The organism is Microbacterium oryzae, assembly GCF_009735645.1.
In the GTDB taxonomy this organism is placed as follows: Bacteria; Actinomycetota; Actinomycetes; order Actinomycetales; family Microbacteriaceae; genus Microbacterium; species Microbacterium oryzae.
The window spans coordinates 1584048-1640435 of sequence record NZ_CP032550.1; the positions used below are offsets into that span (position 1 = coordinate 1584048).

The window sequence follows — 56388 nt, forward strand, 5'->3', positions numbered from 1 at the left end:
CCTTGCGGTTCCCGACCTTGGTGATGCGCGTGTAGCCGCCCTCGCGCTCGGCGACGAGCGGAGCGATCTCGTTGAAGAGAACGTGGACGACCGACTTGTCGCCGATCGTCGACAGCACGGTGCGACGTGCGTGCAGGTCGCCGCGCTTCGCCTTCGTGATGAGACGCTCAGCCAGCGGGCGGAGGCGCTTTGCCTTCGTCTCCGTGGTCTTGATGGACTTGTGCGTGAACAGAGCCGCTGCGAGGTTCGCGAGAAGCAGACGCTCGTGGGCGGGGCCGCCGCCGAGGCGGGCACCCTTGGTGGGCTTAGGCATTTCGTGTTACTCCAGTATCAGGACGGGAAGTCGGGTCAGAGGGACTCTTCGTCGTAGCCGCTGTAGAAGCCGGTGCCGTCGAAACCGGGCACCGAGTCCTTCAGCGACAGACCGAGCGAGACGAGCTTGTCGCGCACCTCGTCGACCGACTTCTGACCGAAGTTGCGGATGTTCATGAGCTGCGTCTCCGAGAGGGCGACGAGCTCGCTGACCGTGTTGATTCCCTCGCGCTTGAGGCAGTTGTACGAGCGGACCGACAGGTCGAGGTCCTCGATCGGCATCGACAGCTCGTTCGAGAGCACGGTCTCGACCGGCGCGGGGCCGATCTCGATGCCCTCGGCCTCGACGTTCAGCTCGCGGGCGAGACCGAACAGCTCGACGAGCGTGCGACCGGCCGAAGCGACGGCGTCGCGCGGCAGCATCGAGGCCTTCGTCTCGACATCCAGGATCAGCTTGTCGAAGTCGGTGCGCTCACCGGCACGGGTGGCGTCGACGCGGTAGCTGACCTTGAACACCGGCGAGTAGATCGAGTCGACGGGGATCTGGCCCGCCTCCGCGTACTCGTTGCGGTTCTGCGTCGCCGAGACGTAGCCGCGGCCGCGCTCGATCGTGAGCTCGAGCTCGAACTTGGCGTCCGAGTTGAGCGTCGCGATGACGAGCTCGGGGTTGTGGACCTCGACGCCGGCCGGAGCCGAGATGTCGGCGGCCGTGACCTCGCCCGCACCCGTCTTGCGCAGGTAGGCCGTGATCGGCTCGTCGCGCTCGCTCGAGACGACCAGCTGCTTGATGTTGAGGATGATCTCGGTGACATCCTCCTTCACGCCGGGGATGGTGCTGAACTCGTGCAGCACGCCGTCGATCCGGATGCTCGTGACCGATGCACCGGGAATCGACGAGAGCAGGCTGCGACGGAGCGCGTTGCCGATCGTGTAGCCGAAGCCGGGCTCGAGCGGCTCGATGACGAACCGGCTGCGGAACTCGGAGATCTTCTCCTCGGTGAGGGTCGGACGCTGTGCGATGAGCACTATGTGTTCCTTTCGATCAAGTGCCCGCTATATGACACTTGCGTGGATGAGAGGTCGTGAGGGGTACTCGGCACCCAGCTCGCGCCGGGCGTGAACGGCGAATGCGCCGGGGTGCTCGTAACGAGCACCCCGGCGAAGTCGGTTCTCAGACGCGGCGACGCTTCGGCGGACGGCAGCCGTTGTGGGCCTGCGGCGTCACATCCTGGATCGACCCGACCTCGAGGCCGGCGGCCTGAAGCGAGCGGATCGCGGTCTCGCGGCCCGAGCCCGGGCCCTTCACGAACACGTCGACCTTCTTGACGCCGTGCTCCTGCGCCTGACGCGCAGCAGCCTCGGCAGCGAGGCCGGCAGCGAACGGCGTCGACTTGCGCGAGCCCTTGAAGCCCACGCCACCCGACGAGGTCCAGCTGATGACAGCGCCGGACGGGTCGGTGATCGAGACGATCGTGTTGTTGAACGTCGACTTGATGTGGGCCTGGCCCAGCGCGATGTTCTTCTTTTCCTTGCGGCGCGGCTTGCGCGCTGCGGACTTCGGTGCAGCCATGTTGTTCTCCTAAACCTATCCGCGCGCCTTAGCGGGCCTTCTTCTTACCGGCAACGGTGCGCTTCGGACCCTTGCGCGTACGCGCGTTGGTCTTCGTGCGCTGACCGCGGACCGGGAGACCGCGACGGTGGCGCAGACCCTCGTAGGAGCCGATCTCGACCTTGCGGCGGATGTCGGCAGCGACCTCACGGCGGAGGTCACCCTCAACCTTGTAGGTGCCCTCGATGTGGTCACGCAGCGCGACGAGCTGGTCGTCGGAGAGGTCCTTCACGCGGACGTCGGGGCTGATGCCCGTGGCCGCGAGGATCTCGTTCGAGCGGGTACGGCCAACGCCGTAGATGTACGTGAGTGCGATCACCACGCGCTTGTCGCGCGGGATGTCGACGCCGGCAAGACGTGCCATGCGGTTCTCCTGTTGCTATGTGGAGGTGTGGAGCAGGATCGGTGCCCGGGCCTCCGCCCCGAGGTGTCCCCCGCCTGAGCGGGTTCTGATCCTGCCGAATTCAGTTGCCGGTATCGGCCGAGCTCAGCCCTGGCGCTGCTTGTGGCGCGGGTTGCTCTTGCAGATGACCATGACGCGGCCGTGACGGCGGATCACCTTGCAGTGGTCGCAGATCGGCTTGACGCTGGGGTTGACCTTCATGATGCTTCCTATTCGCTGTCTTCGTACCGGCGTCGCCTCGCGACGCAGCCGGTCGTTACTTCTCGACCGGTCAGCGGTAGCGGTAGACGATGCGGCCGCGCGTCAGGTCGTAGGGGCTGAGCTCCACGACCACACGGTCTTCGGGGATGATGCGGATGTAGTTCTGCCGCATCTTGCCGGAGATCGTTGCGAGCACCTTGTGCCCTGCGGGCTTGTCGAGCTCGACACGGAACATCGCGTTCGGCAGCGCCTCGACGATGGTCCCCTCGGACTCGATGACTCCGTCTTTCTTCGCCATATCCTCGCTCGCGCTTGCTGCAGACCGGTCGGTCTGCGGTGGTTGGGTGATGGTGCCGGATGGCCGTCGGAACGACACGCCGGAATGAGGCGCAAGGCACCAAAGATCAATGGTATGTCACGTCGGGCGTGTCGGCAACCTCGGCGTGTCGGATGGCCGGGCCGGCTTCCGCGTCGCGGGCGGCGGGGCCATCCGGACTAGCGCTCGGAACACTAGGACTAGTGCTCGTCGCCGAGGCTAGCGCTCCGAGCACTAGTCTCGCCGACGAACGCTAGCCTCGCGCGAGGCTAGTGCTCCGAACGCTAGTCCGGTGCCCGCCCGCGTGCCCGCCCGCGGTGCCCGCCGCCGCCGCGACGACGACCCGCTACTTCGCGAGCAGGGGCTCCAGGTCCGTCTCGGGGCCCTGGAACGTCAGCTGCACGAACTCGTCGTTCACCATGATCGTCGGCGTCGAGATGCCACCGGCGCCCGGCGCGATCGGGGTCTCCTCGGTGCGCTCGGCGACGTAGTCCGAGTACTCGTGGTCGGCGATGCACGACGCGGCGTCGCCGGCGCCGACCTCGTCCGCGAACTTCGCGAGCTCGTCGTCCGACAGACCCTTCGACGACTCCGCCGGCTGGTTGTCGAACAGGCGGTCGACGTACGAGTAGAACGCGTCGGGGTTCGTCTCGGCCACGCAGTACGCGGCGCTCGCGGCGCGGGTGGAGTACTGCGTGCCCTGCGAGGCGTTGTCGAGGATCGAGATCGGGTGGATGACGAGGGTCGCCTCGCCCGCCTTCACCTTCTCGCCGACGTACTCGCTGTAGCCCTCCCAGTACTGGCTGCAGTACGGGCACATGAAGTCCACGTACTCCTCGATGACGTCCGGGCCGTCGCCGATGCTGATGCCGCCCGTCTCCTCGTTCACGACGCCGGCGGCCGGAGCCTCGGCGGGCGCGGTCGCGGCGTTGTTCATCGTGACGACGAGCGCGCCGACGCCGACGATCGCCACGACGACGATCAGGGAGATGACGATGGCGAACCAGTTCGTCTTCTTGCCAGGGGTAGCCATCATCACGTCAGTTCTCTTTCGAAAAGGTCAGGCGAGCGGGGCGGGGACGACGCCGAACGGGGCAAGGCCCGCGGCTCCGCCATCGGGCGCGGTGAGCACCCAGATGCCGCCATCATGCACGGCGACACTGTGCTCCCAGTGGGAGCCGTCGCTGCCGTCGACGGTCGACACGGTCCAGTCGTCGTCCTCCACGAAGACGTCCTCGGAGCCCGACGTCATCATCGGCTCGATGCACACCGTGAGCCCGGGGCGCACGTCGGCGCCGCGCTCCTCGGTGCGGTAGTTGAAGATCGACGGCGCCTCGTGCATCTTGCGTCCGATGCCGTGGCCCACGTAGTCCCGCAGGATGCCGGCCGGCTTCCCCGACGACAGCGGGTTCGCCTCGATGTGGTCCTGGATGGCCGCGCCCACCTCGCCGAGGTGGCTCGCCGTCGCGAGGGCGGCGATCCCCGCCCACATCGACCCCTCGGTCACGCGAGAGAGCTCCTCACGGCGAGCGGCGACATCCGGGTCTCCCCCGGGAACGACGATCGTGATCGCGGAATCGCCGTTCCAGCCATCCGCCGTCTCGGCCCCGCTGTCTATGGAGACGATGTCACCCGGCTGGATGACCCGCTCCCCCGGGATGCCGTGCACGACCTGGTCGTTCACCGAGATGCAGGTGGTGTGGCGGTACCCGCGCACCATCTGGAAGTTCGAGCGCGCGCCGCGGCCGGTGATCACCTGGTTCGCGATCGCGTCGAGCTCGCCGGTCGTCATGCCGGGTCGGATGGCCCGGCGCACCTCGTCGAGGGAGGCTGCGGTGATGAGGCCGGGTGCGACCATCCCCCGCAGCTGCGCGGCGTTCTTGTAGGGCGAGCGGCGGAACACGCTCACGCGGCCACGCGCACGATGCCGCGCGCCTCGAGGGCGTCGAAGATGCGCGCGGTGATCTCGTCAAGCGAGCCGACGCCGTCGATGCGGTCGACGATGCCGCGCTCCCCGTACACGTCGAGGATGGGCGCGGTCTCCGACTCGTAGATGTCGAGGCGCTTGGAGATCGCCTCCTCCGTGTCGTCGCTGCGGCCCTGCTCGGCGGCGCGCTTGGCGATGCGGGCGATCGACTCCTCGCGCGGCACGTCGAGGAGGATCACCGCGTCGAGCTGCTCGCCGCGGTCGGAGAGGAATGCGTCGAGATCGCGCACCTGCGCGGCGTTGCGGGGGTAGCCATCCAGGAGGAAGCCTTCGGCCGCGTCGTCCTGCGCGAGCCGGTCGCGCACGATCTCGCTGGTGACCTCGTCGGGCACGAGGTTGCCGGCGTCGGTGATCGCCTGCACCTTGCGGCCGAGCTCGGTGCCCTGGGCGATGTTCGCCCGGAAGATGTCGCCCGTGGAGACGACGGGGACGTCGAAGGCCGAGGCCACGAGCACGCCCTGCGTGCCCTTGCCCGAGCCCTGCGGGCCGACGATGAGAAGACGGGGCGCTGTCATCGGAGGAGTCCTTCGTAGTGGCGCTGCTGCAGCTGCGCGTCGATCTGCTTCACCGTCTCGAGGCCGACGCCGACCATGATGAGGATCGACGCGCCGCCGAACGGGAAGTTCTGGTTGGCGCCCACGGTCGCGAGGGCCACGAGCGGGATGAGGGCGACGAGACCGAGGTAGATCGCGCCGGGGAGCGTGATGCGGGTCAGCACGTACTCCAGGTACTCGGCGGTGGGGCGCCCGGCGCGGATGCCGGGGATGAACCCGCCGTACTTCTTCATGTTGTCGGCGACCTCGATCGGGTTGAACGTGATCGAGACGTAGAAGTACGTGAAGCCGATGATAAGGAGGAAGTACACCAGCATGTAGATCAGGTTGTCGCCCGTGGTCAGGTTGTTGTTGATCCACTGGACCCAGCCGGGTAGGTTGCCGTCGGCGTCGGGCGTCGAGTTGAACTGCGCGATGAGCGACGGGATGTACAGCAGCGACGAGGCGAAGATGACGGGCACGACGCCGGCCATGTTCACCTTGATCGGGATGTACGTGTTCGTGCCGCCGTAGGTGCGACGTCCGACCATCCGCTTGGCGTACTGCACGGGCACGCGACGCTGCGACTGCTCGACGAAGACGACCGCGGCGATGATGACGACGCCGATGACCAGCACGAGGAGGAAGATCTCGAAGCCGCGCGCCTGCCAGATGGCCCACATGGCGGCGGGGAACGAGGCGGCGATCGAGGTGAAGATCAGCAGCGACATGCCGTTGCCGACGCCGCGCTCGGTGACGAGCTCGGCGAACCACATGATGAGGCCGGTGCCGGCGGTCAGCGTGATCACGATGAGCAGCTGCGCCCACCACACGTCGTTCGTGAGGACGTTCACGCACTCGGGCACGCCGGTGGTGCCGAACAGCTGGCCGCTGCGCGCGACCGTGATGAGCGTCGTCGACTGCAGCAGCGCGAGCGCGATCGTGAGGTACCGGGTGTACTGCGTCAGACGCGCCTGGCCGGCCTGACCCTCCTTGTAGAGGGCCTCGAAGTGCGGGATGACCACGCGCAGCAGCTGCGTGATGATCGTCGCGGTGATGTAGGGCATGACGCCCAGCGCGAAGATCGACAGCTGGAGCAGGGCGCCGCCCGAGAAGAGGTTCACCAGCGAGAGGAGTCCCTGGGTGCCCGAGGTCTGGTCGATGCAGCTCTGCACGTTCGGGAAGTTGACGAACGGCGCGGGGATGTGAGCGCCGAAGCGGTAGATCGCGATGATCCCGAGCGTGAAGCCGATCTTCCGCCGCAGATCCGGCGTGCGGAAGATCCGCGCGATAGCGCTGAACAAGGAAGGGCCTCCCAGTGGAATGGAGTGGCGGCCCGACGAAAGAGGGCGCACCGATCTCCAGAGTAACGGAAAGGGCCGGAGGCGCATGCCTCCGGCCCTCTCGCGCGGTGTTACTTGATGCTGCCGCCGGCGGCGACGATCTTCTGCTCAGCCGAGCCGGAGACCTTGTCCACCGACACCGTCAGTGCGACGGAGATGTCGCCGTTGCCGAGGACCTTGACCTTCTCGTTCTTGCGAACGGCGCCCTTGGCCACGAGGTCGGCGATGGTCACATCGCCACCCTGCGGGTAGAGCTCCGCGAGCTTGTCCAGGTTCACGACCTGGTACTCCACGCGGAAGGGGTTCTTGAAGCCGCGGAGCTTCGGGGTGCGCATGTGCAGCGGCATCTGCCCACCCTCGAAGCCGACGCGCACGGTGTTGCGGGCACGCGTGCCCTTGGTGCCACGACCGGCCGTCTTGCCCTTCGAGCCCTCACCGCGACCCTTGCGGGTCTTCGCGGTGTTGGCGCCCGGAACGGGGCGGAGGTGGTGGGCCTTCAGCACGCCGGGGCGCTGCTCGTTGCTCTCAGCCATCAGTCGATCTCCTCAACATTCACGAGGTGAGCGACCGCGCGGACGTAGCCGCGGGTCTGAGCGTCGTCGGGACGGACGACCGAGTCGCCGATCCGCTTGAGACCCAGGCTGCGCAGCGTGTGGCGCTGGTTCTGCTTCTCGCTCACCTTGGACTTGATCTGCGTCACCTTCAGACGCGCAGCCATCAGGCACCTGCCTTTGCAGTAGCGGCGGCCTCGGCCTCCGCGCGCACGAGACGAGCCGGGGCGACCTGGTCGAAGTCGAGGCCACGACGCGCGGCGACCGCACGGGGCTCCTCGAGCTGCTTCAGGGCCTCGACCGTGGCGTGCACGATGTTGATCGTGTTCGACGAGCCGAGCGACTTCGACAGCACGTCGTGGATGCCGGCGCACTCGAGCACGGCGCGCACCGGGCCACCGGCGATAACACCGGTACCGGCAGCGGCCGGACGAAGCAGGACGACACCGGCGGCCGCCTCACCCTGCACGGGGTGCGGGATGGTGCTGCCGACGCGGGGAACGCGGAAGAAGTTGCGCTTCGCGTCCTCGACGCCCTTGGAGATGGCCAGGGGCACCTCGCGGGCCTTGCCGTAGCCGACGCCGACCACGCCGTTGCCGTCGCCGACCACCACGAGAGCGGTGAAGCTGAAGCGACGACCGCCCTTGACGACCTTCGACACGCGGTTGATCGTGACGACGCGCTCCAGGAACTGACTGTCGTTGCCACGGCTGTTGCGGTCACGGCCGCCGTTGCCGCGCTGGTCGCGACCGCCGCGGCGAGGCTCGCGCTCGCGGCGCTCCTCGGTCTGCTCGGGCGCTGCCTGGGCAGCGGCTTCGGTGGTCACTTCGGTCTCCTTGATCTCACTCACAGGTTCAGGCCTCCCTCACGGGCGCCATCCGCGATCGCGGCGACACGACCGGCGTAGCGGTTGCCTCCACGGTCGAACACGACGTCGTTGATGCCGGCGGCCTTCGCGCGCTCGGCGACGAGCTCGCCGACCTTGCGGGCCTTGGCGGTCTTGTCACCTTCGAACGAGCGGAGGTCGGTCTCGAGCGTGGACGCGCTGAAGAGCGTGATGCCCTTGCTGTCGTCGACGAGCTGCACGAACACGTGGCGTGCAGAGCGGTTGACGACGAGACGGGGACGCACCTCGGTGCCCACGACCTTCTTGCGAAGGCGAGTGTGGCGACGCGAGCGCGCGACGGACTTCGACTTCACAGCCATGATTACTTACCAGCCTTTCCGGCCTTGCGACGCACGACCTCGCCGGCGTAGCGCACGCCCTTGCCCTTGTACGGCTCGGGCTTGCGGATCTTGCGGATGTTGGCAGCGACCTCGCCGACGGCCTGCTTGTCGATGCCGGCGACGGTGAGGCGGTTGTTGCCCTCGACCGTGAGCGTGATGCCTGCCGGCGGCTCGATGACGACGGGGTGCGAGAAGCCGAGAGCGAACTCGACGGACGAGCCCTTCTGGGCGACGCGGTAACCCGTGCCGACGACCTCGAGGCCCTTGGTGTAGCCCTGGGTCACGCCGATGATGTTGTTGGAGATGAGGGTGCGGGTGAGGCCGTGCAGTGCACGCGACTCACGCTCGTCGTCGGGGCGGGTGACGAGAACCTGGTTCTCCTCGACCTTGACCTCGATCGGCTTGGCCACCGAGAGGGCGAGCTCGCCCTTGGGGCCCTTGACCGCAACCTGCGACCCGTCGACCGTCACAGAGACGCCGGCGGGGATGTCGATGGGAAGACGTCCGATACGCGACATGTTTCGATCACCACACGTAGGCGAGAACTTCTCCGCCCACGCCCTTCTGCTCGGCCTGGCGGTCGGTGAGGAGACCGCTGGAGGTGGAAAGGATGGCGACACCGAGACCGCCGAGCACGCGAGGAAGCTCGGTCGACTTCGCGTACACGCGGAGACCGGGCTTCGAGACGCGCTTGATGCCCGCGATGGAGCGCTCACGGTTCGGGCCGTACTTGAGAGTCAGGGTGAGGGTCTTGCCGACGCGTGCGTCCGACTCCTCCCAAGACTGGATGTAGCCCTCCTGGCGGAGGATGTCGGCGATGTGCGTCTTGAGCTTGCTCGACGGCAGCGACACGCTGTCGTGGTGCGCCGAGTTCGCATTGCGCAGACGGGTCAGCAGATCTGCGACCGGGTCTGTCATTGTCATACGACTTGTCCTTTGTTCATGAGGTTTCGGCTGCCGTTACACGACAGACGACCTTCGATGACCTGCGATTTTCAGTTGTGAGCTCATGCGAGACGCCCCCGCGGCGCGCGGCCGCGGGGGCGAAACGCATCAAGCAAACGCCCTAGTGTATCAGGCCTGCTCGTCGTTCTTGCCGACGAAGGGGAAGCCGAGGTGGCGCAGGAACGCGCGTCCCTCGTCGTCCGTCTTCGCGGAGGTGACGATGGTGATGTCGAAGCCGCGGACGCGGTCGATCCGGTCCTGGTCGATCTCGTGGAAGATCGACTGCTCCTGCACACCGAAGGTGTAGTTGCCGTTGCCGTCGAACTGCTTCGGCGACAGGCCGCGGAAGTCGCGGATGCGGGGCAGCGCCAGCGAGATCAGGCGGTCCAGGAACTCCCACGCGCGGTCACCGCGGAGGGTGACGTGCGCGCCGATGGCCTGGCCCTCACGCAGCTTGAACTGCGCGATCGACTTCTTGGCCTTGGTCACGATGGGCTTCTGGCCGGTGATGGCGGTGAGGTCGGAGACCGCGCCCTCGATGACCTTGCTGTCGCGAGCGGCCTCGCCGACACCCGTGTTCACGACCACCTTGACGAGACCGGGAACCTGCATCGGGTTGGCATAGCCGAACTCGTCCTGCAGCTTCTGACGGATCTCGTCCCGGTAGACCTGCTTCATGCGCGGCTGGATTCGGCCAGTCTGCGCAGCGGTATCCGTGCTCATTGTCAGATGTCCTTACCCGACTTCTTCGCGTAGCGCACGCGAACAGTCTTCTTGACGCCGTTCTTGACCTGCTCCTCGAGACGGAACCCGACACGCGTCGGCTTCTTGGTCTCGGGGTCGACGAGCGCGACGTTGGACACGTGGATCGGGGCCTCGAGGGTCTCGATGCCGCCGGTCTTCGTGCCGCGCTGCGTCTGGCCGACGCGGTTGTGCTTGGTGATGTAGTTGACGCCCTCGACGACGACGCGGTTGCCGCCTTCCAGAACCTCGAGCACCTTGCCCTGCTTGCCGCGGTCTCCACCGCGCTCGGGCTTGGCGCCGGAGATCACCTGGACGAGGTCGCCCTTCTTGATCTTCGCCATGAGTTAGAGCACCTCCGGTGCGAGCGAGACGATCTTCATGAACCGACGGTCACGAAGCTCGCGGCCGACGGGACCGAAGATGCGGGTGCCACGGGGCTCCCCGTCGTTCTTCAGGATGACGGCGGCGTTCTCGTCGAACTTGATGTACGAGCCGTCGGGACGACGCGTCTCCTTGACAGTGCGGACGACGACGGCCTTGACCACGTCGCCCTTCTTCACGTTGCCGCCGGGGATCGCGTCCTTGACGGTGGCGACGATCGTGTCACCGAGACCCGCGTAGCGGCGGCTGGAGCCACCGAGCACGCGGATGGTGAGCAGCTCCTTGGCGCCGGTGTTGTCGGCGACCTTGAGGCGGGATTCGTTCTGAATCACTTGTTACTCCTTGGATTCCAAGCAGGCCCGGAGGCTTACTTGGCCTTCTCGAGGATCTCGACCAGACGCCAGCGCTTGGTGGCGCTCAGCGGACGGGTCTCGTTGATGACCACGAGGTCGCCGATGCCGGCGCTGTTCTGCTCGTCGTGCGCCTTGAGCTTCTTCGTGCGACGGATGACCTTGCCGTAGAGGGGGTGCTTAACGCGGTCCTCGACCTCGACGACGATCGTCTTGTCCATCTTGTCGCTCACGACGTAGCCGCGGACGGACTTGCGGTAACCGCGGTCAGCGGTCTCCTCGGTCTTGTTCTCGGTGGCCATCACTCAGCCTCTCCCTCGGCGGCAGCCGGCGTCTCCGCCTTGTCCGCCTTCTTCGCCTTGGTCTTCTTGGCCTTGGTCTCGACCGGGGCCGGCGTCGCACGGATCCCGAGCTCGCGCTCGCGGATCACGGTGTACAGCCGCGCGATGTCGCGCTTGACCGCACGGATGCGGCCGTGGCTGTCCAGCTGACCGGTGGCCGACTGGAAGCGCAGGTTAAACAGCTCTTCCTTGGCCTTGCGCAGCTCCTCGACGAGGCGCTGGTCTTCGAACGTGTCGAGCTCCTTGGGGGCGAGCTCCTTGGTGCCGATCGCCATTACGCGTCGCCCTCCTCGCGCTTGATGATGCGTGCCTTGAGCGGCAGCTTGTGAATTGCTCGGGTCAGTGCCTCACGGGCGAGCTCCTCCGACACACCGGAGACCTCGAAGAGGACGCGACCCGGCTTGACGTTGGCGACCCACCACTCGGGCGAACCCTTACCGGAACCCATGCGGGTCTCAGCAGGCTTCTTGGTCAGCGGACGGTCGGGGTAGATGTTGATCCACACCTTTCCGCCGCGCTTGATGTGACGCGTCATGGCGATACGAGCGGACTCGATCTGACGGTTCGTCACGTAAGCGGGCGTCAGCGCCTGGATGCCGAAGTCGCCGAAGCTGACCTTCGTGCCGCCGGTGGCCTGGCCATCCCGCTTGGGGTGGTGCTGCTTGCGGTACTTGACCTTGCGAGGGATGAGCATTACGCCGACGCTCCTTCCGCGACCGGCGCTGCCTCGTCGTTGCGACGCGGGCCGCGGCGGCCGCCACGGTCGCGCTGCGAGGAGGGCTTACGCGAAGCCTCTTCACGCGCGAGTTCCTTGTTGGTGAGGTCGCCCTTGTAGATCCAGACCTTCACGCCGATGCGGCCGAAGGTGGTCTTCGCCTCGTAGAAGCCGTAGTCGATGTTCGCGCGCAGCGTGTGCAGCGGCACACGACCCTCGCGGTAGAACTCCGACCGGCTCATCTCGGCGCCGCCGAGACGGCCCGAGACCTGGATCCGGACGCCCTTGGCGCCGGCGCGCTGCGCGCCCTGCAGGCCCTTGCGCATCGCGCGGCGGAACGCCACGCGAGCGGAGAGCTGCTCGGCCACACCCTGAGCGACGAGCTGAGCGTCGGCCTCGGGGTTCTTGACCTCGAGGATGTTCAGCTGGATCTGCTTGCCGGTGAGCTTCTCGAGCTCGCCGCGGATGCGCTCGGCCTCCGCACCACGACGGCCGATGACGATGCCCGGGCGTGCGGTGTGGATGTCGACGCGCACGCGGTCGCGGGTGCGCTCGATCTCGATGCTGCTCACGCCGGCGCGGTCGAGCGACGTGGTGAGCAGCTTGCGGATCCGGATGTCCTCGGCCACGTAGTCGGCATAGCGCTGACCCGGCTTGGTCGAGTCAGAGAACCAGCGCGAGACGTGGTCCGTGGTGATGCCGAGGCGGAAGCCGTACGGGTTTACCTTCTGTCCCATTACTTGCTCGCCTTCTTCTTGCCCGCGGGGGCCACGTCGGCGGCCTCGGGGGTCGAGAGCACGACCGTGATGTGGCTCGTGCGCTTCTTGATCTGGAACGCGCGGCCCTGTGCACGGGGCTGGAAGCGCTTGAGCGTCGTCCCCTCGTCCACGAAGGCGTTCTTCACGTACAGGTCCTGCTCGTTCAGGTACTCACCGGCGTTGCCGGCCTTGACCTGCGCGTTGGCCATAGCCGACTCGACGAGCTTGTAGATCGGGTCCGAGGCGGACTGCTGCGCGAACTTGAGGATCGCGAGAGCCTCCTCGGCCTGCTTGCCCTTGATGAGGGCCACGACACGACGAGCCTTCTGAGGGGTCACGCGGATGTGTCGCACACGTGCGATGGACTCCACCATTTCTCTCTCCTCTCGGTCGCCTTAGCGGCGACGGCCCTTCTTGTCGTCCTTCACGTGGCCGCGGAAGGTGCGGGTGGGCGCGAACTCGCCCAGCTTGTGGCCGACCATGGACTCGGTCACGAACACGGGAACGTGCTTGCGACCGTCGTGCACGGCGATGGTGTGCCCCAGCATCGTGGGGATGATCATCGAACGGCGCGACCAGGTCTTGATGACGTTCTTGGTACCCGCCTCGTTCTGCGAGACAACCTTGCGAAGCAGGTGCTCGTCGACGAAGGGGCCCTTCTTCAGACTGCGTGGCATCTTCTTGACTCCTACTTGCGCTTCTTGCCGGCGTTACGACGACGAACGATGAGCTTGTCGCTTTCCTTGTTCGCGTGGCGGGTACGGCCCTCAGGCTGACCCCACGGCGTCACAGGGTTGCGACCACCGGACGTCTTGCCCTCACCACCACCGTGCGGGTGGTCGACCGGGTTCATGGCGACACCGCGGACGGTCGGGCGAACGCCCTGCCAGCGCTTGCGGCCGGCCTTGCCCCAGTTGATGTTCGACTGCTCGGCGTTGCCGACCTCGCCGATGGTGGCGCGGCAGCGTGCGTCGACGTTGCGGACCTCACCGGAGGGCAGACGGAGCTGCGCGTAGGGGCCATCCTTCGCGACGAGACGCACCGAGGCGCCCGCCGAGCGAGCCAGCTTCGCGCCGCCGCCGGGACGGAGCTCGATGGCGTGGATGACGGTACCCGTGGGGATGTTGCGCAGCGGCAGGTTGTTGCCGGGCTTGATATCAGCGCCGGCACCCGACTCGACGACATCGCCCTGACGCAGCTTCTCGGGCGCGAGGATGTAGCGCTTCTCGCCGTCGAAGTAGTGCAGGAGCGCGATGCGCGCGGTGCGGTTGGGGTCGTACTCGATGTGAGCGACCTTCGCGTTGATTCCGTCCTTATCGTTGCGACGGAAGTCGATCACGCGGTACTGGCGCTTGTGGCCACCACCGATGTGACGCGTGGTGATGCGGCCCTGGTTGTTACGTCCGCCGGTCTTGGCGAGCGGGCGAAGCAGGGACTTCTCAGGCGTCGAGCGCGTGATCTCAGCGAAGTCAGCCACCGACGAGCCGCGGCGACCCGGGGTCGTGGGCTTGTAGTTGCGAATAGCCATTTCTCTCTATTCCTCCTGGCCGTCTCAGCTGACAGCCGTGAAGATGTCGATGGTGCCCGACTTGAGGGTCACGATGGCGCGCTTGGTGTCCTTGCGCTTGCCCGTGCCGAAGCGGGTGCGGCGAGTCTTGCCGACGCGGTTGATCGTGTTCACCGAGGCGACCTTCACATCGAAGATCTTCTCGATCGCGAGCTTGATCTCCGACTTGTTCGAGCGGGGGTCCACGATGAACGTGTACTTGCCCTCGTCGATCAGGCCGTAGCTCTTCTCAGAGACGACCGGCGCGATGATGACATCGCGGGGGTCCTTGTTGAGAGCGGTCATGCCGAGACCTCCTGAATGGCGCCGGTCTTCTGCGCGATGAACGCGTCGATCGCGGCCTTCGTGAACACGACGTCGTCAGACGTGACCACGTCGTATGCGTTGAGCTGGTCAGCGGACAGGACGTGGACGTTGCGCAGGTTGCGCACGCTCAGCCATCCGAAGTCATCGGTGCGGTCGAGCACGATGAGGACCTTCTTCGACGTGGTGACCTGCGCGATGAACGACGCAGCAGCCTTCGTCGAGGGCTTCTCGGTGCCGAACGCGTCGACGACGTGCAGGCGGCCGCCGCGGAGACGGTCGCTGAGCACGCCCGCGAGGGCGGCGGCGATCATCTTCTTGGGGGTGCGCTGCGAGTAGTCGCGCGGCTTCGGACCGTGGACGATGCCACCACCGGTCATGTGCGGCGCACGGATCGAGCCCTGACGGGCGTTACCCGTGCCCTTCTGCTTGAAGGGCTTGCGGCCGGCACCGGAGACCTCACCGCGACGCTTGGTCGAGTGGGTGCCCTGGCGAGCCGCCGCGAGCTGCGCGACGACGACCTGGTGGATCAGCGGGATGTTCGTCTTGGCGTCGAACACCGAAGCGGGAAGCTCGACCGTGCCGGTCTTGCTGCCATCGGTGCTGAGGACGTCGAGAGCGAGAGTCGAGTCAGCCATCTGTCTCAGGCCCCCTTCACAGCGTTGCGGACGAAGACGACCCGGCCGCGCGCACCGGGGACGGCGCCCTTGACGAGCAGCAGACCCTTCTCGGCGTCGACGGCGTGGACCGTGAGGTTGAGGACGGTCACGCGCTCGCCACCCATACGGCCGGCCATGCGCATGCCCTTGAAGACGCGGCTCGGGGTCGACGAGGCGCCGATCGAACCGGGCTTGCGGTGGTTGCGGTGCGCACCGTGCGAAGCGGAGACGCCCTTGAAGTTGTGGCGCTTCATGACACCCGCGGTGCCCTTGCCCTTGCTGGTGCCGACGACGTCGACCAGCTGGCCGGCCTCGAACACTCCGTCAACCGTGAGCTCCTGGCCCAGGCTGTAGTCGGCAGCGTCCGCGGTGCGGAGCTCGGTGAGGTGACGACGGGGCGTCACGCCAGCGGCCTCGAAGTGGGCCGTCAGGGGCTTGTTCACCTTGCGGGGGTCGACCTGGCCGTAGCCGATCTGAACGGCGTTGTAGCCGTCCTTCTCGAGCGAACGGATCTGGGTCACCACGTTGGGAGCGAGCTCGATCACCGTGACGGGGATGAGCTTGCCGTTCTCGTTCCAGACCTGGGTCATCCCGAGCTTGGTGCCCAGGAGGCCCTTCGAAACCTTGTTGTTGATGTCAGCCATGTCGAACCTCAGAGCTTGATCTCAATGTTGACGTCAGCAGGGAGGTCCAGGCGCATGAGCGAGTCGACCGCCTTGGGGGTCGGGTCGACGATGTCGATGAGGCGCTTGTGGGTGCGCATCTCGAAGTGCTCGCGGCTGTCCTTGTACTTGTGGGGCGAACGGATGACCGCCACGACGTTCTTCTCCGTCGGGAGCGGCACCGGGCCGACGACCTGAGCGCCGGCACGGGTCACCGTGTCGACGATCTTGCGCGCCGACGAGTCGATGACCTCGTGGTCATACGACTTCAGGCGAATGCGGATCTTCTGTCCCGCCATTGTCTGTCTCTCTTTCCGCGTCATACCTCACGGGCATTGGACGCACTGCGGCGCGGGGCGCGCCTTCGGCACATTCGAGGCCGCCCGGAGGCGGCTCATGCTGCACCACTGTTCTGCTGTCAATCGGCCATCCGGAGACGACCGCAGCCGCACTTCTCCCCCGGAGGAGGAGGTGGGGTTGTGTTGTTCTGCTGCCCGCGGCCTAGAACTCTGCGCGATCCCGCGCTGTCTATGCACTGCCCTGGCAGTGATCCGGCCGCACCGAAGCGCGCACCGGAATGTGGAACCTGTCTATTCTGCCATCCGTTCCCATCCTCCCGCAACCCGGGCGTGTCGTGCGGCGCGCCCTGTCGGGAGTAAGGAAGACCGGGCAGCGCGCGGCTCGCTCTCGGGTGCTTCACATGCCCGCATCCGGGGCCGCTCGCCCGGGTACGGGAAAGGCCCCGGACGACATGCGTCCGGGGCCCTTCATCGCGAGGCTCAGTACCAGCCGGTGGACTGAGAGTGGCCCCACGCACCGCACGGGGTGCCGTAGCTGCCGGCGATGTAGCCGAGGCCCCACGCGATCTGCGTCGCGGGGTTCGTCTGCCAGTCGGCGCCGGCGCTGGCCATCTTGCTGCCGGGCAGCGACTGCGGGATGCCGTAGGCGCCGCTGGAGGGGTTCATGGCCGAGGGGTTCCAGCCGGACTCCTTGTTCCAGAGCGACACGAGGCACTGGAACTCGCCCTCGCCCCAGCCGTACTGGTTCGCGGCCATGTCGCGGGCGATCGACTGCGGGTCCCCGCCGCTGAACGTCTGCGCGGGCGCCTGCTCGGGAGCGGGAGCGGCGGGCTGCTCGGGCGCTGCGGGCGCCGGAGCAGCCTGCTCCTGCGCGGCCTGCTCCTGCGCGGCCTGCTCCTGCGCGGCCTGCTCGGCAGCGGCCTGCTCAGCGGCGGCCTTCTCGGCAGCAGCCTTCTCCTCCGCGGCCTTCTTCTCGGCAGCAGCCTTCTCCTCGGCGGCCTTCTTCTCCGCAGCGGCCTTCTTCGCGGCGGCGATCTCGGCGTCGGCCTTGTCCGCGGCGGCGGTGTTGGCGACGACGGCCTTGGTCTCGGCCTCGGCCTCGTCGGCCACGCCCAGCACCACGATGGCGGGGAGCTTGTCGTAGTCCTCGAGCTTCTGGACGTATGCGTCCAGGCGCTTGGTGTTGACCGTCGGGTGCGCCTCATCGATGGCGGCCTGCGCGTCGTCCAGCGCGACCTTCGCGTCACCGGCGGCCTCGGCGATCGTGGCGGCGGCCGTCACGGTGCCGGCGTCACGCGGCGCCGGAGCGAGCTCGGCGGCCGCGGCCGCGACGCTTCCGCTGGCGGCGGTCATGAACAGGGCGAGTGCGGCGCCGATCGACACGCGACGGCGGCGGCGGCGATCCTTCTCCTGCCGAAGGAGCGCGAGGTGATTCGGTCGGGGGAACGGGGTGAGAAGGGGCTCACCCGCTTCAAGCGTGCGGGGCATTCACAGTCCTGTCTTGGGGGAATCTGCCGCGTTCGGGCGCGGCTACAAGACGAAGACCCTGGCGGCGGAGTCTGAGTGCCCACTGCGTGCGTCATGGGAGGTGCGTGGATCACCCCCTCGCGAAGATCACGGAAGGTAACGGAAATATAACGGCCGATCCGCATGCTGACGCGGATCGCGCGGGGTGGCCATCCGTAACCGAAACGAGACCCTGGCAGTTGCCTGAGAATGCCGTCAGACGATGTCGTTTCGTCGCGGGGACACCGTTTGGCAGGGTATCCGCCGGGCGTCGGGGAGGAGATGCGCACCCAGGAGGAGGCTCCTCGGGATGGACCTCCTCCCCTGCGCTCATCTCCTCCCGACGGCGCGGATGGCCGGGGCCACGTCGTGTGCACAGGCCCGCTGGATGCGGCGTGTCGGTCCGAGGAATCAGCCACCGCCATCCGCGATCATCGGTTCGCTGCAGATTGAGGGCATGAGCACTCCCCCGGGCCCCATGCGGCGACTTCTCGCGGAAGTCCGCCGTCGTCACGGCATCGCTCGCGTCGCGGACCTGCGCGATGCGGGCGTGGGCCGTCGTGCCATGGACGACGCGGTGGCGATGCGCCTCGCCATCCGTCCCCGGCGAGGCTGGCTCGCACTGCCGCAGTGCGACCCGGTGCTCGTCGCCGCGGCGCGCGATGGCGTGATCCTCACGTGCCTGTCCGCCGCTCGGCTTCAGGGGCTGTGGACCCGCGACGTCTCAGCCGACCACGTGGCCGCTCCCTCGCACGCGGGGCACGTCCGGCGTGAGGCCGCGCGCATCCACTGGTGCCAGCCGCTCGTGCCTCGCGCACCCGGATCCCTGGTGGACCCCATCGAGAACGTGCTCGCGATCGTCGCGGAGTGCCAGCCCTTCGAGGAGGCGCGCGCCATCTGGGAGTCCGCGCTGCATCATCGCAAGGTCGAGATCGGTGCGATGCGCGCGTTCCCGCTGAAGCCCGCGGTGCGTCGACTCGCCGACCTCGTCACGCCCTTCGCCGACGAGGGCACCGAATCCACGTTCCTCCAGCGCATCAGCTGGATGCCCATCCGCATCGTGCCGCAGGTGGTGCTGCTCGGGCGACGGGTCGACTTCCTCCTCGGCGAACGCCTCATCGTCCAGATCGACGGCGGACACCACGTGGGCCGCAAGCGCGCGGACGACATCGCGCACGATGCGCAGCTCCGCCTGCACGGCTACCACGTGATCCGGATCTCCTACGGGCAGATCTTCGACGAATGGCCCATGGTGCAGGACCTCATCCTGCGGAGCATCGCGCAGGGCCTGCACCTGGCGCGCTGAGGTATGGGTGCGGGGCGCGGGTGCAGGCGAGCCCGAGGATTCGGGAGGAGATGAGCACTCAGGAGGAGGGACTGCACCGGACTCCTCCTCCGCAACGCACTTCTCCTCCCGGGTGGTCAGGGCGGGCTTCCGGATGGCCAGGGCCGGCTCCCGGGAATGGCCGCGGCCTGCACCTGGCGCGCTGCGGGTGCGGGTGTGGGTGTGGTGAGCCCGAGCATTCGGGAGGAGATGAGCATCCCGGAGGACGGATTGCGCGGGATTCCCCCTCCGCAATGCGCTTCTCCTCCCGGATGGCCAGGGCCAGCCCCTAGGGCCAGCTCCCGGAGGGCCCCACCCAGCTCCAGGAGCCCCAGGCCCGGGCCTCAGGAGGCGGTGTCGCCCGGCAGCAGCGCCGCTTTGCCGGTCTTCAGGAGGATGACGATGTCGCCCATGACGCTCCAGTTCTCCACGTAGGAGAGGTCGAGGCGCACGCTGTCGTCCCACGAGAGGCTCGAGCGGCCGGAGACCTGCCACAGGCCGGTGATGCCCGGCTTCACCAGGAAGCGGCGGTGCACGTGGTCGGCGTAGAGGTCCACCTCGCGCTGGATCGGCGGGCGCGGGCCGACGAGCGACATCGAGCCGCCCAGCACGTTGAACAGCTGCGGCAGCTCGTCGAGGCTGAGCTTGCGCATGATGCGGCCGACCTTCGTCACGCGAGGGTCGTCCTTCATCTTGAACTGCACCTCGTTGCCCATGTCCTGCTGGGCGATGAGCTCCTCCAGCCGACTGTCGGCGCCGACCACCATCGACCGGAACTTCAGCATCTGGAACTCGCGCCCATGGCGCCCGATGCGCGTCTGCCGGTAGATCACCGGGCCCGGCGAGGAGACCTTGACAATGAGTGCGAGCACGAGGAGCACGGGGCTGAGAATCGTCACGATCGCGAGCGACCCGACGAGGTCCATCATCCGCTTCACGAAGCGCTGGCCGGGCGAGAACCGCGGCGTCTCCACGTGCATGAGCGGCAGACCCGAGACCGGGCGCATGTGGATGCGGGGACCGGCGACATCCGTGATCGACGGCGCGAGCACGAGGTGCTGCTTGCCCGACTCCAGCGCCCAGGAGACCTGCTTCACGCGCTGCGGGCCGAGCTCGTCGGTGCTCGTGATGACGACGGTGTCGGCGCCGGTGACCTCGATGGCGCGCTCGACGGAGTTGACGCTTCCCATGACCGGGATGTCCGTGTCGGTGAGGCTGCCGGCGATGCGGCCGGTCGGGATGCAGGCTCCGACGATGTGGTACCCGGTGCCCTTGGTGCGCTTGAGCTCCCGCGCGGTATGCGCGACCGACTTCTCCGAGCCGACGAGCAGCACGCGCGCGGAGTACTCCCCCTTGGCGCGCTGGCGGGCCAGCCATCGGCGCCAGACCCAGCGCTCGAGGAACAGCGCGGCGACGCCGGTCGGCAGCGCGATGAGCATGTAGCCGCGCGCGATCTCGACCTTGAGGAGGAACGCGACGATGGCGATGACGCCGAACAGCATGAAGCTCGAGTCGAAGATGCGCTTGTACTCCGCCGTGCCCACGCCGATCACGCGGTCGGACCGGGTGTCGTTCAGCGCGAGCACCATCATCCACAGCAGCACGACGAGCACTGACAGCGCGGTGTATGAGCTCAGGCCCGGCCACGCCGGCACGGGCATGGCGATGACCTTGTGGATGCCCAGCCAGCTGATCTGCGTGCCGAACACGACGACCGTGATGACGATGAAGTCCGTGATACGGAGCATCCGCGCATAGCGCTTGCGCCAGTTGAATGTCGGCGGCGGAGTCGCCCCGACGACGGGGATCTTCCCGCTCGCGGTGCGCAGCATCGCGGGGAAGGCGGCGCTCTTCGTGATCGCCGATCCCGTGACGTTGGCCACGGGGTCGCCGTCGGACGCCTGCCGCCCACTGCGCGTGATCTCGCTCGTCAAGCGTCTGCCCCCGGGAATCTCATCTGAAGATGGACTGAGGCAGTCTACCGCGCAGAATATCCCCGGACAGTCGCATTAGCTCGCGGGAGCGCGTGCACGCCCTCATCCGCACGGCGTGAGGGCGCCGGTGGTGGTCTGCACCATGGGCGTCGAGCGCAGCGCGAGCGGCCCGAAGTCGCCGTCGCCGGAGAACGTCGCCGTCACCGTCGCGAGCTCGCTCGGGCGCAGGTATGTCGTGAACCACGCCACCGGACGGTCGAGGTCGACCACGTCGTCGCGCGTGAGCGTCACATCGCGCCCGTCGACCGCGACCGACTCCACGGTCGTGCCGGGAGGGCCGTAGACGTACACCTGCGTGCGGAACTGCTCCGAGCCCCACGTGCCGCTCTTGACGTAGTCGGGCAGCGCGTCGGCCGACGCCTGGTCGATGTCGAGGTGCAGGGTCGTCTTCACCTCGAACTGCGACGCATCCGCCGAGCAGGTCTGCGCGACGTCGATGTTCGACTTCATGTAGTAGTCGATCTTCGACGCCGACTCGTCGCGGAAGAAGACGCCGACCTCGGTCTGCTCCTCGTTGTCCTTCGCGAGGATGCCGGCGACCTTCTGGTCCGCGATCTGGGCCTGCACGTCTTCGTTCGCGCTGTGGAAGAGGATGTTGCCGCCGTCGATTCCATGCCGGATGGCCCAGAGCATCGACTGCACGTCGAAGTCGCCCGTCGAGATCTTCGTGAAGACCTGCTCCGCGACGCTCGCGAAGAACTGGTCGACGACGTCCCCGCTCTCGTAGCTGTTCCAGCGGCTGTAGACGTCGCTGAGAAGCAGCTGCGCGGCGTTCTGGCTCGTCATGACGTCGCCGGTGTCGAGCTGGATGGGCCCGGTCGCCTCGAGCAGGTAGCCGAGCGCGATCGGGTCGATCGACGCGACGCCGTCGATCCGGTCGTCGGCGATGTCGCGCTGCCAGAACTTCGTGACGATGTTCGACATCGTCGGGAAATCGGGGCGGCTCGACGAGGTGTTCACGTGGTCGATGAGGAACGGCGAGTACAGGTCGATGGCGCTCTGGTCGACGTCGACGTCGACGGCCTGCCCCTCGACGAAGTTCGCACTGGATGCCTGGTTGACGATCTCGAGGTTGCCCGCGTTGGCGTTCATGAGGGTCTGCGAGGCGGCCGAGCCGCCGAGGCCGACCGACTCGGCGTTGTTCTGGAACACCAGCAGGTAGTTGCGGTCGCCGTTCGCGCCCAGCAGCTCCGGCCCGTATTCGAACGCGGGAGCCGCGACCGACATCACCGAGTCGACGAGGTTCACGCCGGTCTGCACGGGCGCGATGAGGTCGCCGGAGTCCTTCACGTCGGCGATGCCGTCGGCGATCCGCGCGACATCGTCGGTGGAGTCCTGCAGGAGCGGCAGCACCCGCGCGATGATCGACTCGCCGCTGTCGTCCGACATGGCCTCCATCGCGGGCGTGCCGATGCGGTTGCTCACGATGTCGAGGGCCTCGGCGGCCAGGCGCACGCCGCGGAGGTTGTCGCCCGCCCACGGGATGAACTCCGCTGCGCGCCACACCGGGTCGACCCGCACGCTCGCGGCGTTGGCCGCGTGCTCGCCGAGGATCGGCACCGACACCTCGAGCGTGCCGCCGTCCTGCACGTGGTTCACCACGCGCTGCGCGGCCTCGAGCTCGCTCTTCACGATGAGCACGCGCGCGCCGAGCCAGAGGCCCGCCACCACGAGCACGGCCACGCCGATGAGGATGCCCAGGCGGATGCGCCGCCCGCGCGACCCGTCGCCTTCCCCGCGGCGCCGGCCCTTCGCGGGCGGCGGGGCGGATGGCGGTGTGCCGTTCGCGAGATCCGGTGCGTCGAAGCGGGCGGTCGGGGTCTCGTCGGCGAAGCCGCGGACGTCGTGCCGGGCCGTCGGAGCGTCGTCCGGAAGACGGCTCGTGTTCAGCGCCGTCGTCGGGGTGTTGTCGTCGTCTCGCACGTCCCATGCCGTTTCTGGAATCGACTCGTCGTCGCGCGGCTCCCACAGCGACCGCGGCTTCTGCTGCTCGCCCACGCCGCCGAGATCCGGCAGCACGTCGATCTTCCCTGTCGCCGCCGCGTCGATGCCGGTGGCGAAGAACCCGGGCTCCTCGATGGACTCGGCCTCGCGGCGGCGAGCCTCCTCGGCGGCCGCCAGGCGTGCTTGCCGGCGAGCGCGACGGCTCATCGGCGCGGTCAGCGCGTCGTCCTGGGAGTGGGGCATTCTCTTACCCTACGAAACCTTCCGCGGGATTCCCGCGAGAACGGGCCCCGGCCATCCGCTCAGTCTTCGGTGCGCGCCGGGGTCTGCGTGGGCGACGGCGTCGCCGTCGGGGTCGGCGTGGGGGTGGGGTCGGGCTCGTCGGCCGGCGAGAAGTCGCCGGCGAGGAACACTGCGCGCCCGGTGAGTGGCACGGAGACCTTGCCGTCCTCGGGCTTCAGCGTCATCGCGGCGCCGTTGAAGTCGGTCATGCGGATGGGCCCGCTCGCCTCGTACTCGACGGTCGCCTCGCCGTTGAGCGTCCAGGCGACGCGCACGCCGTCGGACTCCTCGCCGAAGAGATACGACTGGTTGCCGGAACCGACGTCGTCGCGGCCGATCGCCTCGCGCCCGCCGAGCTGGTCGATGAGGAGCGCCTGGGCGAAGGCCGCCGGCTTCGGAGCCGCCGTGGCGACGCTCGCGCCCTCCTGGTAGAACATGCCGAAGTTGCCCTCGTGGTTGTTCGAGTCGGTGCTGTCGTCGACGAGGTCGTACCAGTAGTACTTCTCCACGCCGTTGCCGAGGCTGACGGTCTGCGCGGCGATGAGGTTCTGCGCGGCGTCGGCGAGCGAGCGGGCCTGGCCGAGCTCGTTGCCGTTGGTCCACCCGAACTCGGTGAGCCAGATCGGGAGCGTGCCGCCCGCGCCGTTCTGCATGTTCGCGCGGGCGTCGTCGAAGGCGCCGGTGAGGTTCTCGGGCTTCTGGTAATACTGCGGGTTGTACGGGTGGAAGCTCATGGCGTCGGCCTGCGACAGCGTGTCGGTCTGCGACCACAGCTGCGCGAACCAGGCGCTGTCGTAGTTCGCCGTAGAGCCGGCGACCACGGGGATCGAGTCGTCGACCTTCGCCTGCACGGACTGCACGAGCGGGAAGTAGCAGGTGGGCGCGGTGCCGCAGCCGCCCGTGTTGAAGCGCTCGTGGTTGAACTCGTTGAAGACCTCGAGCCCGACCACATCGAAGCGCTGGGCGATGGCGGCGGCGTAGTTGCCGTACGCCTCGACCGCACCCGGCGACGAGGGAGGGTTGCCGCCGTCGTACATCGGGTTGCCGTAGTTCACGATGCCGAGCAGGCCGATGCCGTGCGCGTGCATCTTGTCGAACTCGCTCGTGTAGTGCGAGCTGAACTCGTAGACGCCGGGCGTGCGCTCGTTCTGCTCCCACAGCACGTCGTTGCGGGCGGAGCCGAAGCCCACCGACTGCAGGATGTCCGCCGCGTCGAGGTACCAGGGCTGGTCGACGTGCGTGATGGCGCCGATGCGGTCGTCCGGCGCGATGCGCGCACCCTCGTAGTCGACGACCGCGACCGGCGTCGCGACGCTCTGACCCGACGCGTCGGTGACCGAGACGCGGTAGTACCCCTGCGTCACGCCCTCGAGCGGGATGGCGGAGACGCCCTCCCCGAGCTTGGCCTTGCCCTCGCCCGCCACGGATCCGTCACCGCGCGTGACCTGCCAGCTCGCGTCGCCGGCAGCCATGTTCACGCCGAGCGCCGCGCTCTTCTCGCGCAGGATCAGGCCGTTGTTGAGGATGCCCCAGTCCGCCGTCACGTCTTCGAACGACGCGTTCGGCACGATGTTGTCGCCGCCCTGAGGCTTCAGGGTGACGTCGTCGACGCCCAGGCCCTCGACCGGTCCGTCGATCTGGATGGCGATGGTCGCCTCGGTCTGCCCGTCGGGCGCCGTGTAGGTCTCGGTGACCTTCTGCCACGACGCGTCGAGCTCGCCGAGGTCGACGCGGGTCTCGCCGATGAGGATGGCCGCCTCGACCGGCTCGGGGAGGCTCGCCAGCTGCCGCACCTCGGCGGAGAACTCGTACGTCTTGCCCGCCTCGACGGGGACCGTCGTGCTGAGCGCGGCCACCGGCTCATCCACGACGGGCGCGTCGATGAACGCCGACGTCTCGCCGCTCGCCGCGGCACCCGCCTGCGGCCACACGTCGGCGATCTGCGCGGAACCCGCGCCCTGCCATCCGTTCAGTGCGCCTTCGACGGGCACCGACACCGGGAAGTCCACCGGCTCGGGCGTCGGAGTCGGCGTGGGGGTCGGCGTCGGCGTCGCGGTGCGCGTGGGACTCGGCGTGGCCGACGGCGTCGCCGCCGTGGTCTCCGGCTCGTCCTGCTGCAGCGACAGCGCGAGCGCCGTGCCACCGCCCAGCACCACGACCGCGCCGATGGCGCTCGCCGCGATGATGGCGGTTCTCTTCTTGTCCTTCTGGCGCGCGAACATCGGCTGGTCCTTCCCCCGAGGGCTGTCGACGGCTTTCATCTTGTCACCCGCGGATGGGGACGCCGTGCACGTGACGGTTTGCGGCGGGGTTGGGGGCGAGTGGACCCGAGCCATCCCACGCGCCCGGCCCCGGCCATCCCGCCTCGTAGGATTGAGCCCATGCCGCTCGAGACACCGCTGATCGACGTCGTGGTGCCCGTGTACGGCGGGTGGGAGCATGTCGAGCCGTGCCTGCGCGCGCTCGAGGAGCAGACGATGCGCGCGAACGTCATCGTCGTCGACGACTGCTCCCCCGACGACACCGCGGATCGGATCGCCCGCGAGTTCCCCGACGTCACGCTGCTGCGCAACGACCGCAACCGCGGCTTCGCGCACACGTGCAATCGCGGAATCGCGCACGGCACCGCGCTCTACGTGCTGCTCCTCAACAGCGATGTCATCGCCGAGCCGACGCTCGTCGAGCAGGTGCTGACCGCGTTCGAGGGGACGAAGGGGCAGCTCGGCAGCGTGGCGCCGCTGCTGATGCGTCCGGATGGCCGTGTCGATTCCCTGGGGATCACCGCGGATCCGACCGGAGCCGGGTTCGTCCGCTATCACGGCGCGTCGGTCGAGCGCGCGTCGGCGGTCGTGCCGCCGCTCCTCGGTCCATACGGTGCCGCCGCCGGGTACCGCCGCAAGGCGCTCGGCGAGGTCGGGCTGCTCGACGAGGGCATCTTCATGTACGGCGAGGAGCTCGATCTCGCTCTGCGCCTGCGCGCGGCGGGATGGCCGACCATCGGCCTCGAGACCCCGGGCGGCGTGCACATCGGCGGGGCGTCCGCGGGCGAGGGATCGCCGAAGCAGCGGTACCTCGCGGGCTTCGGCCGCGGCTATCTCCTCCGCGCGTGGGGCGTGATGCGCACGCGCCGTGCACTGCGGGCGCTGGTGATCGACGCGATCGTGTGCCTGCGACGGATCGTGCTGCACCGCGACGTGAAGTCCCTGACCGGTCGGCTGGCCGGATGGCGCGCCGCGGCTCGAGAGGTGCGCCCGGCTTTTCCCCTGGTCGCGACGGATGGCTCCATCGGCATGCTGCAGTCGCTGCGTATGCGCTCCGCGACGTATTGGGAGCGGCTGTGACGCTGGTGCCGGCTGCTCACCCGGACGTTGAGCGAGGAGCGCCAGCGACGAGACGAAACGCCGCAACCTCTCCCTCGCCACTCCCCACCTCGGCCCCCGACAACCGCTGATGTCCCTCGCCCGGCGTCTCGCCAGCTTCTCGACGATCCCTGCGGCGTCGGCGCTCATCCCGTTCCTCGTGCTGCCGGTGCTCGCGCACGCGGCGGGCACCGGACCCTGGGTCGCCGTCGCGGTGGGCCAGTCCATCGGCGGATTCTTCGCCCTCGTCGTGAGCCTCGGTCTCAACGTCGTCGGCCCCACGCTCGTCAGCCTCGCCTCCGTCATCGAGCGCCCCGAGCTCTTCGCCACGGGAACCCGCGCGCGCATCGCCGTCGCCCTCCCCGCGGCCCTCATCGCCGGGGTGATCGCCGCGCTCCTCGCTCCCGGCGACGACGCCTCGACTGCGGCCATCATGGCGGTCGCGATCACCTGCGGCGGGCTCTCCTCGGCCTGGTATCTGATCGGGCTCGGGCGTCCGCTGCCCCTCATCGTGTTCGAGCTGCTGCCCCGCGCGGTCGCGACGCTCATCGGCGGGGCGATCATCCTGCTCGGCGGCCCCGTGATCTGGTACCCGACGCTCCTCCTCCTCGCTATCGCGGGCGGCGTCGCGGCATATGCCGCCACCGTGATGAAGCCCGCGGCGATCCTCCGCGGCAGCTGGCGGGAGTCCTTCGCCTTCGCCCGGCTGCACCTCGCGGCCGCCGCGACGGAGACCGTGAGCGGCGCGTACACGACCCTCGCCGTCGCGCTCGTCACCGCCGGCACCACCGCCGTGCAGGCAGCGGGGTACGTCTCCGGCGACAAGCTGTTCCGGATGGGCCAGACGGTCGTGGGCGCGCAGGGCAACGCCCTGCAGGGCTGGGTCGTGGAGGACGCGCGCGCGCACTTCGGCGCCCGCGCCCGCAAGGCGCTGCTGCTGCATGCGGCGCTCGGCATGCTCGGCTTCGCCGCCTTCGCGCTGCTCGGTCCGTGGCTGACGACCGTGCTCTTCGGCGACCAGGCCGTGGACCGGGCCACGGCCATCCTGTTCGGCGTGGCCATCCTCTGCATCTCGCTGACGACGTCGCTGGGGCGCCATGTGCTCGTGCCCCTCGGGCGGACGCGCGCGATCTTCGTGAGCGTCGTCGCGGGCGCGATCGTCGGCGTGCCGCTCACGCTCGTGCTGTCGTCGCTGTGGGGTTCGGTCGGCGGTGCGACCGGCCTGGCCTCCGCGGAGATCGTCGTGCTGCTCGTGCAGGTGGCGTACGCGCTGACAGCGCGGAAGGCGGTCGCACGTTGAGCGCGGCTCAGGGACGCGCCCATTCCCGGACGTTGAGCGAGCGAAGCGAGACGAAACGCCGCAACCCGCCCCCGACAACGGCGCACCCCGTTTCGTCTCGGTCGCTGGCGCTCCCTCGCTCAACGCCCGAGATGGAGACGCAACCATGGAAGGGGGCCGCATGATGCGCGTGCTCGTCGTCGTCCTCAACTGGAACGGCATCGCCGACACCGAGGAGTGCCTCGCCGCGCTCGCCGCCCAGACCTACCCGCACGCCGACGTGCTCGTGGTCGACAACGGGTCCCACCCCGACGACGTGCGGCGTCTGCGTGACCGGGGCGAGGCCATCCGCCTGCGTCTCGAGCCCGAGAACCTCGGGTTCGCCGGCGGCGTGAATGTCGGCATCCGCCTCGCGCAGCACGACGGATACGACGCTGTCGCCCTGCTCAACAACGACGCGACCCCCGAGCCGGAGTGGCTCGCCGCGCTCGTCGGCGCGCTCGAGGCGCACCCGGAGGCGGCGATCGCGACCGGGCTGCTCCTGCGCCGCTCGGACGATGCGGCGAGCGCCGGCACGATCGACACCGCGGGCGACGGGATGAGCGTGTGGGGCATGCCGTTCCCGCAGGGGCGCGGTGAGCCGCGCGAGACTGCGCCCGCCGCCGGCGCGGTGTTCTCCGCGAGCGGCGGCGCGTCGCTGTACCGCACGGCGCTCTTCGACGAGATCGGCCTGTTCGACGAGACGTTCTTCGCGTACTTCGAGGACGTCGACATGGGGTTCCGCACGCGCCTCGCCGGCCACGCGATCCTGTTCGCGCCGGACGCCGTCGCACATCATCGGATCGGCGCGACGAGCTCGCGCATCCCGGGGTTCACGGTGCGGCAGACGTTCAAGAACCTGCCGCTCCTCGTCGTGAAGAACGTGCCGGATGGCCTGCGCCGCGTCGTGTGGCCGCGTTTCGTCCTGCTGCTGACGATGATGCTGGCCAAGGCCGTCGCGACCGGCTCGGGGCGGCCCGCCCTGCAGGGCCTGGCCGCGGCCATCCGTCTCATGCCGCGTGCGGTGCGAGAGCGGCGGCGGATCCAGTCGGCGCGCGTCGCGTCCGCCGCGGACATCGCAGCCCGGATGCTGCACGACCTGCCGCCCGAGCAGCACGGGATGCGGAAGCTGCTGCGCCCCTTCCGCCGCTGACGCGACGCCCCTCCAGAGGGTTCGCCAGTGCGGGCGACACGGTTTCCGCGCCCGCAGCGTGTCGCCCGCACTGGCGAACCGGAACGGGTGCCGAAGCCATCCGCAGGCGTCAAGGCCTTCTCAGCCCCGGCCATCCGCCCCTACCGTCGCAGCATGGCAGCGGAGAAGACAGACCAGACCGTGGCCGACGCCATCGTCGCGCGCGTGCGCGCGTGGGGCGTCGACCGGATCTTCGGCTACAGCGGCGACGGCATCAACGGCGTGATGGAGGCGCTGCGGGCATCGGACGATGCCCCGGCGTTCATCCAGGCCCGGCACGAGGAGAGCGCCGCCTTCATGGCCGTCGCGCACGCCAAGTACACCGGCCAGGTCGGCGTCATGGCGGCGACGCAGGGGCCCGGCGCTGTGCACCTCCTCAACGGCCTCTACGACGCCAAGCTCGACAGCGTGCCGGTCGTCGCCATCGTCGGTCAGCAGATGCGGAGCGTCCTCGGCTCCGAATACCAGCAGGAGGTCGACCTCCTCCGCCTCTTCGGCGACGTCGCCGCGCAGTACGCGACGATGGTCGTCGACCCCGCGCAGATCCCCTCGGCGATCGACCAGGCCTTCCGCACCGCGCTCGCGACCCGCACGCCCACCGTCGTCATCGTGCCGCATGACGTGCAGAACGCTCCCGCGGTCGAGCCCGGCGGCGAGCACGGCGAGATCAAGACCGCAGCCGAGTACCGCGCGCCCCGCGTCCTGCCCGCCGACAGTGACATCGCCGAGGCGGCGGAGATCCTCGCGCAGGCCCAGCGCCCGGTCATGCTCGTCGGCCAGGGCGCGCGCGCCCACGCGGACGAGGTCGTCGCCTTCGCCGAGCACATCGGCGCCGCGGTCGTCACGAGCCTCCTCGGCAAGCCGTACGTCGACGAGACCCTCCCCTACGCCGCTGGCACCATGGGACACCTCGGCACCACGGCGAGCGCACGCGTCATGGCCGAGTGCGACACGCTCCTCATCGTCGGATCCAGCGACCCGTGGACCGAGTTCTACCCCGCCCCGGGCCAGGCGCGCGCCGTGCAGATCGACATCGACGGCCGCGCGGTCGGCCGCCGCTACCCCGTCGAGGTGGGTCTCGTCGGCGACGCGGCCGAGACCATCCGCCTGCTGCGCGAGCGAATCGAGCGGATGGCCGTGGGCGATTGGCGAAACCGCGTGCGGAAGCTCGTGGTCGAGTGGCACGAGATCAGCGAGGCGCGGGCGATGACGCCGGCCGATCCCGTGAACCCGGAGCGGGCCATCCGCTCGCTGAACGCCCATCTGCCCGACGACGCGCTGCTCGCCCTCGACGTCGGGAGCGTCGTGTACTGGTACGCGCGGCAGCTGCGGCGGAGCGTGCCCGCGCACTTCTCGAGCACGCTCGCGAGCATGGGGTGCGGGGTGCCGTACGGGATCGCGGCGAAGCTCGCGCATCCGGATCGTCCGGTGGTCGTGCTCGCCGGCGACGGCGGGACGCAGATGGCGGGCCTCGCCGAGCTCGTCACCGTCAGCAGCCGGTGGAAGGCGTGGAGCGACCCGCGCTTCGTCGTGCTCGTGATCGACAACGGCGACCTCGCCGAGGTGAGCTGGGAGCAGCGCGAGACCGAGGGCGCGCCGCGGTTCGACACGAGTCAGGATCTGCCGGCGTTCCCGTACGCGCAGTACGGGGAGCTGCTGGGGTTCCGCGGCGAGCTGGTGGACGATCCCGAGCAGCTCGACGGCGCGTGGCAGCGGGCGTTCGCGGCGGACCGGCCGACGGTGATCCACGTGAAGTCGGATCGGGACATCCCGATGCTGCCGCCGCTGCCGCAGGGCGAGTCGGCGGTGGAGCAGATCCAGCAGACGGTGGAGAAGGAGGGCTCCCCGCACGCGCTCGAGCTGCTGCGGCGGTATGTGGAGCTGGAAGCGGGGTCGGGGGCGGGGGCTTAGCTCCAGGCGGGGCGGGCACTTCCCCCTTTTCCGGTTCGCCAGTGCGGGCGACACGGTTTCGGCGTCGGAAGCGTGTCGCCCGCACTGGCGAACCGGTCCGACCCACGACATCCGCACCCTGTCACCTCCTGCACAGGCCGCGCGCATGCGCTGCCTCCCGCGGAAAGACGGAAGTCGCATCCGCGCGTCTGTGGAGGACAACTCGCCGGCTGGCGACCGACCCACAGGCTCGTCGTGTGCGCACCTTCTACCCGCTGCCGACCGCGCTCGGCCCCGCCTTCTCCGTCCCCGACGCCGTGGCTGCCGGCGTCTCCCGGCGCCGGCTCCTCGCGCCCGATCTGCTTCGCCCGTTCCGCGGCGCCCGCACCGTTCGTGACGTCGTGCTCGTGCCCGACCCGGTCCCCGTCGCCGGTCGCGATCCCTCGTCCGCCGAGCAGGAGCAGGTCGACGCGCTTCGACGTGTCCACGCCTACGCACCCGTCATGCCGTCGCACGCGTTCTTCGTCGGGCCGACGGCGGCGTTGCTGTTCGGCGCGCCGCTTCCGCAGGGCCTGCACGCCCAGTTGCACGTCGGCGTGATCTACCCGCAGACGCCGCCGCGCCGCGCGGGCATCCGCGGCAGCCAGATCATGCCGCACCTCGTCACGACCGCCGACGCCAAGGGCTTCCATGTCGCGGATGCGGCCTCCACGTGGGCCTCGCTCGCGCCGTTCCTCGATCTGTCAGATCTCGTCGCCGTCGGAGACCACCTCGTGCAGCAGCCTCGATACCCCGGAAGCGGGGACGCGAAGAGGGCACCCCATGCCACGCTCGATGAACTCGCCGCCGCGGCCGGCGCCGGTCGGCGGATCGGCATCGGGAAGCTGCAGCAGGCGCTCCCTCTGCTCAGCACCCGAGCGGCATCACGGCCGGAGACGCACCTGCGCCTCCTCCTTCGCGAGGCGGGGTTGCCCGAGCCCGAGGTGAATGAAGACATCTTCGATGATGACGGCACCTTCGTCGCGTGTGGCGACCTCGTCTACCGCGAGCGACGCGTCGTCGTGGAGTACGAGGGGGACGGTCACCGTGAGCCCGCGCAGTTCCAGCGCGACATCGAGCGCTTCCAGCGCCTGACCGAGATCGGATGGCTCGCTGTGCGTCTGACTTCGGCTCACGTGTACGTCGACCCGGGAGAAGCGGTCCGTCGCGTGCGCAGCGCCCTCAGCCGCTCCCAGCCTCGTTGAGCGCAGCCTCTGCGATCGTCTCGCCCGCCCAGGACAACGGCGCCGGTTGCCGATTCGCCAGTGCGGGCGGCACGGAAACGGGCGCAAAAGCGTGTCGCCCGCACTGGCGAACCGGAATGGGGGATCGATCTGCGACACCGACCACCGAACGGCCCAGCCCGAGCCCCCGCCCGCGCACCCGGTCCCTAGATCTCCGCGGCGCCGTCGCGACCGAACTCGCCGCGGATGAACGCCGCGGCGACCTCCGCGTCGAACACCTCGCGCTCGTTCAGCACGCGCTCGCGGTACGGGGCCTGCGCGGCGAGCGCAGCGTCCGGGTCGGCCATCACGCCCAGCACCGCGTCGTGCGCGGCCTCCACCACGTCGGGCAGCACCGCGACCTTGTGCGCGAACGGCAGCGGAACATCCACGTCGTTCGCCGCGGCACCGCGGCGCGCGACCAGCACGACCGAGCCCATCGCGGCGGCCTCACGCGGCATCCGGTCCTTGCCGGGATGCGTGCCGAGATCGAGGTAGATGAGCGACGTCCGCAGCGCCTCGGCCACCTCCTCGCCGGTCATCCCGCGCAGCGGCAGCAGCTCGAGCTCCGGGTACCGGCGCGAGAACTCACGCATGATCGCCGCCGACTTCGCCGGGTTGTACGTGATCCGCGGCACGCGCCCCTCAACCGAGACCGCCGACGCCGCCGCACCCGCACCATCCGACCCCACCCCCACCGGCGTGTAGTCCGACAGGATGGTCCCCACTCGCCCCAGGTGCGCGAAGATGTGGTTCCACGCGTAGTGCGACTGCACGAGGTGCCCGGCCCGCTGCAGCACGGCGTCCTCCCCCGTGCGCCAGCCGCGCCACATGCGCTTGAGGTGCCGCAGCCACAGGAGCGGCGGGCGCGACATCCGCGTCTGCTCGAGCGGCAGCGTCGACCGCTGCGCGCGCTCGATGACGAACCGCGGCGCGTAGTCGATCGACAGCCACCACACGAAGGGCGCGGCGTGCTCGAGCGGGCGCAGCAGCAGCGCCTGCGTCTCGGGCACGACGACGGAGTTCCCCGCAGCGTCCACAACGGCCGGCGCCTCCGGAGCGTCGTAGTGCGCGTACCGCTCGGCGCGCGGCGTCGATTCCGTGCCCGGAACCGGCACGAGGAACGCCTCCTGCCCCTGCCGACGCAGCGAGTCCACCAGCTGATGCAGCGCCTCCGGGCCGCCCGTCGCGAGCCCGCGCGGGTAGTAGACGTACGTGGTCATGCGACCTGGCGCGCGGCAGTCGACGGCATGCGACCATCCTGCCGCGTTCCCAGCCGACGCGAGAACGCGACCGCCACGATCGCGGCGAAGAACGGCACGAGGTGGTTGTCGCCGAGGAACGTCGTGGTGTCGAGCATCCCGTGCACGAGCACCCACGCGACGCCGACGAACACGACGAGCAGCTCGAGCGATCCGCGCGAGAAGAGGCGGTCGTGGCGGCGCTGGCGGATCCGCACGACGACCGCCGCGATCGGCAGCAGCGACAGCGCGATCGTCAGCAGCAGCGAGACGAGACCGGCATCCGCCCACGCCTGCGCGAAGAGGTTGTGCGGCGGGAAGAGCTGCAGACCGCGACCGGGGAAGGCCGTGCGCCACTCCTCCTCGATCGCGAGGCGCCAGTTGCCGAACCCGAGCCCCGTGAACCAGTGCTCAGGGAAGCGGTGGAAGACCACGCCCCACAGCCGACGACGTTCATCGAGGGTGCGGATGGTCTCGTCCAGCAGATGCGGTCGGATGGCCGAGACGAGCGTGATCGCGCCGACGGCCGCCGCCGCACCCACCACCGCCACGCCGATCGCGAGGAGCGGCTTGCGCACGGCGACGAGGGCGAAGGCCCCGAGCACCGGCAGCAGCACGATCGCCGCGAGGGGCGTCTTGGACCCGGTGCCGAGCGAGGCGTCGAAGGCGATGAGCCCGACGGCGAGGAAGATCCAGAGCTGCGCCCGTGACGGACGCTGCAGCGCCGCCCAGATGTACAGGCATCCGACCACCGCGAGGAACAGCGAGGCGGTGTTGGCGTTCAGGAACACGCCGCCGGCCTTGAAGATGTCGTTGACGTTCTCGGTGCTGCCGCGCGCGATCATCTCGACGCCGGGCTCGGTGAGGAACCGTGCGAGCGGCGACGTGAGGTACGCGCGCTCGAGGTCCGGGAAGATCCGGAACAGCGTCACGAGCCACGCTTCGATGAGCACGAACGGCGAGGCGATCGCGAGGGCGTCGAGCAGTCCACGCGGTGATTCGCGGATGGTCTCGCGCGCGATGAGCGACGTCGCGATCAGTCCCAGCGTGAGCAGGACCCCGTATGCCGCCGACCCGAGCTTGTCGGCCCAGAGCACCGAGATCATCTGCCAGACGGCGAGCGCGATGAGGAGCCCGATCCACAGCGGCGGCTTCGCACGACCCCAGCGCCAGGCGGCGGCGGGCAGCAGGGCGGCGGTGGCGAGGAGCCCGAACGACGTGAAGCCGAACGGACCGAACAGCTGCACGATGCCGAGCACGAAGGCCGCGCCGAGCAGCACCCGGGCCTGCAGCCGGAACGACAGCCACACGATGGCGGCGGCTCCGACGGCGACCACCGCGAGGGTGAGGATGATCTCGACCGGGGTCCGCGTTCCGAGGAAGGACGGCTCGGCCAGGAAGTTCACGATGTGCTCCACACGTTGACGGCTTCGGGGGCGCCGGAATGCGACGTGTGCCCCCACTTCCAGGCTACCCGCCGGTCAGACCGGTCTCCTACCGCCGTCCGGGTTCCCGACAACGGCCCACCGCGTTTCGTCTCGGTCGCTGCGCTCCCTCGCTCAACGTCCGGACGGAGCCAACTCCCCCAGCACCTCGTCGATCCGCGCAGCGGTCGCATCCCAGTCGTACCCCGCCGCCGGCGCCTTGACGCGACGCGGCGACTCCAGGGCCAAGCGGATGGCCGTGGCCCACTCATCGACGTCGGTCGCGCTCTCGAGGGCGGTGCCGCGATCCCCCACCGTCTCGGCGACCGCCGCGCACCCGCTCCAGAACAGCACCGGGGTGCCGGTCATCACGCTCTCGAGCGCCGGGAGGCCGAATCCCTCGAGCGTCGACGGCATGACGGTCGCCGCCGCGCCGCGGTACTGGCGCGCGAGCTCGTCGTCGTCGATCCCGGCCAGCAGCTCGACGCGAGGGGCGATGCCGCGGGCCATGGCCATCCGCTGGGCTTCTTCGTGTTCACGCGCGGGCAGGAGCATCCGCAGCCGCGCCTCGGGAACCCGGGCGACGGCATCCACGACGACCGCGACGTTCTTGTGGGCGCGGAGGTTCCCGACGTACATGAGGTACGGGTCGTTCGCCGGTGCGGGCGGCACGTCCGCGCGGAACGCGTCCGAGCACCCGATGCCGGCGTTCACCACGCGCACGGAGGCGTCACCGAGCCACTCCTCGACGAGGGCCTTCGACGTCTCCGACACCGTGAGCACCGCTCCCGTCCGCCGTACGACCGGGCGCACGACGAGCCGGTAGTACGCGAGGTACTTCGCCCGACCGGGCCATGGCGTCTGCAGCTGGATGAGATCGTGCATCGTCAGCAGCTCGCGCGGCGCCCGGACGAACGCGTTGTACCCCGGCGAGTAGATGAGCCGATCCGTCGGAACAGGCCGCAGCGCGTCGGCCGGCGCGAGGTGATCGCCGTCGAGCCCGAGCGGAACCCATGGCGTCTTCAGCCGCGGCAGCACCTCCCGCGAGTAGCGCTGGATGCCGGCGATGCCATCCCACCGGGTGTCGATCGCGATCTGAGGCATGCGTCCATTGTGCCGCGGGCCCTCGAGACGGCAGCGCACGGACCGCGGACAGCACGGACCGCGGACACGACGGAGCGGGCGCCGCGATCGCGACGCCCGCTCCGCGGGGACTCACTCGAACAGCGAGAGGGTCAGCGTCGAGGTGTACGAGCCGGGCGCGGTGTCGACGGGCACCTGCAGCTTCAGGGCGGCGTCGGCCTGCCACGATCCGATCGCCTCCTCGCTCGTGATGGCCATCGCGAGCAGCTCGCGGCCCTCGAGGCCCACGTTGTTCGGCGCCTCCTCCGCCGACAGCGCAGGGGCGACGTCCGGGCCGGGCGCGACGGCGCCCGAGCCGTCCTGAGAGACCGAGGGCGCCCATCCGAGGTTCTCGGGGCCGATCTCCGCCTGGCCCGCGTCGCCGGTGAAGCTCGAGGCCGTTCCCTCCACCCACCAGTACGCGCCGTCGGGGATCTCCTCCGCCGTGCGGGTGTCGGTGACCGTGACGGTCGGCAGCGTGCCGGTGAACTGGCGCACCATCGCCGTCGAGCCTTCCTCGGTGAGGGGCGCGCTGGTCCCGGCCACGCTCATCGCGAGCACGCCCGTGCCGGTGTCCTCGATCTCGACCGAGACATCGACGTCGGTTCCGTCGCCGACCTGCTCCTCGGCGAACGCCGCGCCGGCGACCCCGGCGAGCAGCACGCCGCCCACCATCGCCACGCCGATGCGCGCCGCCCGGTTCTGCTTCTTCATCGAATTCCGTTCCTTCCATTGAGAGCCGCGGCGGCGAGCGAGCGCTCGCCGCCGCGGATGGGTCACTTGCAGCTGAATGCGGCGTACTCGGCGGTGGCGGTCGCGGACTCCGCGCCCTCCGCGGTGCCGACCGCCTCGACGGCGCCGGCCGGCACCTCGGCCAGACGCGTGTTGAACGCGATCGACACGCTGTCACCGGGCTCGACCGCACGGAACGTCTTGTTCCCGTAGGCGGAGGTCACCTGGATGTCCGCGGCGACCGTGCCGTCGTTGGTGGCCTTCGCGGCGAGCACGCCCTTCTTCGCCACGCAGCGGTCGTCGACGGTGAGCGCGACCGAGACCGGGCTCTCCTGGCCGCCCTCGCCCACCACCACGGTGGCCTTCGCGGTCTTGTCGCCCGCACGGTCGGACTGCACCGTGCCGGCTACCTCGAACTGCCCGTCCTTCGCGAAGCTCGCCGGATCGATCTCGGCCCACGTCACCGCGACGGTCTCCCGAGAGCCGTCGTTGTAGAGCACGGTCGTGCTCTCCGGCAGCGCCGGCGCGACGCCGACCCGTGTGTGCACCGAGACGGGGTCGACCTGGTTGATCGTCAGCTCGTTCGACGACCGCACCCAGACCGTGGCCTTCGCCGTGGTGGACGAGCCCGCGACGATGCCGCGGACCTCGAAGCTGCCCTCGGCCGCCACCTGCTCGGGCGTGACGTCCGCCCAGGTGACCTCGGCGAGCGCGCGGCTGTCGTCGCCGTACGTGACGCCGACCCGGTCGGGAAGCGACGGCAGCGTGCCGACGCCGGTGCGGACGTGGATCTCGTCGATGGATGCGGGAGCGGCGGAGAACACGTCCCATTCGCTGACGCCGATCGCCGAGTACGACGTGCCCGCCGCGTTCGGGGAGGCGTTGAACGTCGCGCGCAGCGCGGTCGTCGTCACCATGTCGAACGAGGTCTTGTTCGTGCCAGTGCGCTCGACGCCGTAGCCGCTCGGGTTGGGGACATCGACCCACGCGCCCTTGCCGTCGAGGTACTGGATCTTCCACGACTTCGGCACCGCCACGCCCTCGCCCGAGCCCGCGGCGGCGTCCGTCCAGAAGGTGATGTCCGAGCCGCTGACGCGGACGGGCTCCTTCCACGTGTACTGCAGCCACTGCGACGCCGGACGGCTGCCCGACCAGGTGCCCCAGATCTTCGACTGATCGCCGCCCTCGTTCACGCCGCTGCCGTCGTTCGCGGCTGCCACGTTGTTCCAGCCCGCGGTGTACGACGCGGTCGGCGTGGCCGCCGGGGCGATATCGGCTCCGCCGTCAGCTGCCTCGCCGCGCACGACGAGCTCATCCGACGACTCGTGCTCGCCGTCGCTCGCCGTGAGCCGCAGCCGGTACTCCCCCGCCGCGGTGAAGCGCACGGTGGTGTTCGCGCTGTCGGCGTCCGCGATGAAGGCATCGCCGCCCTCGGGAGCGGAGACGACGCTCCAGGTCGTCGTGAGCCGCTCCGACGGCGCGCCGTCGTCCTTCACGATCCCGGTGAGGCTGGCGACCCCGGCGCTGACGGCTCCGGCGCGCGTGTACGCGAGAACCGACGGGGCCGCGTTGCCGGCCGGCGAGACGGGCTCGCCCGTGTGGCTGACCTGCAGCTCCTTGATCCCGGTGGCGAAGCCGTCCGCGTGCTCGACGGTCACCCGGATGCGCGAGGTCGTCACCTCCGCGAAGCGCACCTCGTTGAGGTTGGGCTGCGGCACGGCGGGCGACTTGGCCGCGCCCGGCACGGCCTTCCAGCCGCTGCCATCCCAGTACTCGACCACGTAGCGAGACGGCTCGGAGTAGCCGGCGACCGTCGAGCTCGAGGAGGTGTCGTAGAAGTACGTGCGCACCGTGTCGACGGGCTGAGCGGAGCCGAGGTCGACCTCGAGCCAGTCCGTGGCGTTCGGCGAGCCCGCGGCTCCCCAGAACGGCTCGTTGATCGTCGTCCCGTCCACCGCGCCGGAAGCCGGACGGTTCTGCGCCGAGAACGACGCCTTGACCGGCTTGCCCGCGGCGAGGTTCTCCGCCGAGGCCGAGGAGATGTCCTTCCCGGCCTTCGCGAACAGGTCCACGACGCGGTCGTCGTCGTCGAAGGCGACCTGCTGGGGAGCGCCGAGGTCCACGGCGTCGGAGGCGAGCACCTTCGGGGAGGCGGCGTCGTTGACGACGTCCTCGTCGAAGGTCACCTCGCCCGTCTTCGGGTCGTAGACGACGTGGGTGAGCGTGTCGACGGTGAAGGCGCGCTCGCCGTCGACGAACACCGAGTACCCCTCGGGCACGTCGTCGCCGTAGGGGCGCTCGCCGTCACCGGGCTCGTCCCACGTGATGGTGAGGTCGCTGCCGTGGTACGAGAGGTTGTTCGCCGTGAAGTGCGGCCAGTCGATGTCGATCGGGTACAGCTCGATCTTGTCGTCCGTCCGGGGCTGGAGCCCCATGGCGTCCTCGATCATCGTGAAGTTCGTCGTGCCGAGGATCGTGTGGTGGATCCACGACCGGTAGCCGATCGCCTGCGGGTCCGTCGAGCCGTCGGCCCAGAACTCGTTCGCGTCGGGCAGGCGGTTGTCGCCGCCGTTCTGGTAGTGAGCCCAGGCGTTCCAGTAGAGAAGCTTCTTGTACCACTCCGCGTCGATGGCGTCGGTGGGATACTCGCGAAGCGCCTCCGCGATCATCCGGAACGTCACGGTGGAGTTGATGATCGAGAAGTTGTTCGTGCCGGGGTGCCCGGCCTCGGCCGCCTCGGCCTTGTCGGCCTGGTTCGCCGTCGTGAACGGGAAGATCGGATACTCGGCGTCGTCGCCGAAGAGACGGAGCGCCTCGACGTAGTCGTCGTCGTAGTCCGCGTCGCCCGGCTTCGGCATCAGACCGACCGAGAAGGGGTAGTAGTTGTTGATCTCCTTCCACGGGATGAGCTCGCCCGACTGGAGGTCGCGGTGCTTGATGAGGTTCTCGTCCGCGTCCCAGAGGTTCTCGAGAACACCCTTCTTCACCTTGTCGGCGATCGCGGTCATCTCGGTCGCCTTGTCGTCGCGGCCGAGCAGGTCGTAGGCCGCCGCCGCCGCCTGCGCTCCGCTGTACACGTACGCGGATTCCGCGCGCTCGTTGGTGCGGCGGAAGTAGTCGAACGAGACCGCGTCGGCGTCGTTGCCGGTCCACGCGTTCCAGTTCGTCTCGAGGAGGCCGTTGCCGTTCGAGTCATACGCGGCGAGCTGGCCCTCGGCGTCGCCCTCGGCGTAGCGGGCGAGGTTCTCCACGATGCCGAGCGGGCCGCCGTGCACCTGGTACGACTTCCATGCCGCCTCGGCGATGTACTGCGTGTGGCTGGCGTTCCAGTTCGCGGGGTCGCCGGGGTTGTCGACGAAGCGACCGCCCTTCGAGGTCTCCCCCGTCGACACCCAGCCGCCGTAGGAGTAGATCGGGTCGCGGAAGTACTTCAGGTCGTCGATGAACATGCCGACCGTGAGATCGATGGCGTTGTTGTAGCCGAGCGCGCCCTCGACGGCGGTGGGGAACTGGTAGGCGTTGCCGGGAGCGTTCGCGTCGAGGTAGTTGAAGCGCAGCAGCCACCACCGGTAGAAGAGCGTCTTGTCGATGTCGTCTTCAGGGGTGTCGAGGTAGGGCACGTTGTCGGCCCACCAGCGGTTGTAGGCGGTGACGTGCTGCGTGTACGCGTCGCCGACGGACGCCTCCGCCACCGCGTCGTACTCGGAACGCGAGTCCGCGATCTCGTCGGTGACCAAGCCCAGCTGCAGTTTGGTCGTGGCCGAGCCGCCGGCGGCGACGCTGACGGTCGCCTCGAGACCGGCACCCGAAGGAGCGAAGCCGTCGCCGGAGAAGCGCGGGTGCACCCGGGTGATGTCGTTGAGCGCGTCGAAGGTGCCGGTGAGCTCGTCTCCCTCGACCGTGGTCGCGTAGGGCGAGGTGGCGCGGAGCGCGACCTCGACGGCCGGCCCGGTCGAGCGCAGCTCGAGCTCGGTGACGAGCACGTTGGCGTTGGTGATGAACTTCGTCTGCACGATCTCGACGCCCGCGTCCGCGTTGCGGTGCACGCTGCGCCAGTAGCTCGGCGTCTGCTTGCGCTGAGCGGTGTCCTCGCGCAGCGCGATCTCGGTGCCGCCGACGCTCGCGGTGATCGTGTACGCGTCACGGCCGTCCACCGACTCCCAGTACGCCAGTTGTCCGCCGAAGCCGAGCTTCGACGGCTCGTGCGTCTTCATGAATGCGGCGCGCCCGCGGCTGAACAGCCACTGGTTCTCGTCGCCGAAGCTCCCCGCGGTCCCGGTGCGGGCGAGCATCCGGTCGAACCAGAAGTCGCTGCTCGCGTCCTTGCCGGCGCCCGCCGCGACATCGGCGTCGAAGATCGCCTGCAGCTGGTTGCCGACGGTGTACGCCGCCCCGGTGTCGGGGACCGGCTTGTCGCTGCCCGAGAACTCCGGATAGCCGACGTCGCTGTTGGCGGCATTCGCCGGCGATGCCGCCATGCCCGAGGCCAGCGTGCATGCCACGCCGATGGCCGTCCATACCCGCACGCGGCGGGATCTCTCCTTCGATGACCAGACCACTGTGTCTGCTCCCCTTCCCGCCGCGGATCGGCGCACGGTCAGCACACTAGGGAGGTTCAACAGAACACCGCAAGCGGTTTCGATAACTTTCGGGATCGTCGTGCGCACGCAGCGAGGAAGGGGGCTCCGCCAGTCGCGGAGCCCCCTTCGTCGTGCACGGATCAGCGCGTCGGCGCCGCCTCCGGGATCCAGATGCGCATGGTCGACGGTCCGCGCTCCGCCCAGTCGTGGTACGGAATGAGCGGCGCTTCCACGACCGTCGACGCGCCGCCCTCCGCCGTCTGGCCATACGGCCACGCGGCATCGGTCGACGAGCGGATGGCCAGGCGCGCGATCACGCGGCCGTCCTCCTCCCGCAGGGGGTCGGCTGTCACGAGGCCCGCGACGTCGACGCCCACGCCCTCGGGAAGGTCCACCGACTCGAGCGCGAGCACCTCGGGGCCGCGCTCCACGGCCACGGTTCCGCGGATCGCGTCGATGCGCGCGTCGGGGCGGGTGATGCGCGGCGACATGGGGAGCCGCAGCGTCACGCTGTCCCCGGGGGCGAAGTCGCGCGACACGACCGCGTAGCCGGGGGCGACGGCCCTCGTCTCCACCGCGCCTCCCGCTGAGACCTCGAGCGTCGCGCCCTCCGCCCAGCCGGGCACCCGCAGCGAGAGCGCCCATTCGCCGACGGCCGCCGACTCCACGATCACGCGCACCGCGCCATCCGCCGGATACGCCGTCTCGACCCGCAGGGTCACCTCGCGATCGGGCGCCAGCTCGGCGATGATCGTCGACGGCGCGTACTGATGCACCTGCACGCCTCGGGCGTCGCCCGTCGCGACGTACGCCGCCAGGCTCGCGAAGGTGCGCGCGAGGTTAGTCGGGCAGCACGACACCGAGAACCAGGGCGCCCGCAGCGACGACTCGGCCCGCGCGGACGGCACATCCGGGTCCACCGGCTCCCCCGGCGTGCGCTGATGCAGCGTGTTGGAGTAGTAGAACGCCGTTCCCGCCGAGGAGGGGGATGTCGCCACCACGTTGTACAGCGTGCGCTCGATGAGGTCGGCGTACTTCGCGTCGCCGCGCTCGAGCAGCAGGCGCCAGCTGAACTGCACGGAGGCGATGCCCGCACAGGTCTCCGAGTACGCACGATCCGGCGGCAGCTCGAAGTCCGCGCCGAACGCCTCGTCCTGATGGTGCGCCCCCTGGCCGCCCGTGATGTAGGTGCGGCGGGCGACGGTGGTGTCCCACTGCCGCACGAGCGCGTCCAGCAGCTCCTGGTCGTCGGTCTCGTCGGCGACGTCGGCCGCGCCCGAGCCGAGATAGTTCGCGCGCACGGCGTGCCCTCGCATCACCTCCGCCTCGCGCACCGGAACGTCGTCCTGGAAGTACGCCTGCCCGTACTCGATCCCGCCGAGCACGCCGGTGCCGCGCCGGTCGACGAAGAGACGCGCCTGCTCGATGTAGCGGCGGTCGCCGGTGACGCGGCCCAGCTCGACGAGGCCGGTCTCGATCTCGGGATGGCCGTCGACCGAGCGGATGCCGTCGTCGCCGAAGACGTCGCAGACGAGATCGGCTGCGCGCACGGCGACGTCGAGGAGCCCGTCGTCGGCACCGGGCGTCGAGCGCTCGCGAGCGACGGCCGCCTGGAACAGGTGGCCGAGGCAGTAGAGCTCGTGACCCCACTCGAGCTTCGTCCAGCGGCCGTCCTGACCGGGGCGACCGAACATTGTGTTGAGGTAGCCGTCGGGTTCCTGCGCGGCCGCGACACGGGCCACGGTCTCTCGGAACCGCGACTCGAGCTCGTCGTCGTGCTCGCGCCCGATCTCCCACGCCAGCGCCTCGAGGTACTTGTAGACCTCGGAGTCCGCGAACTCGCGCCCCCGCCGCCCCTCCGGAAGCGCGCCCGCCGCGGCGAGATCGAAGTTGCGGGTCCATCCCTCCCGCTCGAGCCAGGTGCCGATGTGCGCGAGGGTGGCGCGACGGTTGACCCCCTGCCGCTCGGCCCAGAACCCGCCGGTGATGACGACCTGGCGGATGCCGAGCGGACGCAGCGTGCCGGAGCTCGGCAGGGCGGGGGCGGCGGCGCCCCCGAGGGAGCGCGGCGGTGTCGTGATTGTCATGGTCATCCCTTGAAAGCGCCGGACATGAAGCCCTGGACATAGTGGCGTTGGAGAGCGAGGAAGAGGAGCACGCAGGGCACCGCGAGCACGGTGACGCCGGCGAGGGTGGCGCCGTAGTCGATGACGCCCATCGTCTGCCCGCGGAGGTTCGCGACGGCCAGCGGCAGGGTCATCCGGTTGGTGTCGCTGATGAGGATGAGCGGGGCGATGAAGTCGTTCCAGGCGGTGAGGAACGCGAACAGCCCCACCGTGATGAGCCCGGGCTTCGTCGCGGGCAGGAGCACGCGCCACAGCGCCGAGAATGTGCTGCAGCCATCCACGTGCGCGGCCTCGTCGAGCTCGCGCGGGATCGACTCGAACGAGATCCGCATCATGAACGTCGAGAACGGCAGCTGGAACATCGTCAGCACGAGAGCCACGCCGACGGTGGTGTTGCCGAGGCCGAGGGCGTTGAGGATGACGTAGAGCGGGATGAGCAGCGTCGCGTACGGCACCATCAGGATGGCCAGGGTCGTCAGGAAGAGCGCGTTCTTCCCCGGGAAGGAGAAGCGGGCGAACGCGAATCCGCCGAAGAACGAGATGACCAGCGTGAGCACGACGGTCAGGCCGGAGACGACGAAGGAGTTGCCGAGGTAGACCCAGATGCCGGCCTGGAACTCGGCGAGCGTGGCGTAGTTGCCGACGCCCCAGCCATCCGTCTGACTCGTGCCCGCCCGCGGGGCGAACGACGACACCACCGCCCACACGAGCGGATAGAGGAAGACCACCGCGAGCGCCGTGGTGAAGATGCCGTACGGAAGCGCGCGCAGCAGGCGCGCTGCGGTGGGCTTCGCCCTCGGCGGCCGGTCGGTGCCGGTGACGAGCACCCGGGTCTCGGTGGGAGCGAGCATGGTCATCTCAGCTCTCCTCTCCGCCGCGGAGCACCCGCAGCTGGAAGACGTTGATGAGGACGAGCGCGATCAGCACGATCACCGAGAGCGCGCCGGCGACGCCGAGATCGTTCTGCCCCTGGAACGCCATGGCGTACATGAGCTGCACGACCGTGGTGGTGCTGTTGTCGGGGCCGCCCTTGGTGAGGATGTAGAACTGCTCGAACGCGAGGAGCGATCCGGTCACGCACATGACGATCGTGAGCGCGAAGGTGGAGCGCAGCAGCGGGACCGTGACGTAGAGGAACGTCTGAAGGCGCGACGAGCCGTCGATGCGCGCGGCCTCGTAGACCTCGCCGGGGATGGCCTGGAGCCCCACCAGCATGAGCAGCATGTAGAAGCCGGTGAACCGCCACACGATGAGGAACACCGTCGCCCAGAGCGCACCGCCCGGGCTCCCGAGGATGGTGAACCCGGCCGACTCCATCCATCCGGCCAGCGGGCCCGCGATCGGCGAGTACAGCACGTAGAACAGCAGCGAGGCCGACGCGAGGCCGAGCGCGCTCGGGATGAGGAAGGCCGTCCGCAGGAACGAGCGCCACCGCGACGACTCCTGCACGAGCAGCGCGAGCCCGAGGCCCAGGCCGATGAGGAGCACGGTCGCGATCAGCGTGTAGACGACGGTGAAGCGGATGGCGTCCCAGAAGCGACGGTGGTCGACGGCCTCGCGGAAGTTCTCCGGGAGGTTCCACCCGCGGAATCCCGCGAGAAGGGGCCAGTCCGAGAACGACATGACGAAGACGAGGGCGAGCGGGATGACGAAGAGCACCCCGACGAAGAGGGCGGTGGGCGAGGCGTAGAGCCAGCCCTGAAGCGCCTGCGAGCGCCGGGTGCGAGAACGCGGGCGGGCGGATGGTGCCGCGGTGATCATGAGGATCCTTCCGGAAGGGAGCAGATGCGGCCGCCCCGGCACGGAGCCGGGGCGGCGGCACGACTACTGCGAGAGGATCTCGGTCAGGGCGGCGTTGTCCTCTTCGAGGGTTCCGCCGTCACCGAGCACCTCGTTGCGCACGAGCGTCAGCCAGGGGCTGCCGGCGGCGTTGAACGCCTCCTGGAAGTGCGTGGCGACGGGGGTGTCGCCCTGTGCGGCGACCTCGTTGATGGCCACCAGACGCGGGTCGGCGGAGGCGTACTCGTTGTCCGCCAGGTCGCCGCGGGAGACCGCGTTGCCGCCCTGCGCCAGCACGTCGACCTGCGCCTCCTCGGACATCATCCACGACAGGAAGTTCCACGCCTGTCCGGAGAGGTCGGAGTCCTTGGAGATGCCGATGCTGTCGCCGCCGACGAACGTGGAGGCTCCGCCGTCCACGCCCGGGAGACCGGCGACGCCGGCGTCGAAGCTCAGCGAGGGCAGGAGGGTCGCCGGGTAGGGCATGATCCCGACCTTGCCCTCCTGGAAGCCGGCGACCCAGGTCGCGCCGGTCTCGTCCTCGGAACCCGGGGCGAGGACGCCGTCGTCGGCGAGCCCCTTCCACGTCGCGTAGATCTCCTGCGCGGCGTCGCCGTCGAGCATGGCCTCGGTGCCGTCCTCGCTGAGGACCTCCTCGCCCGACGCCCAGATCGACGGGAACCAGGTGAACAGCAGGCAGCCGCCGCAGTTGAGGCCGGTCGCCGTGCCGGACACCCCGTCGAGCCCGAGCTCGTCGACGCCCCGGGCGATCTCCGCGAACTCCGCGATGCTCTCCGGCGCCTTCTCGGGGTCGAAGCCCGCCTGCTCCACGAGGTCCTTGTTCCACATCATCACGGAGAGGTCGAGCACGAAGGGCAGGCTGTACTCGGCGTCGTCGATGGTGCTGGCCGACATGTGACCGGGGTTGATCTCGTCCGCGTAGTCCAGCTGGTCCACGAGCGGCGCGATGTCCTGGAACAGTCCCTGCTCGGCCCAGTTCGGCACGTAGACGACGTCGGCGGCGAACAGGTCGGGCAGGCCGCCGGAGCCGGCCGCCGCGCCGACCTTCGCGACGTAGTCGTCGTTCGGCACGACGGTGAGCTCGACCTGGTTCTCGTGCGAGTCGTTGTACGCCTCGACGAGCAGCTTCGCCTGCGCCTCGATCGGCGCGCGCGTCCACAGGGTGAGCGTCGAGCCGTCGTCAACGCCCTCGGCGGGGATCTCCGCCGCTGCGGTCTGGCCGCCCGAGCCGGCGCAGCCGGCGAGGCTCGCGGCGAGCAGGCCCGCAGCGGCGAATCCGGCAGCGCGCGCCACTGCGCTGCGCCGAATGGTCTTCATCATGTGATGCTCCTTGGCTCCTCATCGAGCGAGCCCACCGCGACCGGGGGGTCGGTGTGCTCTCGGGTATGGCGACGAAAGATTCCGAAACGCCTTTCGGCACCATATCGAGCGGCCTGCGCGGACGTCAAGGGGAATTTTTCGCGTGCGTTCGATGGCGCTTTCGGCGTTTTCGTGTGGCACGCTTTGGGAATGATCGATGAGAGTCCGAAGCGCGCGGCGACGCTGAACGACGTCGCCGAACGCGCGCGCGTCTCGCTCGCCACCGCCTCGAAGGCGCTCAACGGGCGAGCGGATGTCGCGGAGCGCACCCGGGAGCGGGTGCTCGCCGCCGCGGCGGCGCTGGAGTTCACCCCGAACGCCGTCGCACGGGGACTCACCTCGGGCCGCACGGGCACGGTGGGTCTGCTCACGAGCGACCTCGAGGGCCGCTTTATGATCCCGATCCTGATGGGCGCCGAAGACGCCTTCGGTGCGGGGAAGATCGACGTCTTCCTCTGCGACGCCCGCGGCGATGCCGTGCGCGAGCAGCACCATCTGCGGGCGCTCCTCAGCCGTCGTGTCGACGGGATCATCGTGGTCGGCGACAACACCGACCCCCGCCCCAGCCTGGGGCGCAACCTCCCGGTGCCGGTCGTCTACGCGTACGCGCCCTCCGACGACCCGAAGGATCTGTCGCTCACACCCGACAACGTCACGGGCGGACAGGAGGCCATCGAGCATCTGGTGGCGTGCGGTCGCTCCCGCATCGCGCACATCGGCGGAGACCCCGCGTACGCCGCCGCGCGAGACCGTCTCAAAGGCGCGCAGCAGGCGCTCGCCGCCGCGGGGCTCTCCTTCGTCGGCACGCCGATGCTCTCCGAGTGGTCGGAGCGCTGGGGTCGGGCCGCCACCGCGATGCTGCTCGACCGCCATCCGGAGATCGACGCGATCTTCTGCGGCTCCGACCAGATCGCCCGCGGCGCGCTCGACGTGGCGCGGGATCTCGGCCGCGACGTGCCCGCCGACATCGCCGTCATGGGCTACGACAACTGGACCCTGCTCGCCGAGGCGTCGCGCCCGGAGCTGACGAGCGTCGATGCGAACCTCCAGGAGCTCGGCCGCGCGGCCGCGCAGCGCATCTTCGACGCCCTGGACGGGACCCAGCAGCAGCCGCGCGGCGTGCACCACCTCCCGGTGCGCACGGTCATCCGCGGCTCGACGGTCCCCCGCCGCTGACGACGGGGGGAGCGGCCGCCGCGGCGACCGCTCCCCCCGTGCCGCGTCAGCGGCAGCTCACCAGCTCGTACGCGGACTCGGCCGCGAACGTGCTGCCGTCCTCGGCCTCGCCGGTGATGCGGACGACGTCGGCGTCGGCCTCGCCGCGCACCGCGAAGGCGAACGACTTCCGGGCGCCGACTGCGAGGTCGTCGACCTCGCGCGTGCCGTAGGGCGTCTCGATCACGACGTCGGCGGCGATGTCGTCGACGTTCTCGACCGAGACGAGGAGCTGCGTCCGGCCGGCCGCGCAGCGCGTGCTGGCCTCCGACTCCAGCTGCAGCCCGCTCGCGCGCGGCAGTTCGACGGTGACGTGCGTCTCCACGTTGCCGGCGGCATCCTGCGCCTGCACGTGCACGTACCGCGGCTCGTCGCCGAGCTGCACCGTGAAGGGCTCCTCGTACGTCGCGTACATGTTGTTCGATTCGCCCGTCGGGGACGGGTCAGGGCCGTCCGACCACACCACGCGGGTGACGCCCGAGCCGAGCTCGCCGTCATCCGCCGCGAGCGTCACCGTGGCCGACGAGCCGTCGACGACGAAGTCGACCGCGGTCTGCGGGGCGACGGTGTCGATGCGGATGGTCTCGGCCGCTTCGCCGACGGCGCCGTCCTCGCTCGTCGCGCGGGCTGTCACCGTCACCTCGCCTTCGCGATCGATGGCGATCGGCTCGGTGTAGGGCTGCCACGTCTGCCCGTCGAGGGTGTACTCGACGGTCGCGACGGGGCTCGCCGTCTCCTGTGCCGTGATGGTCGCGGTCGGAGCGGTCGTGTACCAGCCCGCGCCCTGCGGAGCACCGTCGAACTCGATCGAGACGAGCGGCGCGTCCTGCACCACGGGCTCCACGACGAAGACTGTGCCCACCGCGCCGGGGGCGTACCCGGCGACGGCGCCGGCGACGTCGAAGATGGCATCGATCTCGGCGTACAGGCCGGGCTCGATCGCCTCCCACGTCACCGGCACGGCGCCGCGGGTGTCGTCGTCGTACGTCGCTGTGACGGTGCGCGGCAGCACCGGCTCGACGCCCGGGGTCGTCAGCGTGACGGCGTAGTCGACGTCCGCGATCACGTCCGAGAGCGTGTCGGCGACCGACACGGTGGCGGCGACCTCCTGGCCGTCGAAGCCCGCGGGATCGCCCACGACCTCGATCGTGCCGGCCGCCGCGTAGTCGGCCGCGTCGACGGTCTCCCACTCGACGTCCACGTACTCGAGCGGCCCGTTCTCCTGAAGGACCCACACCTCGTCGGGCAGCGCGGGCGCAGTGCCCGTCGTCGTGCGCACGGCGACGTGCTCGGCTTCGAGGAACGCGGTCGGGTCCTCGGGCTCCGGCTCGGCGACGGGTGCGTCGAAGCCGGTGACCTGCCACTCGATGACGCTCGTGGCCTTGAACTCGCCGCCCACCTGCGCACGGTCGAGGGTGAGGCGGAGGGCGTCGGTCGTGACGGCATCGAACTCGGCGGTCACGGCTGGCAGCGACGACACGGGAGCCGCCTCGTCGAGGACGGGCAGCGGGTAGACGAGGTCGTCACCTGCCACGGGCACCCACGCCCCCGACGGGTCGCGGTACTCGATGTGCCACGCCTCCGGGATCATGACGCCGGAGTCGCCGGTGAGGTGGTTCTGCCACAGGTGCAGCGTGGACGAGCTCACCGTCACGGGCGACTCCCACGTGTAGGTGGCCTGATCCTGCTCCGGAGCTTCGGGGTCGCCCCACGTTCCCCACATCCGCGTGTAGTCGTTCGTGGCGGCCGTCGCGCCGTCGTTCAGCGCGACGGCGGAGTTCCAGCCCGTGACGTAGCTCACCTCGACGGATGGCGCGTTCTCGCGATCCGCTCGGCTCACGTCCACGAGGTCCTCCGCCGCGGCGGGCTGCGCGACCGCCATGCCCGCGGCGAGCGCGAGCATGGCGCTTGCCGCGACCATGGCGAGCGCGGCGGGCAGACGCCTCTGCGGCGCGCCCCCGGCCATCCGCTCTCTGTCGATCATCGTTCCTCGCATGTCAGCTCTCCATCGGGGCGCGGCCGGCGGCCAGCAGGATCTTCTGCCGACTGCGGGTGGTCAGCAGGCCGCTCGAGACGTAGTCCGCGCTCACGGCGGCGACCGCCTCGAGGAACGCCGACCGGTCGGCGAAGGGCGCCTGCGCCCAGATCTCGTCGAGGAGGGTCGTCTCGTCGCGGCGCGGGTTGGCGACGCCCGAGTCGCGTCCCGCGAAGCTCACGGTCGGCTCCTGCCGCTGGAAGTACATGTGGTACGCCACATCGCGGCCGGCGTATGCGGGTTCGAAGGAGAGGTCGCCGATCGCGAACACGTTCCCGTCCCGCTTCGCGACGCCGCGGGTCACCGTGCCGTCGAGCCCCAGGTGGTCCGCGAGAGACACCTTGAGGTAGTTCGTCGAGGAGCTCACGGCGGTGAGCACGACCGGTCCGTACATGAGCGCCTGGATGTCCGCTCGGTCGGGGGTCGCCTCGGGCCGCAGGCGGAGCGGGATGCGCACGGCGATCACGTCACCGGCCGCCCATGTCCGCGAGATCGTCGCGTACGAGCCCGGCGCGATCTCGGCGTCGGCCGGCTCGCCGTTCACGGTGATCTCGACGCCGGTCGACCATCCGGGAACGCGCAGGTGCACGTCGAGCGGCCCGCTCGGCGCCGTCACGATCGTGAGGGTCGAGGTCTCCCCTTCCGGGTACGACGACTCCTGGCGCAGTTCGAGGCCGGTCTCCTCCCAGACGAGCGTGGAGGCGAGGTAGAGGTTGACGTAGAGCTCCGACTGGTCGGCGGAGCGGAAGTAGATGCCCTCCTGGTACTTCACGTGGCTCTCGAGCCCGGTGCCGCCGCAGCAGGTGCCGATGTTGCCGTTGCCGTACTCCTTGCGCGCACCGGGGTGCACGGGGAACATGTACAGGTTCTCGGGACCCGTCGTCGACTCGCGGTTGCGCCTGCCGCCGAGGATGTGGTTGAGGACCGTCCGCTCGAAGTAGTCCATGTAGCGCGCGTCGGGCTCGTCGAAGAAGAGCCCGCTCGCGACCTTCAGCATGTTGTAGGCGGCGCACGACTCCGCGTTGCGCGGACCGATGTCGCCGGCGACGCTTCCCGCCGGCCCCCACAGCTCGCCCTCGCCCGTGCCGCCGTGTGCATACATGCGTCCCGGCACCACCATGTCGTACATCCCGCGGGTGGCGTCGATGAAGTGGCGGTCGCCCGTCTCCGCCGCCAGCTTGAGATAGCCGGGGAACTGCGGGATGTGCTGGTTGGCGTGCTTGCCGTTCAGGATGTCGGTGCCCGCCGCGCACGCGTCGACGAGCGACCGCAGCGTGAAGCGGTCGGCGGCGTCGAGGAACTCCTGCTTGAGCGGGTCGGCCGAACGCCAGTAGAGCTCCACCAGCACCTCGTTCATGCCGCCGTACTCGCCCGCGATGTAGGAGCCCCACATGCGGTCGAGCTGCGCCTGGGTGCAGCGGGACAGCCGCGATAAGACCCAGTGCCCGATGCCCTCGGCGAGCTCGAGCGCCTTCGCGTTGCCCGCCAGCGCGTGGGCGTCGAGCAAGCCCGCCAGGATCTTGTGGAGCGTGTAGTACGGTGCCCAGATCTCCCCATAGGGCGCGTACTCCTCGAGGGCGGAGAACTGCCACTCGCCGTACGCCGACAGGAAGCCGGGGTGCGAGTATCGCGGCGCTCCGTCGAACTCCTGGGCGGCCAGCGCCGCGCGGCACTCCTCCAGCCCGTCCACGATCGCGTTCACCTTGTCGAGCAGCGCCGTCTCTCCGGTCGCCGCGTACGCCATCGAGACGCCGCTGAGGAAGTGGCCGCCGTAGTGGCCGCGCAGCAGCCCGCCCGCGCCGCCGGTGTTCTGGCCGCGCTTGTACTCCCGCGGCCCCCACCGTTGGGCGTCGGGAGCCGGACCGTACTCCTCCCATCCCCCGGGCGGCGTCGCGCCCGCGGTCGCGAGGCCCGCGTTGCGTCGGTAGACGGCGAGGATCTTGTCCACCGGGTAGGCGCGGAAGAGCACGAGATGCTGGTCCAGCGCGCGCGTGAAGACGCTCTTTCCGAGCTTCACGGCGCTGAGCGGGAACGGGCGCACTTTCCACGCCTCCGGGTACACGAGGGTCTGGCTCGCGCGCACGGCGCCCATGGCATGCGTGTGTCCCGGCGTGCGGAAGGCCGCCGCGCTCGGACCGGCGGCGCGGGCGGCCTGCTCACCGAGCACGGCGGTGCCGGCGACGATGCCGGCGAAGGCCAGCCCGCCGCGCAGCACGTGACGGCGCGTGACGGGTGATCGTCGGGTGACGGTCATAGGGATTTCCTCTCGGTCATCAGCAGGACTGCTCGTCGAAGACGACGACCCGCTGTTCCTCCGACGCCGTGTCTGCGGCGCCGCTGGTCAGGGTGACGGCCATGGTGCCCTCGGGCATGGCGCTCATGCGCGTCGAGAAGGCCTGGCTGGCACGCGAACCCGGTGCGAGCTCGGCGATGGTGCGCTTGCCGTAGGGCGTGTCCAGCCGGATGGTCACGGGCGCGTCGTCCGCGTTGGCGGCCGTCACGACGAGGGTCGCCTTGGAGGCCACGCAGCGCGCAGTCGTCGTGACGTCCACGTCGAGCGTCGGTGAGGCGGACTCCGCCGCCCACGCCTCGAACTCGAGGATGCCGCTCGAGCCCTGTGCGCTCGCGTCGCCCCACGCCTGCATGAGCACGCGCAGGCGCGACGTCGTGACGGGGGCGAAGGTCACCTCGTTGAGGGTCTCCGAGGAGCGCGCGTACGGGTCATCCGTGTCGACGTCGCGCCACTCACCGGAGGCCTCGTCGCGGTACTGCAGGCGCCACTCCCGCGGCGGGATCATCCCGGCGTTCGCGGCATCCGCTGCGTCGCGGAAGAAGAGCACGCCCGCGCGGTCGAGCGTGACGGCGCGATCCCATTCCAGCTGCACCCACTGCTCGCCGACGTTCGGCCAGGTGCCCCACGACGAGCCGGTGAGCGATCCGTCGTTGACGGCGGCCACGCTGTTCCATCCCGAGGTGTACGAGGCGGTGGCCGTGGCTCGCGGAGCGACGTTGCCCTCCATCGGCACGTCGGAGCCGATGGGCACGTCGACGCTCGCGGTCAGCGACACGTTGCCCGCCGCATCCCGCGCGCGCAGGAGCAGGCGATGGGGCTGCTCGTCGACCGCCACGGGCTCCGTATATGCGGTCCACGCGGTGGGGGCGTCGATCGCGTACTCGACGCGCGCGATCCCCGATCCCCGATCGGCGGCCTCCGCGCTGACCGTGCGCGCCCCCGCGTCGAGCGCGCCCGTCACGGTGGGCCGCACGGTGTCGATGCGCACGGTGGTGGAGCCGACCTCCGACACGTTGCCCGCGGCGTCCGTCGCCCGCGCGCGCACGGTGTGCTCGCCATCCTCCGACAGCGTCTCCTCGACGGCGCGGACGTCCGTCGTGGTGCGCCAGGGCGCGTCGCCGACGGCGAAGTCGATGGTGGTGCGCTGGTCGTGGTCGTCGATCGCCGCCGCGCGGATGGTGACCGGCGACACGAACCAGCCCTCCGCCCCTGCGACGCCCGTCGTGGTCAGCGTCACCTCGGGTGCGAGGGCGTCCTGCGGTTCCCCGAGCACCTCCAGCTCGCCGAGAGCCGCCGGCGAGGCGCCGCCGTCCTGCGGCGTCAGCATGACGCGGACCGCGTCGGCGGCGATGGGTGCGAACGTGACGGTGCTCGCCGCCCCGGCCTCGATCGGTGCGGCGTCGGCGTCCGACACATCGGTCCAGACCCCGTCCACCCGCACCTGCACGGCCCAGGCGGCCGGCAGGTCGGCGAGGTCGTCCGCGGTCCAGAAGTGCGCGGTGACGGTGTCGACGACGACCGGCGCGGCCCAGGAGTACCCCGCCCAGCCGGGCTCGCCGCTTCGCGGGTCGGGCCGCCACACGGCCGCCTCCGCTCCGTCGTACGCGACGACGCCGTCGTTGAGCGCCGCCGTCGTCGCGCCCGTCGCCGTCGACTGCGCCGCCGCTGCGCCGGTCAGCGCGAGGTTGGTGCGCCACGGGTGCTCATCACGGACCACGACCTCGGCCGAGATGCGGCCAGCGGCGTAGCCCTCGACGAAGCCGCTCACGGTGAAGGTGCCGGCGGCCGCGTACGCAGCCTCGTCGATCGCGTCCCACTGCACGGGTGCGGCGATGTGCTCGCCCGCGTATTCCAGCGCGACGGTCGTCGGCAGGTCCGGAGCGACACCTGCCACAGTGGTCGCGGTCACCGCGGCGACGCCGTCGGGCTGCACCGCGTGCACCTCCCACTCCTCGACAGCCACGGCGGAGTACCGACCCGCCGGGCCGGGAGCCGCGTCGAGCACGGCGCGCAGCCGCGAGGTCGTCACCGCTTCGAACGTCACCTCGTGCATCTCGCGCGTCGAGGTGGGGTACCCGCTCGGCTCGCGGACGTCCTTCCACTCGCCGGCTTCCCAGTACTGCAGCCGCCAGGCGGCAGGATCGGCCACGCCATCCCCCGTTCCCGGCGCGGTGTCGCGCCAGAACTGGATGCGGGCGCGGTCGACGCGGACCGGGGTCGTCCAGTCGTACTGAATCCACTCCTGCGCCGGCCGGCTCGCGGTCCAGCTCCCCCACATGTCCGGCGGCAGCGGATTCGGGCGCACGAGCTCGTCGTTGAGGGCCTTGATCCAGTACTGCGTGGGAATCGGCTCGTTCGATGCCGAGACCGTCGCCCATGGCGCGACGTTGGAGCGCGGGGTCTGGTCGGCGCCGTGAGCGGGCGTCGTCACCACCGGCAGGATGCGGGCGGGTGTCTGCGTCTCATCCCAGTTGAGCTCGTCGATCGCGACCGAGCGGCGGAAGTGGTTGCCGCCTTCCGCATCGGCCGTGTGGTACGCCATGTACCACTGGCCCTGGAACTCCGCGATGGCCGGATGGCTGGTCGTCGACGACACCGGGGCGAGGATCCGGCCTCGGTGGGTCCACGGGCCGAGAGGGCTCGGCGACGTCGAGTACGCGATGCACGCGTGATAGGTCGCCTCCGTGCATCCGCTCGCCGGCCCGGCGTTGTTCGCGGCGTATGCGAGGTAGTAGGTGTCGTCGCGTTCGAAGAGCCACGGCGCCTCGAAGAAGCCGGTGACGCCGCTCGTGATCTGCGTGGGCGATCCGACCAGGGTCTTCATGTCGGCGGCGAGCTCGATGGCCTGGAGGCGTCCGAAGCTCCCCCAGTGCATCCAGACGCGGCCGTCGTCGACGAGCACGGTCGGGTCGATGTTGTGGGCGTCGTTGTCGAGGATCGTCTGCGACACGATCGGGCGGTCGGCGTGGTCAGTCCACGGACCGAGCGGCGTGTCGGAGACGGCGACGCCGATGCCGAACTTGTCGTCCGCGGTGCTCGCCGCCTCGTGCACCGGCACGTACCAGTAGAACCGTCCGTCCGTGCCCTCGACGACCTGCCCTGCGTACGCGCGTCCGGGCGTCGCCCAGTCGAAGACCTCCTCGGGGCGCATGAGCGACGGGTGGTGCTCCCACTCGCCGCCGTCGACGTCGGTGGTGGAGAACGCCTGCCACTCGTTCATGACGAAGTCGTTGATGTTCTCGCCCGCTTCGTCTCGCCCGGCATGCAGATAGAGGGTGTCGTCTGCGACCAGCAGCGTGGGGTCGGCGGAGTACACCGAGCCGTCGCCGATGATCGGGTTCTGCGTGGCGGCGGTCGCCGCCGTCGGCGTCGACACGGCCAGCGCCACCGCCACGGCGCCCGCGCAGAGCAGGCGCCCCCATCGCATCCACGTCGAGACCACGGCGTCCTCCGTTTCGTCGCCCTCCGCGTCGAGGGGATCGCCCCGGACGTTACCGGTAACAGCGACGGAGCCGCAAGCGTTTTCGAAGCCTTTCGAAGACCCCACCGCAGCAGCGCGTTCCTGACCGGCCGCAGTCACGAGGAGCGGCGCGACGCTGCGCCAGCCGGCACGGTCGACGACGCAGTGCCGGGCGAAGACCACCGTCTCGAGCATCAGCCCATGCAGCACTCAGATCGGCAGGGTACGCCGATCACCCGCACGCGGAACAGCACCGACATGAGCGGAAGCAGCAGGATCGCCGAGGCGTCGCGCCCCGAGCTGACGAGCGTCGATGCGAACCTCCAGGAGCTCGGCCGCGCCGCACCACCTGCCGGTGCGGACCATCATCCGCGGGTCGACGGTGCCGCAGCACTGAGCGCCGTCCTCGGCCTCCCGGTGGCCGGTCGAGGTGCTAGGCGGCTTCCCCGCGGCCGTGACACGCGACACAAGCGGATGCGTGAGGAACCACCCCGAGCCGAGCAGGCGGAATCTGGCTGCCGCAGCGGACGCACTGACCGTACGTTCCGGCATCGAGGCGCTGCAAAGCAGCGCTGATCTGCTTCACCACCAGCCGGGTGGACGCCACGGTCTGGTAGGCGATGGGATCGACGCTCGGAAGTGCTCGAGGTTCGAGTTGGCGGAGAATCTCCTCGCGTTCCTGCAGGTGCTGCTCGAGTTGCTTCCTCACAGAGATGGCGTCACC

At 69.7% G+C, this 56388-nt stretch carries 54 protein-coding genes (2 of these 54 running past the window's edge); 7 read left to right on the forward strand and 47 right to left on the reverse strand.

Going from position 1 to position 56388, the window contains the following annotated elements; genetic code table 11:
• The 31 genes from rplQ to D7D94_RS14360 form a co-directional block, all read right to left on the reverse strand.
• A protein-coding gene (rplQ, locus tag D7D94_RS07385; protein WP_156242000.1) for a 50S ribosomal protein L17 crosses the window boundary here: on the reverse strand, positions 1-313 show its 5' portion. The gene continues 293 nt to the left of window position 1, outside the view; only the first 313 of its 606 coding nucleotides appear in the window; it begins with the start codon at positions 311-313; its stop codon lies off the left edge, out of view.
• Between the two features lie 35 nt (positions 314-348).
• Positions 349-1338 (reverse strand): DNA-directed RNA polymerase subunit alpha, encoded by a 990-nt coding sequence (locus tag D7D94_RS07390; RefSeq protein WP_156242001.1) that lies wholly within the window; start codon positions 1336-1338, stop codon positions 349-351.
• 145 nt (positions 1339-1483) lie between these two features.
• The gene (gene rpsK, locus D7D94_RS07395) at positions 1484-1882 is read right to left on the reverse strand and encodes a 30S ribosomal protein S11 (RefSeq protein ID WP_156242002.1); all 399 of its coding nucleotides are present in this window, start codon (positions 1880-1882) and stop codon (positions 1484-1486) included.
• A 28-nt stretch (positions 1883-1910) separates the two neighbouring features.
• Entirely contained in the window at positions 1911-2285 is a 375-nt protein-coding gene (rpsM, locus tag D7D94_RS07400; RefSeq protein WP_156242003.1) for a 30S ribosomal protein S13, read from the reverse strand.
• 123 nt (positions 2286-2408) lie between these two features.
• Positions 2409-2525 carry a 50S ribosomal protein L36 gene (rpmJ, locus tag D7D94_RS07405; RefSeq protein ID WP_005050492.1) on the reverse strand — a complete coding sequence of 39 codons (117 nt, stop codon included), beginning with the start codon at positions 2523-2525 and terminating at the stop codon, positions 2409-2411.
• A gap of 70 nt (positions 2526-2595) precedes the next feature.
• Positions 2596-2823, reverse strand: coding sequence for a translation initiation factor IF-1 (infA, locus tag D7D94_RS07410; protein WP_156242004.1), 228 nt, complete (start codon positions 2821-2823; stop codon positions 2596-2598).
• Between the two features lie 364 nt (positions 2824-3187).
• Positions 3188-3877 (reverse strand): DsbA family protein, encoded by a 690-nt coding sequence (locus D7D94_RS07415; RefSeq protein ID WP_156242005.1) that lies wholly within the window; start codon positions 3875-3877, stop codon positions 3188-3190.
• A gap of 24 nt (positions 3878-3901) precedes the next feature.
• A complete protein-coding gene (map, locus tag D7D94_RS07420; RefSeq protein WP_281349276.1) occupies positions 3902-4750 on the reverse strand; it encodes a type I methionyl aminopeptidase in 849 nt (282 codons plus the stop codon).
• Positions 4747-5343 carry an adenylate kinase gene (locus D7D94_RS07425; RefSeq protein WP_156242006.1) on the reverse strand — a complete coding sequence of 199 codons (597 nt, stop codon included), beginning with the start codon at positions 5341-5343 and terminating at the stop codon, positions 4747-4749. Before D7D94_RS07425 ends, map begins: the two co-directional genes overlap by 4 nt.
• Positions 5340-6665, reverse strand: coding sequence for a preprotein translocase subunit SecY (secY, locus tag D7D94_RS07430; protein WP_156242007.1), 1326 nt, complete (start codon positions 6663-6665; stop codon positions 5340-5342). The genes D7D94_RS07425 and secY overlap by 4 nt, the downstream gene beginning before the upstream one ends.
• Before the next feature lie 110 nt (positions 6666-6775).
• Complete coding sequence (rplO, locus tag D7D94_RS07435) at positions 6776-7237, reverse strand: 50S ribosomal protein L15 (RefSeq protein WP_156242008.1); 462 nt, start codon at positions 7235-7237, stop codon at positions 6776-6778.
• A complete protein-coding gene (rpmD, locus tag D7D94_RS07440; RefSeq protein WP_156242009.1) occupies positions 7237-7422 on the reverse strand; it encodes a 50S ribosomal protein L30 in 186 nt (61 codons plus the stop codon). Before rpmD ends, rplO begins: the two co-directional genes overlap by 1 nt.
• Positions 7422-8105, reverse strand: coding sequence for a 30S ribosomal protein S5 (rpsE, locus tag D7D94_RS07445; RefSeq protein WP_156242010.1), 684 nt, complete (start codon positions 8103-8105; stop codon positions 7422-7424). Before rpsE ends, rpmD begins: the two co-directional genes overlap by 1 nt.
• On the reverse strand, positions 8102-8461 hold the full coding sequence (gene rplR / locus D7D94_RS07450; RefSeq protein ID WP_156242011.1) for a 50S ribosomal protein L18: 360 nt from the start codon (positions 8459-8461) through the stop codon (positions 8102-8104). The genes rpsE and rplR overlap by 4 nt, the downstream gene beginning before the upstream one ends.
• Before the next feature lie 2 nt (positions 8462-8463).
• Entirely contained in the window at positions 8464-9000 is a 537-nt protein-coding gene (gene rplF / locus D7D94_RS07455) for a 50S ribosomal protein L6 (protein WP_156242012.1), read from the reverse strand.
• A 7-nt stretch (positions 9001-9007) separates the two neighbouring features.
• Entirely contained in the window at positions 9008-9406 is a 399-nt protein-coding gene (gene rpsH / locus D7D94_RS07460; RefSeq protein WP_156242013.1) for a 30S ribosomal protein S8, read from the reverse strand.
• Positions 9407-9556: 150 nt separating this feature from the next.
• A complete protein-coding gene (gene rplE, locus D7D94_RS07465; RefSeq protein WP_156242014.1) occupies positions 9557-10150 on the reverse strand; it encodes a 50S ribosomal protein L5 in 594 nt (197 codons plus the stop codon).
• 2 nt (positions 10151-10152) lie between these two features.
• The gene (rplX, locus tag D7D94_RS07470) at positions 10153-10512 is read right to left on the reverse strand and encodes a 50S ribosomal protein L24 (RefSeq protein ID WP_156242015.1); all 360 of its coding nucleotides are present in this window, start codon (positions 10510-10512) and stop codon (positions 10153-10155) included.
• A 3-nt stretch (positions 10513-10515) separates the two neighbouring features.
• Positions 10516-10884, reverse strand: a complete 369-nt coding sequence (gene rplN / locus D7D94_RS07475; protein WP_156242016.1) for a 50S ribosomal protein L14 — start codon at positions 10882-10884, stop codon at positions 10516-10518.
• 35 nt (positions 10885-10919) lie between these two features.
• The gene (rpsQ, locus tag D7D94_RS07480; RefSeq protein WP_156242017.1) at positions 10920-11204 is read right to left on the reverse strand and encodes a 30S ribosomal protein S17; all 285 of its coding nucleotides are present in this window, start codon (positions 11202-11204) and stop codon (positions 10920-10922) included.
• Positions 11204-11518: a 50S ribosomal protein L29 gene (gene rpmC, locus D7D94_RS07485; RefSeq protein WP_156242018.1), complete on the reverse strand. Its 315-nt coding sequence runs from the start codon at positions 11516-11518 to the stop codon at positions 11204-11206. The genes rpsQ and rpmC overlap by 1 nt, the downstream gene beginning before the upstream one ends.
• Positions 11518-11937, reverse strand: a complete 420-nt coding sequence (gene rplP, locus D7D94_RS07490) for a 50S ribosomal protein L16 (protein ID WP_156242019.1) — start codon at positions 11935-11937, stop codon at positions 11518-11520. The genes rpmC and rplP overlap by 1 nt, the downstream gene beginning before the upstream one ends.
• A complete protein-coding gene (rpsC, locus tag D7D94_RS07495) occupies positions 11937-12695 on the reverse strand; it encodes a 30S ribosomal protein S3 (protein WP_156242020.1) in 759 nt (252 codons plus the stop codon). The genes rplP and rpsC overlap by 1 nt, the downstream gene beginning before the upstream one ends.
• Positions 12695-13090 (reverse strand): 50S ribosomal protein L22, encoded by a 396-nt coding sequence (rplV, locus tag D7D94_RS07500; protein ID WP_156242021.1) that lies wholly within the window; start codon positions 13088-13090, stop codon positions 12695-12697. The genes rpsC and rplV overlap by 1 nt, the downstream gene beginning before the upstream one ends.
• 21 nt (positions 13091-13111) lie before the next feature.
• Entirely contained in the window at positions 13112-13393 is a 282-nt protein-coding gene (gene rpsS, locus D7D94_RS07505) for a 30S ribosomal protein S19 (RefSeq protein ID WP_156242022.1), read from the reverse strand.
• Positions 13394-13404: 11 nt separating this feature from the next.
• Positions 13405-14244: a 50S ribosomal protein L2 gene (gene rplB / locus D7D94_RS07510; protein WP_156242023.1), complete on the reverse strand. Its 840-nt coding sequence runs from the start codon at positions 14242-14244 to the stop codon at positions 13405-13407.
• A 24-nt stretch (positions 14245-14268) separates the two neighbouring features.
• Complete coding sequence (gene rplW / locus D7D94_RS07515; RefSeq protein ID WP_156242024.1) at positions 14269-14568, reverse strand: 50S ribosomal protein L23; 300 nt, start codon at positions 14566-14568, stop codon at positions 14269-14271.
• Positions 14565-15224 carry a 50S ribosomal protein L4 gene (gene rplD / locus D7D94_RS07520; protein ID WP_156242025.1) on the reverse strand — a complete coding sequence of 220 codons (660 nt, stop codon included), beginning with the start codon at positions 15222-15224 and terminating at the stop codon, positions 14565-14567. The genes rplW and rplD overlap by 4 nt, the downstream gene beginning before the upstream one ends.
• 5 nt (positions 15225-15229) lie before the next feature.
• Positions 15230-15889 (reverse strand): 50S ribosomal protein L3, encoded by a 660-nt coding sequence (rplC, locus tag D7D94_RS07525; protein ID WP_156242026.1) that lies wholly within the window; start codon positions 15887-15889, stop codon positions 15230-15232.
• A gap of 8 nt (positions 15890-15897) precedes the next feature.
• On the reverse strand, positions 15898-16206 hold the full coding sequence (gene rpsJ, locus D7D94_RS07530) for a 30S ribosomal protein S10 (RefSeq protein WP_156242027.1): 309 nt from the start codon (positions 16204-16206) through the stop codon (positions 15898-15900).
• Positions 16207-16686: 480 nt separating this feature from the next.
• Positions 16687-17694 carry an aggregation-promoting factor C-terminal-like domain-containing protein gene (locus D7D94_RS14360; protein WP_216648641.1) on the reverse strand — a complete coding sequence of 336 codons (1008 nt, stop codon included), beginning with the start codon at positions 17692-17694 and terminating at the stop codon, positions 16687-16689.
• A 475-nt stretch (positions 17695-18169) separates the two neighbouring features.
• Here D7D94_RS14360 and D7D94_RS07540 point away from each other — a divergent pair, with 475 nt between their 5' ends.
• Complete coding sequence (locus tag D7D94_RS07540) at positions 18170-19018, forward strand: DUF559 domain-containing protein (protein ID WP_246171725.1); 849 nt, start codon at positions 18170-18172, stop codon at positions 19016-19018.
• A 362-nt stretch (positions 19019-19380) separates the two neighbouring features.
• On the opposite strand, the gene D7D94_RS07545 is transcribed toward D7D94_RS07540, so the two are convergent.
• From D7D94_RS07545 to D7D94_RS07555, 3 genes are all read right to left on the reverse strand, one after another.
• Positions 19381-20868 (reverse strand): sugar transferase, encoded by a 1488-nt coding sequence (locus tag D7D94_RS07545; RefSeq protein WP_156243375.1) that lies wholly within the window; start codon positions 20866-20868, stop codon positions 19381-19383.
• A 204-nt stretch (positions 20869-21072) separates the two neighbouring features.
• Positions 21073-23217 (reverse strand): DUF4012 domain-containing protein, encoded by a 2145-nt coding sequence (locus D7D94_RS07550; protein ID WP_156242028.1) that lies wholly within the window; start codon positions 23215-23217, stop codon positions 21073-21075.
• Between the two features lie 59 nt (positions 23218-23276).
• Positions 23277-25517, reverse strand: coding sequence for a glycosyl hydrolase (locus tag D7D94_RS07555; protein WP_156242029.1), 2241 nt, complete (start codon positions 25515-25517; stop codon positions 23277-23279).
• Positions 25518-25637: 120 nt separating this feature from the next.
• Here D7D94_RS07555 and D7D94_RS07560 point away from each other — a divergent pair, with 120 nt between their 5' ends.
• From D7D94_RS07560 to D7D94_RS07580, 5 genes are all read left to right on the forward strand, one after another.
• Positions 25638-26597, forward strand: a complete 960-nt coding sequence (locus D7D94_RS07560) for a glycosyltransferase family 2 protein (RefSeq protein WP_156242030.1) — start codon at positions 25638-25640, stop codon at positions 26595-26597.
• Between the two features lie 109 nt (positions 26598-26706).
• Positions 26707-27915, forward strand: a complete 1209-nt coding sequence (locus D7D94_RS07565; RefSeq protein ID WP_156242031.1) for an MATE family efflux transporter — start codon at positions 26707-26709, stop codon at positions 27913-27915.
• Positions 27916-28060: 145 nt separating this feature from the next.
• The gene (locus tag D7D94_RS07570; protein WP_156242032.1) at positions 28061-29086 is read left to right on the forward strand and encodes a glycosyltransferase family 2 protein; all 1026 of its coding nucleotides are present in this window, start codon (positions 28061-28063) and stop codon (positions 29084-29086) included.
• A gap of 153 nt (positions 29087-29239) precedes the next feature.
• A complete protein-coding gene (locus tag D7D94_RS07575) occupies positions 29240-31036 on the forward strand; it encodes a thiamine pyrophosphate-requiring protein (RefSeq protein WP_156242033.1) in 1797 nt (598 codons plus the stop codon).
• A gap of 236 nt (positions 31037-31272) precedes the next feature.
• A complete protein-coding gene (locus D7D94_RS07580; RefSeq protein WP_156242034.1) occupies positions 31273-32259 on the forward strand; it encodes an endonuclease domain-containing protein in 987 nt (328 codons plus the stop codon).
• Between the two features lie 185 nt (positions 32260-32444).
• On the opposite strand, the gene D7D94_RS07585 is transcribed toward D7D94_RS07580, so the two are convergent.
• From D7D94_RS07585 to D7D94_RS07625, 9 genes are all read right to left on the reverse strand, one after another.
• Entirely contained in the window at positions 32445-33500 is a 1056-nt protein-coding gene (locus tag D7D94_RS07585) for a hypothetical protein (RefSeq protein WP_156242035.1), read from the reverse strand.
• On the reverse strand, positions 33497-34924 hold the full coding sequence (locus tag D7D94_RS07590; protein WP_156242036.1) for an O-antigen ligase family protein: 1428 nt from the start codon (positions 34922-34924) through the stop codon (positions 33497-33499). The genes D7D94_RS07585 and D7D94_RS07590 overlap by 4 nt, the downstream gene beginning before the upstream one ends.
• 153 nt (positions 34925-35077) lie before the next feature.
• On the reverse strand, positions 35078-36046 hold the full coding sequence (locus D7D94_RS07595) for a glycosyltransferase (protein WP_156242037.1): 969 nt from the start codon (positions 36044-36046) through the stop codon (positions 35078-35080).
• Between the two features lie 111 nt (positions 36047-36157).
• Positions 36158-36778, reverse strand: coding sequence for a hypothetical protein (locus tag D7D94_RS07600; protein WP_156242038.1), 621 nt, complete (start codon positions 36776-36778; stop codon positions 36158-36160).
• Between the two features lie 62 nt (positions 36779-36840).
• Positions 36841-41355 carry an Ig-like domain-containing protein gene (locus D7D94_RS07605; protein ID WP_246171727.1) on the reverse strand — a complete coding sequence of 1505 codons (4515 nt, stop codon included), beginning with the start codon at positions 41353-41355 and terminating at the stop codon, positions 36841-36843.
• 161 nt (positions 41356-41516) lie between these two features.
• Positions 41517-43463 carry a glycoside hydrolase family 127 protein gene (locus D7D94_RS07610; RefSeq protein WP_216648642.1) on the reverse strand — a complete coding sequence of 649 codons (1947 nt, stop codon included), beginning with the start codon at positions 43461-43463 and terminating at the stop codon, positions 41517-41519.
• Positions 43464-43465: 2 nt separating this feature from the next.
• Entirely contained in the window at positions 43466-44359 is an 894-nt protein-coding gene (locus D7D94_RS07615; RefSeq protein WP_173024250.1) for an ABC transporter permease subunit, read from the reverse strand.
• A gap of 1 nt (position 44360) precedes the next feature.
• Positions 44361-45263 carry a carbohydrate ABC transporter permease gene (locus D7D94_RS07620; protein WP_156242040.1) on the reverse strand — a complete coding sequence of 301 codons (903 nt, stop codon included), beginning with the start codon at positions 45261-45263 and terminating at the stop codon, positions 44361-44363.
• 63 nt (positions 45264-45326) lie between these two features.
• Entirely contained in the window at positions 45327-46622 is a 1296-nt protein-coding gene (locus D7D94_RS07625; RefSeq protein WP_216648643.1) for an ABC transporter substrate-binding protein, read from the reverse strand.
• Positions 46623-46811: 189 nt separating this feature from the next.
• Here D7D94_RS07625 and D7D94_RS07630 point away from each other — a divergent pair, with 189 nt between their 5' ends.
• The gene (locus D7D94_RS07630; protein ID WP_156242041.1) at positions 46812-47837 is read left to right on the forward strand and encodes a LacI family DNA-binding transcriptional regulator; all 1026 of its coding nucleotides are present in this window, start codon (positions 46812-46814) and stop codon (positions 47835-47837) included.
• 46 nt (positions 47838-47883) lie between these two features.
• On the opposite strand, the gene D7D94_RS07635 is transcribed toward D7D94_RS07630, so the two are convergent.
• The 4 genes from D7D94_RS07635 to D7D94_RS07650 form a co-directional block, all read right to left on the reverse strand.
• Positions 47884-49860 (reverse strand): OmpL47-type beta-barrel domain-containing protein, encoded by a 1977-nt coding sequence (locus D7D94_RS07635; protein ID WP_173024251.1) that lies wholly within the window; start codon positions 49858-49860, stop codon positions 47884-47886.
• Between the two features lie 13 nt (positions 49861-49873).
• Entirely contained in the window at positions 49874-52165 is a 2292-nt protein-coding gene (locus tag D7D94_RS07640; RefSeq protein WP_156242043.1) for a glycoside hydrolase family 127 protein, read from the reverse strand.
• Positions 52166-52184: 19 nt separating this feature from the next.
• Entirely contained in the window at positions 52185-55646 is a 3462-nt protein-coding gene (locus D7D94_RS07645; RefSeq protein WP_156242044.1) for a family 43 glycosylhydrolase, read from the reverse strand.
• A 451-nt stretch (positions 55647-56097) separates the two neighbouring features.
• Positions 56098-56388: the 3' portion of a TraR/DksA family transcriptional regulator gene (locus D7D94_RS07650; protein ID WP_156242045.1), read on the reverse strand. The gene runs 33 nt beyond the window's last position; 291 of the gene's 324 nt are visible here — the last part of the coding sequence; the start codon falls outside the window, past its right edge; the stop codon is at positions 56098-56100.

What these genes read in the sequence shown, in the direction of transcription:
- rpsK (WP_156242002.1), bottom strand. Translation starts at nt 1,882, where the DNA reads ATGGCTGCACCGAAGTCCGCAGCGCGCAAGCCGCGCCGCAAGGAAAAG.
- rpsM (WP_156242003.1), bottom strand. Translation starts at nt 2,285, where the DNA reads ATGGCACGTCTTGCCGGCGTCGACATCCCGCGCGACAAGCGCGTGGTG.
- rpmJ (WP_005050492.1), bottom strand. Translation starts at nt 2,525, where the DNA reads ATGAAGGTCAACCCCAGCGTCAAGCCGATCTGCGACCACTGCAAGGTG.
- infA (WP_156242004.1), bottom strand. Translation starts at nt 2,823, where the DNA reads ATGGCGAAGAAAGACGGAGTCATCGAGTCCGAGGGGACCATCGTCGAG.
- D7D94_RS07415 (WP_156242005.1), bottom strand. Translation starts at nt 3,877, where the DNA reads ATGATGGCTACCCCTGGCAAGAAGACGAACTGGTTCGCCATCGTCATC.
- D7D94_RS07425 (WP_156242006.1), bottom strand. Translation starts at nt 5,343, where the DNA reads ATGACAGCGCCCCGTCTTCTCATCGTCGGCCCGCAGGGCTCGGGCAAG.
- rplO (WP_156242008.1), bottom strand. Translation starts at nt 7,237, where the DNA reads ATGGCTGAGAGCAACGAGCAGCGCCCCGGCGTGCTGAAGGCCCACCAC.
- rpmD (WP_156242009.1), bottom strand. Translation starts at nt 7,422, where the DNA reads ATGGCTGCGCGTCTGAAGGTGACGCAGATCAAGTCCAAGGTGAGCGAG.
- rplR (WP_156242011.1), bottom strand. Translation starts at nt 8,461, where the DNA reads ATGGCTGTGAAGTCGAAGTCCGTCGCGCGCTCGCGTCGCCACACTCGC.
- rplF (WP_156242012.1), bottom strand. Translation starts at nt 9,000, where the DNA reads ATGTCGCGTATCGGACGTCTTCCCATCGACATCCCCGCCGGCGTCTCT.
- rpsH (WP_156242013.1), bottom strand. Translation starts at nt 9,406, where the DNA reads ATGACAATGACAGACCCGGTCGCAGATCTGCTGACCCGTCTGCGCAAT.
- rplE (WP_156242014.1), bottom strand. Translation starts at nt 10,150, where the DNA reads ATGAGCACGGATACCGCTGCGCAGACTGGCCGAATCCAGCCGCGCATG.
- rplX (WP_156242015.1), bottom strand. Translation starts at nt 10,512, where the DNA reads ATGGCGAAGATCAAGAAGGGCGACCTCGTCCAGGTGATCTCCGGCGCC.
- rpsQ (WP_156242017.1), bottom strand. Translation starts at nt 11,204, where the DNA reads ATGGCCACCGAGAACAAGACCGAGGAGACCGCTGACCGCGGTTACCGC.
- rpmC (WP_156242018.1), bottom strand. Translation starts at nt 11,518, where the DNA reads ATGGCGATCGGCACCAAGGAGCTCGCCCCCAAGGAGCTCGACACGTTC.
- rplP (WP_156242019.1), bottom strand. Translation starts at nt 11,937, where the DNA reads ATGCTCATCCCTCGCAAGGTCAAGTACCGCAAGCAGCACCACCCCAAG.
- rpsC (WP_156242020.1), bottom strand. Translation starts at nt 12,695, where the DNA reads ATGGGACAGAAGGTAAACCCGTACGGCTTCCGCCTCGGCATCACCACG.
- rplV (WP_156242021.1), bottom strand. Translation starts at nt 13,090, where the DNA reads ATGGTGGAGTCCATCGCACGTGTGCGACACATCCGCGTGACCCCTCAG.
- rpsS (WP_156242022.1), bottom strand. Translation starts at nt 13,393, where the DNA reads ATGCCACGCAGTCTGAAGAAGGGCCCCTTCGTCGACGAGCACCTGCTT.
- rplB (WP_156242023.1), bottom strand. Translation starts at nt 14,244, where the DNA reads ATGGCTATTCGCAACTACAAGCCCACGACCCCGGGTCGCCGCGGCTCG.
- rplW (WP_156242024.1), bottom strand. Translation starts at nt 14,568, where the DNA reads ATGACCGCTCTCAACAAGGACCCCCGCGATGTCATCATCGCGCCGGTC.
- rplD (WP_156242025.1), bottom strand. Translation starts at nt 15,224, where the DNA reads ATGGCTGACTCGACTCTCGCTCTCGACGTCCTCAGCACCGATGGCAGC.
- rplC (WP_156242026.1), bottom strand. Translation starts at nt 15,889, where the DNA reads ATGGCTGACATCAACAACAAGGTTTCGAAGGGCCTCCTGGGCACCAAG.
- rpsJ (WP_156242027.1), bottom strand. Translation starts at nt 16,206, where the DNA reads ATGGCGGGACAGAAGATCCGCATTCGCCTGAAGTCGTATGACCACGAG.
- D7D94_RS14360 (WP_216648641.1), bottom strand. Translation starts at nt 17,694, where the DNA reads ATGCCCCGCACGCTTGAAGCGGGTGAGCCCCTTCTCACCCCGTTCCCC.
- D7D94_RS07540 (WP_246171725.1), top strand. Translation starts at nt 18,170, where the DNA reads ATGAGCACTCCCCCGGGCCCCATGCGGCGACTTCTCGCGGAAGTCCGC.
- D7D94_RS07545 (WP_156243375.1), bottom strand. Translation starts at nt 20,868, where the DNA reads ATGCTGCGCACCGCGAGCGGGAAGATCCCCGTCGTCGGGGCGACTCCG.
- D7D94_RS07550 (WP_156242028.1), bottom strand. Translation starts at nt 23,217, where the DNA reads ATGCCCCACTCCCAGGACGACGCGCTGACCGCGCCGATGAGCCGTCGC.
- D7D94_RS07555 (WP_156242029.1), bottom strand. Translation starts at nt 25,517, where the DNA reads ATGAAAGCCGTCGACAGCCCTCGGGGGAAGGACCAGCCGATGTTCGCG.
- D7D94_RS07560 (WP_156242030.1), top strand. Translation starts at nt 25,638, where the DNA reads ATGCCGCTCGAGACACCGCTGATCGACGTCGTGGTGCCCGTGTACGGC.
- D7D94_RS07565 (WP_156242031.1), top strand. Translation starts at nt 26,707, where the DNA reads ATGTCCCTCGCCCGGCGTCTCGCCAGCTTCTCGACGATCCCTGCGGCG.
- D7D94_RS07570 (WP_156242032.1), top strand. Translation starts at nt 28,061, where the DNA reads ATGGAAGGGGGCCGCATGATGCGCGTGCTCGTCGTCGTCCTCAACTGG.
- D7D94_RS07575 (WP_156242033.1), top strand. Translation starts at nt 29,240, where the DNA reads ATGGCAGCGGAGAAGACAGACCAGACCGTGGCCGACGCCATCGTCGCG.
- D7D94_RS07585 (WP_156242035.1), bottom strand. Translation starts at nt 33,500, where the DNA reads ATGACCACGTACGTCTACTACCCGCGCGGGCTCGCGACGGGCGGCCCG.
- D7D94_RS07595 (WP_156242037.1), bottom strand. Translation starts at nt 36,046, where the DNA reads ATGCCTCAGATCGCGATCGACACCCGGTGGGATGGCATCGCCGGCATC.
- D7D94_RS07600 (WP_156242038.1), bottom strand. Translation starts at nt 36,778, where the DNA reads ATGAAGAAGCAGAACCGGGCGGCGCGCATCGGCGTGGCGATGGTGGGC.
- D7D94_RS07610 (WP_216648642.1), bottom strand. Translation starts at nt 43,463, where the DNA reads ATGACAATCACGACACCGCCGCGCTCCCTCGGGGGCGCCGCCGCCCCC.
- D7D94_RS07615 (WP_173024250.1), bottom strand. Translation starts at nt 44,359, where the DNA reads ATGACCATGCTCGCTCCCACCGAGACCCGGGTGCTCGTCACCGGCACC.
- D7D94_RS07620 (WP_156242040.1), bottom strand. Translation starts at nt 45,263, where the DNA reads ATGATCACCGCGGCACCATCCGCCCGCCCGCGTTCTCGCACCCGGCGC.
- D7D94_RS07625 (WP_216648643.1), bottom strand. Translation starts at nt 46,622, where the DNA reads ATGATGAAGACCATTCGGCGCAGCGCAGTGGCGCGCGCTGCCGGATTC.
- D7D94_RS07630 (WP_156242041.1), top strand. Translation starts at nt 46,812, where the DNA reads ATGATCGATGAGAGTCCGAAGCGCGCGGCGACGCTGAACGACGTCGCC.
- D7D94_RS07635 (WP_173024251.1), bottom strand. Translation starts at nt 49,860, where the DNA reads ATGATCGACAGAGAGCGGATGGCCGGGGGCGCGCCGCAGAGGCGTCTG.
- D7D94_RS07640 (WP_156242043.1), bottom strand. Translation starts at nt 52,165, where the DNA reads ATGACCGTCACCCGACGATCACCCGTCACGCGCCGTCACGTGCTGCGC.